We start from the raw sequence: 56,174 nt of genomic DNA on the forward strand, positions 1-56,174 counted from the left end.
GCAATGGCAAGCCCACCGAGTTGATGTAGCCCACGGTGCCCGCGAAGCCCATGAGCTTGCCGATGCCAGCGGGGATGAACAGGTATGCGATCAGGATGCGGCCGATCAGCGCCAGGGTGTCCTGGGCAGCGTTGGGGGTGGTGGTGGTTGCCATGATTGAAAAACTCCTCGGTTGTTGAAATAGAAACGGGACAGGGGAAAACAAAAAGCCGGGCGACAGGCGCCCGGCGGTGGATCAAGCGGTCAGGTCGAACACCAGCACTTCAGCGTCCTTGCCGGCGCCCAGCGTCAATTGCGATTCGCCTTCGAGCATCGCGGCGTCGCCGCCCACGAGCTTCTGGCCGTTCACTTCGAGTTCGCCGCGCACCAGGTGCACGTAGCTCTTGCGCGCCGGGTCGAGCGCCAGGCTGGCTTTTTCTTCACCGTCGAGCAGTCCGGCGAAGAGACGCGCATCGGCATTCACCTTCACCGAACCTTCGCTGCCATCGGGCGATGCGACCAGGCGCAGCTTGCCGCGCTTCTCGGCATCGCTGAACTGCTTCTGCTCGTAGCCCGGGGCAATCCCGCGCACGTTGGGCTCGATCCAGATCTGCAGGAAGTGCGTGGTCTCGTCCTTCTTGTGGTTGAACTCGCTGTGCATCACGCCGCGGCCGGCGCTCATGCGCTGGACGTCGCCCGGCGGAATGGATTCGATGTTCCCCATGCTGTCCTTGTGGGCCAGTTCGCCCGAGAGCACATAGCTGATGATTTCCATGTCCTTGTGGCCGTGGGTGCCGAAGCCGGCGCCCGCCGCCACGCGGTCTTCGTTGATCACCCGCAGGTTGCCGAAGCCCATGTGGGCCGGGTCGTAGTAGCCGGCGAAGGAAAAGCTGTGGAACGAGCGCAGCCAGCCATGGTCGGCATAACCGCGTTCCTGTGATTTACGGACTTGCAACATCGTCAGACTCCTTTTGGCCGTTCCCCGTGGGGATGTTCTGGCCTTCTTCGTATGCCGCGCCGGATGCGCAGCGGATGTGAAGAACTTTAGGCCCGCACCCCCGAGTGAAAAGCGCCGGGTTTTGATGGCATCATTCAAATTTTTTGATCAATCGATGGAGCCACCATGCCCAGCGCCAGAGACGTACTGACCCCCGACGCGCTTGCCATGCTGCAGACCGTGGCCAACACCGGCAGCTTTGCCGGCGCGGCGCGCGCGCTCAACCTCGTGCCGAGTGCGTTGAGCTACCGGGTTCGGCAGATCGAGGACGCGCTCGACGTGCTGCTGTTCGACCGCAGCGCGCGCCAGGCACGCATCACCGAGGCCGGCGCCGAGCTGCTGCGCGAATCGGCGCGCCTCTTGAACGAGATCGACGCGGTGGCCAATCGCGTGAAGCGCGTGGCCACGGGCTGGGAGCCGATGCTGACCATCGCGGTCGACAGCGTCATCGCGCGCGATCCGCTGCTCGACCTGGCCACCGCCTTCTTCGCGCTCGAGCCGCCCACGCGGCTCAAGCTGCGCGACGAGACGCTGCTGGGCACCATCGAGGCGCTGACCAGCGGCGAGGCCGACCTCGCCATCGGTGCCGTGCTCGATGCCGCGAGCCTCGCCTTCACGGCCACCGGCATCCGCAGCCGGCCCATCGGCGAACTGTGCTTCGTGTACGCGGTGGCACCGCACCACCCGCTCGCGCGCCTGCCCGAACCGCTGACCGATGAGGTGCTGCGCCAATATCGCGCGGTCGCGGCCGCCGACTCGGTGCGCAGCGGGCCGAGCATGACGGTGAATCTTGTCGGCGGGCAGGACGTGCTCACCGTGCCGAGCATGCAGTTCAAGCTGGCCGCACAACTACATGGGCTGGGCGGCGGCTTCCTGCCCGAGCCGATGGCGCGGCCGTACATCGAGGCGGGCCACCTCATCGAGCGCAAGACCGAACGCACGCCGCCGCTGGGCACCATGCATTGCGCATGGCGCGTGCGCAGCGCGGGCGGGCCGGGGCGTGCGCTCGAATGGTGGCTCGCGCAGTTCGAGCACGAGGCCACGCGGCGCGCGCTGCTCGAGCGGCATCGGGGACGCTGAGGAAACACCTAAGGGTCAGTCCTCCTGCCGCCCTCGCAGACCGAGGTAGAGTGCGGACACATTCATCGTCTCCCTGTCAAAAGAAAAGAGTCCGCCATGACCACTCGTGCAACTGCAAAGCAAGCCGACCGCCACCGAACACCTTCCACCCCCCGCCACTACGCCGTCGTCGGCGCGGGCATCGCCGGGGTAGCCGCTGCACGCACGCTGGTGCAGGCGGGCCACAAGGTCACGCTGTTCGAACGCGAAGCCGCACCCGGTGGCCGCATGGCAAGCATCGACACGACCTTCGGCCGCTTCGACAGCGGCGCGCAGTACTTCACCGTGCGCGATCCGCGCTTTGCGCTGGCGCTCGAAGCCACGCCCAGCCTCTGCCGCCCCTGGAGCGCCAACCTCGTGCGCGTGCTCGACGCCCACGGCCGCGTGGCCGAAGCGGCACTGCCGGGCCGCGAGTCGCACTGGGTCGCGCAGCCCGGCATGGACGCGCTGGTGGCCTACTGGGCTGCGCCGCTGGGCAGCAACCTCATCACGAACACGCAGGTCACGCAGATCGAGCCCGATGCGCTCGACCCCAAGCGCTGGCAACTGCGCACCGCGGGCGAAGACGATTCGCAGCATGTGTACTCGGGCTTCGACGCCGTGCTGCTCGCCGTGCCGCCCTCGCGCACCCGCGCGCTGCTGGGCGACGGCAAGCTCTCCGCGGCCATCAGCCAGAAGATCGAGCCGGTGCGCATCGCCCCCTGCTGGACGCTGATGATCGCGTTCCCCCAGGCCAACCAGGCCAACATGTCGCACCTCGGCCCGCAGTGGAATGCGGCGCGAAGCACCCACCACCGCGTGGCATGGCTCGCGCGCGAATCGTCCAAGCCCGGCCGCGAACGCATCGAACGCTGGACGCTGCAGGCCAGCGCCACCTGGTCGCAGGAACATCTGCGCGACGACGCGCCGCGCGTCGAAGCCAAGCTCTTGCGCGCCTTTGCCGAGATCACCGGCATCCACGCCGTGCCCTCGCATGCGCAGACGCGCTGCTGGACCGAAGCGCAGACGCAGGTGCCAGTTGGCAAGACCCACCTCTGGGACGCCAAGGCCCGCATCGGCGTGGCCGGTGACTGGTGCACGGGGCACCGGGTGGAAGACGCGTTCCTCTCGGGCCTTTCGCTGGCACTTGCGGTGATCTGATCGATTCGCGGGATGCGTGAGACCGGCCGTTTCGCGCCCTCGCCCACCGGGCCGCTGCACGCCGGCTCGCTGGTGGCCGCACTCGCAAGCTGGCTCGACGTGCGTGCGCGCGGCGCAGAGGCGCGCTGGCTGATCCGCATCGAAGACGCCGATACCGAGCGCTGCCTGCCCGGCATGGGCGAGCACATGCTGCGGCAGCTCGCCGATTGCCATCTGCTGCCCGACGAAACGCCCGTGTGGCAGACGCAGCGCACGGCGCTCTACGAGGCGGCGCTGCAGCGGTTGCAGGCCCTCGGCCTTGCCTACCCCTGCGGCTGTTCGCGCAAGGACATCGACACCGCGCTCGCCCGGCTCGGCCAGCGGCACGAACGGCATGGCGAGCGCGTGTACCCCGGCACCTGCCGCGACGGCCTGCACGGCAAGCCCGCGCGGGCCTGGCGCTTTGCCACTGAAAAGTTCGTATCGACACAGCCGGGCGAACTGCGCTGGAGCGACCGGCGCCTGGGCACGCAGCGCCAGGACGTCAGCCGCGAGGTCGGCGACTTCGTGCTGCGCCGCGCCGATGGCCCCTGGGCCTATCAACTCGCCGTGGTTGTCGACGACGCGGAGCAAGGCGTGACCGACGTGGTGCGCGGCGAGGACCTGGCCGACAACACCGCGCGCCAGATCCTGCTGCAGCGCGCGCTCGGCCTGCCGACCCCGAGCTATCTGCACACGCCGCTGGTGCGCGGCGCCGATGGCGACAAGCTGTCCAAGCAGAACGGCGCAACGCCCATCGACACCGCCACACCCGAAGCGGCATTGGCCGCGCTCGGCACGGCCGCGCGCGTGCTCGGCCTCGGTCCCGCGACAGCCACATCCTGTGCGGCTGCGTTGGCCGGCTGGGTGCCCGAATGGCGCGCTCTCTACAATTCGCGGCCGTAATGACCTTTCCCGACACCGTGCCCCACGACCTTCCGCCCAGCGACGACAGCACAGACGACAGTGCCGGCGACAACGACAACAGCAAGCCACACCCGCTGCACCGCCGCCTCAAGAGCTTCGTGAAGCGCGCCGGCCGCACGACCGACGGCCAGGCCCGGGCCTTCTCCGAGCTGGGCCCGCTGTTCCTCATTCCCTACACGCCCGAGCCGCTCGACCTGACGGCAGCCTTTGGCGGCCGCGCTGCGCCCACGGTGCTGGAGATCGGCTTCGGCATGGGCGAGGCCACCGCGCACATCGCCACGGTGCGGCCCGAGACCAATTTCTTCTGCTGCGAGGTGCACGAGCCCGGCGTCGGCGCCCTGCTCAAGCGCATCGGCGAGCAGTCGATCTCGAACATCCGCATCTGCGCGCACGACGCGGTCGACGTGCTCGACCACATGCTGCAGCCCGGCACGCTGGCCGGCGTGCATGTGTTCTTTCCCGACCCATGGCACAAGAAGCGCCACAACAAGCGCCGGCTGATCCAGCCCGAATTCGTGACCAAGCTCGCGCAGCACCTGCGCCCCGGCGGCTACATCCATTGCGCCACCGACTGGCAGCCCTACGCCGAGCAGATGCTCGAAGTGCTGTCGGCCGAGCCGCTCCTGCGCAACACGGCCGAAGCCTATGCGCCGAAGCCGGAATACCGGCCGCTCACCAAGTTCGAGAACCGCGGCATCAAGCTGGGCCACGGCGTGTGGGACCTGGTGTTCGAACGCGCTTGAAGCCCTCAGCTACTCGGCCTGGAAGCGGAACGGCAGCCGCATCCGGGTGCGCACCGGGCGGCCGTCCGCCGATCGTGCCGGATCGAAGCGCCATCCCTTGAGCGCATCGGTCACCGCCTTCGACAGCAGCGGATGCGGCGAGCGTTCGATGCGCACGTCTTCGGGCACGCCTGCTTCACCCACGTAGAAGACGGCGATCACCTGGCCCTCCACGCCCTCGTTCGCCAGCGCGGTCGGATAGTCGGGCAGGCGCCGCTGGCGGATCACCGGATCCTTCTCGATGGCGGGCGCCTGGGGCCGCGTGGCTGCGGTCGGCGGCGCACTGATGACCACGGGCGGCGGCTCCGGCGCGGCGTCCGGCGACGGTGCCGGAACGGGCTGCGCGATTTCGACCACGTCGCGCGGCGGCACGGTGCATCCCGCGAGTGCCATGCACAACCCCACACCACCCCAGAGAAAAGCAAGTTTCATAAGGGAATTCTGTAGCAGCCCCGCCTATCGCCTTGGCCTCGATATTGCTACACTTTTTTACTAACTGTAAGCAAAAGGGTGTCCAAATGAACACGTCACGCAGGGAATGGCTGGGCAAGGCGTATGGCGCGCTGCTGCTGGGAGGCGGTATCGGCATGACCCACGGGGTCTCGGCGCAGACGCGCACGGCCGGCGCAGCGCGCGTCGTGCTGCTCGGGCAATCGGTGCCATTGACGGGCGGCGCCTCCGAAATCGGCAGCGCCTTCGCGGCGGGCAGCCGGCTCGCGGTGAGCGACTTCAACACGCGCAACGCCACCACCGGGCTGCAGCTGAAGCTGGTGCAACTCGACGACGGCTACGACGCGGCGCGCGCCACCGCCAACGCACGCACCCTGCTCGGCGCCCAGAAGGCCGACCTGCTCTTCGGCTTCGTCGGCACCGCCAGCAGCGAGGCCGGCGCGAACGTCGCCACGCAACAGGGCAGCCTGCTCTTTGCGCCGTTCGCGGCCTCCGACAACCTGCGCAGCGCCGATCACCCCAATGTGTTCCACGTGCGGCCCGGCATGATCGACGAGGCTCTCAAGATCGTGCGCCAGTGCGCCACCGTGGGGCAGACGCGCGTGGCGCTCGTGGGCGACGACGACGCCATGGGCCGTGCCGGCCTGGCCGCCGTGCAACAGGCCATCGCCGAACTCAAGCTCACGCCGCTGGTCGCGAGTGCGCTGGTGCCTGCGGGCGGCGACAAGCTCGATGCCGCGCTGAAAGACGTGCAGAAGCAATCGCCCCAGGCGATCGTGCTGGTGTCGCTCTCGGGCACCACCGCCAGCGCCATCCGCAAGCTGCGCAAGAGCGGCTACACGGGCAACTTCATGGCCTTCTCGATCGTGGGCATCGACCCGCTCTACGCGGAGCTGGGCAAGGACATCGGCGGCATCGTGATCTCGCAGGTGGTTCCCTCGCCCCGGCCCTCGGCCATTCCGATCGTCAAGGAGTACCTCGCGGCGGTCGACAACTCCGACCAGACCGCGTCGTACGAAGGGCTCGAAGGCTTCATCGCCGCCAAGGCCGTGGGCGAGGCGGTGCGCCGCGCGGGCCGCGGCTTCAACACCGCGACCCTGCAGCGCACGATGACCGCGATGACCGACTACGACGTCGGCGGCTTTCGCATCAACCTGCGCCCGGGCCTGCGCGACAACGTGCGCAGCATCGACCTGATCAGCATCTCGGCCGACGGGCGCGTGCTGCGCTGAACGGCCTCAGCCCGTACTGACAAGCCGCTGCAGCGCATCGAGCGACAGCAGCTCGATGCGTCCGTAGCCCAGCGCAATCACGCCCTCGCCCGCCAGCGCATTGAGTTCCTTCGAGAGCGTCTGGCGCGTCACGCCGAGCATCATCGCGAGCGCCTCTTGCGGCAGTTGCAGGCTGTGCCGCAGGTGCACCGATTGCGTCGCATCGCCGCGCGCGAGCACCAGCAGCCGGTGCGCCACCCGCGCGCGCAGGCTGCGCAAGGTGGCGTCTTCCGCGAGGCCGTAGAGCATGCGCACCCGCGCCGCGAGCATCGCGCCGATGGCGTTGGAGAACACCACGTCGCGCATCTGCCGCGCGAAGGCCTCGGGCGGCACCACCAGGAGGTCGAGCGCTTCGAGCGCGGTGGCGTCGTGCGTGCGCGGCGAGCCGTCGATGAGCGTGATCTCGCCGAACCAGTTGCCCGGCTCCAGCACCGCGAGGATGGCCTCGCGCCCGTCCTGGCGCAGCGACGAGATCTTGATCGTGCCCGCCACGAGTCCGTAGAAGCCACCGCCCGCCGCATGGATCGGATCGCCCTGGCGGAACACCATGGTCCCGCGCCGCACATGGATGAGCTCGGCCGCGCCCACCAGCGCGTCGCGCTGCGCGCGCGGCATGCTGGTGAACCACGGGTTGGCCTCCAGCGCGGCACGGTGCGGGGCGGAGAGGCGCGGCTTGGAGGAAGGAGGCATCGGAAAGGCTTAGTTGGCTGTGAGCACAGGGGTTTACCAGCAGCTTGCATTGTCAAATTCTTGACAGTTGAGCGTCAAGTGCAGGTCTACAGTGGCCGCCACCCCACGGACGAACAACGGAGACGACACGATGAATGCAAGGGCACGTTTCACGAGCATGCAAGAGAGCACGCGCGAAGACTGGCAACTGATCGGCGGCGAGTTCATGCAGTTCTCTCGCGGATTGCCGGAGCGCGTGATCAAGCACCTGCAGATCCTCGAAGGCGACTACGGCGGTTTTCCCGTCGACCGCTACACCCACTCGCTGCAGACCGCCACCCGCGCGCTGCGCGACGGACGCGACGAGGAGTACGTGGTGTGCGCGCTGTTGCACGACGTCGGCGACACGCTCGGCAGCTTCAACCACCCCGACATCGCGGCCGCCGTCCTCAAGCCCTTCGTGAGCGAGGCCAACCACTGGATGGTGCAGCACCACGGGATCTTCCAGGGCCACTACTTCTTTCACCACATCGGCCTCGACCGCGACATGCGCGAGAACTTCAGGGACCACCCGCACTACGAGCGCACGGCCGAGTTCTGCGCGCTCTACGACAACCCCGCCTTCGATCCCAAGGCCGAGACCTTGCCGATCAGCGAATTCGAGCCCATGCTGCGCCGGTTGATGGCGCAGCCCAAGCAGAGCATCTACAAGACCGTGCTCAAAGAGCCGGCCACGGCTTGAACCGAACCCAAAGGACACATCCCCATGAACGCAAATTCCCAATCCGAAATCCAGAAGCTCGTCTCCGCCGAAGAGTGGCAACTGCGAGTCGACCTCGCCGCCTGCTACCGGCTCGTGGCGCTCTACGGCTGGAGCGACCTCGTGTTCACGCACATCAGCGCGCGCGTGCCCGGCCCGGAGCATCACTTCCTCATCAATCCCTACGGCCTGATGTTCGACGAGATCACCGCATCGAGCCTGGTGAAGGTCGACCAGCAATGCAACAAGATCATCGAGTCGCCCTACCCGGTGAACCCGGCCGGCTTCGTGATCCACAGCGCGGTGCATGCCGCGCGCGAAGACATCCAGTGCGTGCTGCACACCCACACGAAGGCCGGCATCGCGGTGAGCGCGCAGAAGAACGGCGTGCTGCCCATCAGCCAGCAATCGACCTTCGTGCTGGCCTCGCTCGCGTATCACGACTACGAAGGCGTGGCCTTCCGCGACGACGAGAAGCCGCGCCTGCAGGCCGACATGGGCCACGCCAACTTCCTCATGCTGCGCAACCATGGCCTCTTGACCTGCGACAAGACCATTGCCGATGCGTTTCTTTCGATGTACACCTTCGAGAACACCTGCCAGATCCAGATCGCCGCGCAATCGGGCGGCAGCGAACTCACGCACGTCGACCCGAGGATCATCGATGGCGTGGGCCAGGCGATGAAGGTGCAGAGCGGCGGTCTCGGCGGCATGTTCGTCTGGCCTTCGCTGATCCGCAAACTCGACCGCATCGACGACAGCTACAAACAATAAGACGCGTCGATCCCGGTTTCCACGGCTGCCAGCGCCCGCGCGACGGGTGCGGGCAGCCATTTTTTTAGACAGAAGAAAGACAGAGGAGACACAACCCATGGACGCCACGCTCATCGTGACCCGGTTCCTGTTCGGCGCGCTCGCGCTCGTGATGTTCGGGCTGGGGCTGTCGCTCTCGCTCGCCGACTTCAGGCGCCTGTTCAAGCACCCGAAGGCGGTGACCATCGCGCTGGTGCTGCAGGTCATCGGCCTGCCGCTCGCCTGCTACGCGATCATCGTGGGCTTCGGGCTCTCGCCGGTGTTCGCCATCGGGCTCATGCTGCTGGCGGCCTCGCCAGGCGGCATTTCGGCGAACCTGTTCTCGCACCTCTTCGGCGGCAACGTGGCGATGAACATCTCGCTCACTGCCGTGAACACGCTGCTGTCGATCGTCACGCTGCCGCTCATCGCCAACTGGGCCATCAACCACTTCGCGCAGAGCGGCCAGGTGGTGCCGCTGCAGACGCGCAAGCTGGTGGAGGTGATCGCGATCGTGATGGTGCCGGTGGCCATCGGCATGTTCGTGGCCTCGCGCAAGCCCGGCTTCGCCGCGCGCATGGAAAAGCCGACCAAGATTTTCAGCGCCGTGGTGCTCGCGGTGGTCACGGTGCTGGCCATCGCGAACGAGTGGAAGACCATCACCGCCACCTTCGCCGAGATCGGCCTTCCAGTGCTGCTGTTCAACCTCGTGAGCCTGCTCGCGGGCTACTACCTCAGCCGCGCCGCGGGCCTCGACAAACCGCTGGCCACGGCTATCAGCTACGAGATCGGCATCCACAACTCGACCCTCGCTATCTTCATCGCGGTGAGCGTGCTCGGGAGTTTTCCGCTCGCGCTGCCGGCCGCGATCTACTCGGTGGTGATGTACATCACGGCCCCTCTGTTCGGATGGCTGTTGCTGCGGCGCGGCCAACCGGCCGTCGCGCCTGCGCGATGAGGCGCGCGGGGCTGCGTCAGACATAGCCCTACGGCCTCGACGGAAACCCGCTTGCCGGGGGCCAAGGGCGTTGTCTGCAGAATAGGAGGCCATGCACGTTCGAAAAGCGGCGCTCGCCGCCCTCCTCCTCTCCCTCTCGTCCGGCTTCCTTTCCCCCGCTTCAGCCGCCTCGGTTCCCGATGACCCCGCAGCTTCCGCCGCGGCGGACGCGCGCATCGAATCGCTGATCGCGCGCATGACCGTCGAGGAAAAGGCCGGCCAGCTGAGCCTCTACGGTCCTGCGGACATCGACACCCCCAACAACCCGCAGGCGGGCTGGCGCAACGGCCAGCAGGAGACGGCCGATGTGCGCGCCGGCCGCCTCACCGGCCTCTTCAACAACGCGGGCCTCGAAGGCAAGCGGCGGCTGCAGCAGATCGCGGTGCGCGAATCGCGCCTCGGCATTCCACTGATCTTCGGTGCCGACGTGATCCACGGCTTTCGCACGATCTTTCCGATGCCGCTGGCCGAGGCCTCCAGCTGGGAGCCCGCGCTGGCCGAGCGCACCACGCGCGCGGCTGCGGTCGAGGCCACGGCCGACGGCTTTCGCTGGACCTTCGCGCCGATGGTCGACATCGCGCGCGACGCACGCTGGGGCCGCGGCCTCGAAGGCGTGGGCGAGGACCCGTACCTCGCGCGACAGTTCGCTGCCGCGCGCGTGCGAGGCTTCCAGGGCAGCAATCTCTCGAACGCCGATTCGATGCTCGCCACACCCAAGCACTTCGCGGCCTACGGCGCGGCCGAGGGCGGCCTGGACTACAGCGCGAGCGACATCTCCGAGCGCACGCTGCGCGAGGTCTACCTGCCGCCGTTCCGCGCAGCCATCGATGCGGGCGCGCTCTCGGTCATGAGCGGCTTCAACGAGATCGCAGGCATCCCCTCGACCGCGAACCCCGCGCTGCTCACCGGCGTGCTGCGCGACGAATGGAAGTTCAAGGGCTTCGTGGTGTCCGACTACACCGCCGACGAGGAGCTCATCGAGCACGGCTACGCCGCCAACGGCCGCGAGGCCGCCAAGATGGCCTTCATGGCCGGCACCGACGTGAGCATGCAGAGCGGGCTCTACATGCGCCACCTGCCCGACCTCGTGGCCTCCGGCGAAGTGCCGATGGCGCGGCTCGACGAGGCGGTGCGCCGCGTGCTGCACGTCAAGCAGAAGCTGGGCCTCTTCGACGACCCGTTCCGCAACCTCGACGGACCGCCAGCCGCCCAGCGCGCCGAGAACCCCGAGTTCATCGCGCTCGCCCGCGAGGACGCGCGCCGCTCCATCGTCATGCTGAAGAACGAAGCCAAGCTGCTGCCGCTGCCCAAGGCCGGCACGAAGATCGCGCTGATCGGTCCGTTCTCCGAGGGCACGAAGGACCTGATGGGCTCCTGGAGCCTGTTCCCGGGCCAGTCGGCGCCGGTGGGCATCGACGAAGGCCTGCGCGCCGCATTGGGTCCCGACTCCTACGTGACGATCGCGCGCGGCTCGAACGTTGAATCGCCGCTGCCCGGCGGCATCGAGGCCGCCGTGGCTGCCGCACGCGATGCCGACGTGGTGGTGCTGGCCATCGGCGAAAGCCAGAAGATGTCGGGCGAGTCGCGCTCGCGCAGCGACATCGGCCTGCCGCAGCCGCAGCAGGATCTGGCCGAAGCCGTGGCCGCCACCGGCAAGCCGGTGGTCGTGCTCCTGAGCAACGGGCGCGCGATGGCGCTCAAGGGCGCGGTGCGCAATGCGCGCGCCATCCTCGTGACCTGGTTCCTCGGCGTGCAGACGGGCCACGCCATCGCCGACGTGGTGTTCGGCGACTTCAATCCTTCGGGCCGCCTGCCGGTGAGCTTTCCGCAGACTGCCGGCCAGGTGCCCTACTACTACGCCCACAAGCGCACCGGCCGGCCCTCGCCCGAAGGCGCGCCGGGCACGTCGTTCAAGACGCGCTATGTCGACGCGACGAACGAGGCGCTCTACCCCTTCGGCTTCGGCATCGGCTATGCGCCCGTGCGCTACGACAGCGTGGAGCTGAGCGAGGACCGCATGGGGATGGGCGACACGTTGCACGTGCGCGCCACCGTCACCAACACCGGCATGCGCGAGGCCGAGGAAGTGGTGCAGCTCTACCTCTCGGAACGCGCCGCGAGCGTGACGCGGCCGGTGCGCGAGCTCAAGGGCTTCCAGAAGGTGCGCATCGAGCCGGGCGCATCGAAGGTGGTCGAGTTCACGCTCGCCGCGGCGGACATGGCCTTCATTGGCCGCGACATGAAGCCCGTGGTCGAACCGGGTGAGTTCGACCTGTGGGTCGCGCCTTCGGCTGCGAGCGGCATCCGAAAGCGCTTCGTGCTCACCCGCGAGTGAGGCGCGAGCGAGCCGGGCGGCTTACTACTCGCCGCTCGCCGTCGCGGAAGGCAGGTTCGCCGACGCCACCGGCGGCTGCACCTGCGATTCGAGGATCTCGGTCGGATGCATCGCGTTGTTGGCGCGCACCGCCTCGGCCTGGACCTGCGCGCGGTCGGCGCCCGCGACCGGTGCCTGCACCTGCGACTCGAGAACCTCGGTCGCATGAATGCCGGTGTTGGCCTGCATCGCGTCCGTGGCCACCGCATCGCGCGACAGGGTCGAATGGGACATCTGCGGATAGTCCGGATCGGCGAATCCGCTCGCATGCGCGAACGAGGCCAGCAGCATGGCCGGAGCGGCGGCGATGCAGAGGGTTGCGATACGCAATTTCATGGGTGTCTCCTGGAGTGATGGTCTTTTCACTCTAGGCCGGCCCACTTACGGGCCGGTGATGACTTGCTTAGACCTGTGTGAGAAGGCGCGCCGGGACGCACGCGCCTTCTCATCACGCGTTGCGTACTCAGCCGAACACGCCGGTGGCGGTGCGGCGGCCTTGGTGCCGGGGGATCGGGTCGTGCCGGGACTGCTGCTGTTGCGCTTCACTGGACGCGAGCCCAAATGCCCGTGGTGGCGGTCCGACGCACAGCGGCGCCGCACACACAAACGAAAAAACGGACCCGAGGGTCCGTTCTTCATGGTGCCGATCGGAGCGATCGGATCAGAGGCCGGCTTGGCGGGTGAACGACACGCTGGGCTTCTTGTAGGCCTGCGGCACTTCGTCGCGGTAGAAGGCGCGGCGGTCGAGGCTGGCGAGCGGGTCGTGGGCCTTGGCAACGGCTTCGGCCTGGATGGTCGCGCGGTTCGCGGTCGAGGTGAAGGGTTGCGCACCGGCTGTGGCACCTTCGCCGTATTCGTTGCCGGCGCGTGCGGCGGCAACGGCTTGCGGAGCGACTTCAGCACGCGACACCGACGAGTTCACGGTGTGCACGCCGTCATAGGTTTCTGCTTGCGCACCGGCGGCAGCCAGGAGCGAGAGGGCAGCAGCAGCGAGGATCTTCGAGGCATTCATTTCAATCTCCTTCAAACGGTTGGTTGGTGAGGAGAAGTTTGATCCTGAAGGCCTTCAAAAAACCGCCGCAAAATGAATCGCGGCGTTCACGAGATTGAAACAATCGGGGTTTGCACCGAACCGCAATGCACCCCGATTTGCTACCGCGGCACTAGTGCGAAATCATCCACGGCCGCTTCGACGGTGCGGCCTTGGCGCCATTCGGCGCGGTCACCGTCGCGCTGCGGCGGGACGATCCCGAGCAACAGCCGCAGCCCGCCGGGTGCTTGAAGCGCGCGTAGTCGCGGGAGCTTCCGGGCTCGTGCCGCGCGCGCTCGTTGGTCTCCATCGCACTGCGTGTGCCCGAGGCCATCAACGCGAGCCGCGGTGCGGCCGAAAGTACACGCGGCGAAGCGCATCCGCAGTCGGGGCACGCGGCCGGCTCGTCGCGCTGGCCCGAAGGCCGCAGCGCATCGAAGCCGCCGCACTGCCCGCAGGCGTAGTCGTAGGTCGGCATGTTTTTTTCTTCAGCGCAGGTCGTGCGACAGCGGCATGTCGATGCTGCCGTCGATGAACTTCACCGGACCCGAGGCGTTCGGGTTGATATCGAAGTCGAAGATGCCCGTGGGCAGCCACAGCGTGGCGCACGAGTTCGGCACATCGACCACACCGCTGATGTGGCCTTGCACCGGCGCCGTGCCGAGGATCGAATAGGCCTGTGCGCCCGAGTAGCCGAACTTCTTCAGGTACTCGATGGCGTTCAGGCACGCCTGGCGATAGGCCACGTTCACGTCGAGGTAATGCTGCTTGCCGCTCTCGTCGACCGAGATGCCTTCGAAGATCAGGTAGTCGTTGTATTGCGGCGTGATCGGGCTGGGCTTGAAGATCGGGTTCTTGATGCCGTACTTGGCCATGCCGCCCTTGATGAGCGTCACCTTCATGTGCACCCAGCCCGCCATCTCGATGGCACCGCAGAAGGTGATTTCGCCGTCGCCCTGGCTGAAGTGCAGGTCGCCCACGCTCAGGCCCGCGCCATCGACATACACGGGGAAGAACACCTTGGAGCCGCGCGAGAGGTCCTTGATGTCGCAGTTGCCGCCGTGCTCGCGCGGCGGCACCGTGCGGGCGCCTTCCGCTGCGGCCTTCGCGCGTGCTTCACCGGTCATCTTGCCCATGTGGGCGGTGCCGGCGAACGGCGGATTGGCGAGGCCCGGCACACGGTCCGGATCGGTGGCGATGAGCTTGCCTTCGCGCTCGTTCCACATGTCGAGCATCGGCTTGTCGGGCAGGCAGCCGATGAGGCCGGGGTGGATCAGCCCCGCGAAATTCACGCCCGGGATGTGGCGCGAACTCGTGAACATGCCCTTGAAGTCCCAGATCGATTTCTGCGCTTCAGGGAAGTGATCGGTCAAGAACCCGCCGCCGTTCTTCTTCGAGAAGAAACCGTTGAAGCCCCAGAGGCTGTCCTGCTTGGCGCCGATGTCCAGCAGGTCGACCACCAGCAGGTCGCCGGGCTCGGCGCCCTTCACGCCCACCGGGCCCGAGAGGTAGTGCACCGTGCTCAGGTCGATGTCGCGCACGTCGTCGGCACTGTCGTTGTTCTTGATGAAGCCGCCGGTCCAGTCGAAGGTCTCCAGGATGAAGTCATCGCCCGGATTGACCCAGCAGGCCATCGGAATGTCCGGGTGCCAGCGGTTGTGGATGTTCTCGTTCTCCGTGGGCGATTGGGTCAGGTCGACCTTGATCAGCGTGTCCGTCATTTGCAGTGGCTCCTGGGGTTGTGGTTAGACAGAGAGATAGGCTTTGATGTGATCGACATCGGTCTTGTCGCGCGCGGTCTCGTGCACAAGGCGGCCGCCTTCGATGACGAAGAGCCGGTCGGCCACGTCCATCGCGAAACTCAGCACCTGCTCGGACACGACGATGGTGATGCCGCGCAGCTTGCGGATCTCGTTCAGCGCCTTCGCGATGTCCTTGATGATCGAAGGCTGAATGCCTTCGGTGGGCTCGTCGAGCAGCAGCACCTTGGGGTCGGTGACGAGAGCGCGTGCAATCGCAAGCTGCTGTTGCTGGCCGCCCGAGAGGTTGCCGCCCTTGCGGCTCTTCATGTCCCACAGCACGGGGAACAGCGCGTAGATTTCTTCGGGGATGCGCCGGGTCTTCGAGTTCTCCAGACCGGTCTGGATGTTCTCTTCCACGGTCAGCGTCGGAAAGATCATCCGGCCCTGCGGCACATAGGCGATGCCCTTGGCCACGCGCTTGAAGCTCTCGTCGCGCGACACGTCCTGCCCCGCCACTTCGATGCGCCCGCTCTTGATCGGCAGCACGCCCATCAGGCTCTTGAAGAGCGTGGTCTTGCCCATGCCGTTGCGGCCCATGATGGCGACGGTTTCGTTGGCATGGCCTTCGAACGAGAGGCCGTGCAAGGCCTCGCTCTGGCCGTAGGCGACGTGCAGGTCTTCGACCTTCAGCATGATGGTGCTCATGGTTCAGTGCCCCAGATAAACGTCGATGACCTTCGGGTCCGCCTGCACCTTCTCCATCGGCCCTTCGGCGAGGATCTTTCCCTGGTGCATCACGGTGACCTTGTGCGCGATCTGCTTGACGAAGGCCATGTCGTGCTCGATGACGATCACCGCGCGGTTCTGGCAAATGCGCTTGAGCAGGTCGGCGGTGAGTTCGCGTTCGCGCGCACTCATGCCGGCGATGGGTTCGTCGAGCATCAGCAGCTCAGGCTCTTGCATCAGCAGCATGCCGATCTCCAGCCACTGCTTCTGGCCGTGGCTCAGCAGGCCCGCTTCGGTGCGAAGCTTGTCCGCCAGGCCGATGTCTTCGGCCACCGCCTGCACCTTGGCCTTGACCTCGTCGTCGCACTTGAACGCCAGCGCGCCGAACACCGAGCGGCCTTTCGGAAAGGACACCTCCAGGTTCTGGAACACGCTGAGGTTCTCGTAGATCGACGGCGTCTGGAACTTGCGGCCGATGCCCAGCCGCACGCGCTTGTGCTCGGCCATCTTCGTGAGTTCGGTGTTCTTGAACTTGATGCTGCCGCCGCTCGCGCGCGTCTTGCCGCAGATCAGGTCGAGCAGCGTGGTCTTGCCGGCACCGTTGGGGCCGATGATCACGCGCAGCTCGTTCTTGTCGATGTAGAGCGTCAGGTCGTCGATGGCCTTGAAGCCGTCGAAGGAGACGGTGAGGTCTTCCACGGCGAGCGCGAAGTCGGTGTTGCTCATGAGGGTGTTCCGGGTTCAGGCGCGTTGGCTGCCGACACCTTCGGGCAGGTGGGGTTCGGGCGATACGACGGGTGCCGCGGGCGTCATCGGCATGGCGGGCGGCGGCTGCACCGCGGCCTCGCGCAGCGCCTGGCGGCGGCCCTTCCACCAGGGCTTGATCTTTTCGTCCCACAGGCCCGCCAGGCCCATCGGGAACGCCATCGTCACGCCGATGAAGAGCCCGGCCATCAGGAAGAGCCACAGGTCCGGAAAGCTCTCCGAGAACAGCGTCTTGCCCGCATTCACCAGCAGCGCGCCGTACACCGCGCCCACCAGGCTCATGCGGCCCCCGACCGCGCAGAAGATCACCATCTCGATGGACGGCACGATGCCCACGAAGCTCGGCGACATGAAGCCCACCTGCAGCGCGAACATCGCGCCGCCGATGCCCGAGAGCCCGGCCGCGAGGCAGAAGATGAAGACCTTGAAGTTCGACACGTCGTAGCCCGAGAAGCGCACGCGGTCTTCCTTGTCGCGCATCGCGAGCAGCAGCGTGCCGAGCTTGCTGGTCTGAATGAAGCGGCACAGGAGGATGCTCGCGACCAGCAGGCCGACGCACACGTAGTAGAGGATGTACTTGGCGCCGTCGGTGCGCGTGTCCCAGCCCAGCATCGTCTTCAGGTCGGTCATGCCGTTGACGCCGCCCGTGTAGCCCTGCTGGCCGATGATGAGCACGGTGCAGATCAGCGCCACCGCCTGCGTGATGATCGCGAAGTACACGCCGCCGACGCGACGCTTGAACATCGCGAAGCTCACGAGCCACGCCAGCGCCATCGGCGCGAGCACCACGAGTGCAAGGCTCAGTGGCAGGCTCTTGAACGGCAGCCACAACGCGGGCAGCTCGGTGATCTGGTTCCAGTCCATGAAGTCCGGAATGCCGGGGGTCGACTGGATCTTGGTGGTGATCGGGTCGGAGGCTTCGAGCTTCAAGAACATCGCCATCGCATAGCCGCCGATGCCGAAGAACACGCCCTGCCCCAGGCTCAGCACGCCGCCGTATCCCCACACCATGACGAGCCCCACGGCGACGAAGGCGTAGGTGAGGTACTTGCCCACGAGGTTCAAGCGAAAGATGTCGAGCGAGAGCGGCAGCACGACCGCCAGCAGCAGCACCAGCAGCAGGAGGCTGCCCAACTGGTAGCGCAGGATCGAGGCCTTGATGAAATTCATCGGAACGTTCTCCAGGAAGAAATCGGGTTCATCAACGGCGGACCTTGACGGCGAAGAGCCCTTGCGGCCGCATCATCAGGATCAGCACGATCAGCGAAAGCGTCAGCACCTTGGCCATCGAGCCGGTCATGAAGAACTCCGAGATCGACTGCGTCTGCGCAATGCCGAAGGCCGAGACCACGGTGCCCAGCAGGCTCGCGGCGCCGCCGAAGGTCACGACCAGGAACGCATCGACGATGTAGAGCGAGCCCGAGGTCGGCCCGGTCGAGCCGATGGTGGTAAAGGCCGCTCCCGCCATGCCGGCAATGCCGCATCCGATGGCGAAGGTCAGGCGGTCGGTCTTCTTCGTGTCGATGCCGGTGGCATTGGCCATCGTGCGGTTGGCCACGGTGGCACGCACGCGCAGGCCCCAGCGGCTCTTGTGCAGCGCGATGAGCACGCCGCAGGTGACCAGCCCGGTGAGCGCGAGCACGAAGAGGCCGTTGATCGGAATATCGAGGCCCTCATGGGGCGTCCACGAGCCCATGATCCATTCGGGCAGCGTGGGGCTCACTTCCTTCGGGCCGATGAAGGTGCGGAAAATCTGCTGCAGCCCCAGGCTCACGCCCCAGGTGGCGAGCAGCGTGTCGAGCGGGCGCTTGTAGAGGTGGCGAATCAACACCCACTCCACGATCCAGCCGACGATGAAGGCGAAGACGAAGGCCAGGCCGATGGCGATCGGAAAGTAATACGGCATGAACGCGGGCGCCATCCGCTCCGTGACCTGTGCGGCCAGGTAGATCGAGTAGGCGCCGATGGTCATGAACTCGCCATGCGCCATGTTGATGACGCCCATCTGGCCGAAGATGATCGCCAGGCCCAGGCCCATGAGCAGCAGCACCGCGAAGAGGCTCAGCCCCGCGAAGCCCTGCATGAGGCCGATGTTCATCATGTCCGACAGAGTCATGGCGGAAGTTCCGGAGAGTTGGATTTGCTCCCTCTCCCGCACGCGGGAGAGGGTTGGGGTGAGGGCCGACGGCCTTCTTGCGCTGTTTACTGGTAGCCCTTGGGGAACGGATCGGGCTTGATCAGTTCAGCCGATTCGGCAACCACCTTGAACGTCCCGTCGAGCTGCCCCTGACCGATGCGCGCCTTGCTCCACAAATGGTGGTTCGCATCCAGCTTCACGTAGCCCTCGGGTGCCGTCTTCAGCTCGATGCCCGGCGAACCCGCCACGACCTTGTCGACATCGAAGCTGCCGGCCTTCTCCACAGCCGCCTTCCACAGCCACGGGCCGAGGTAGCCCGCCTGCGTCACGTCGCCGATCACCGCGTCCTTGCCGTACTTGGCCTTGAAGGCGGCCACGAACTTCTTGTTGTTCTCGTTGTCGAGCGACTGGAAGTACTTCATCGACGAATAGAAGCCCGCGAAGTTCTCGCCGCCCACGCCGGTCATCTCGTCCTCGGTCACGGCCAGCGTCAGGAGGAACTGCTTGTCGCCGGTGATGCCCGCGGCCTTCAGCTGCTTGTAGAAGGCCACGTTCGAGCCGCCCACCACGGCAGCGAAGATGCAGTCGGGCTTGGCGACCTTGATCTTGTTGATGAGCGAGTTGAAGTTGGTGTGGCCCAGCGGGTAGTACTCCTCGCCCTTGACCGAACCCTTCTGGAAGTTCTCGATGTGCTTGCGCGCGATCTTCATCGAGGTGCGCGGCCAGATGTAGTCGGAGCCGACGAGGAAGAAGGTCTTGGCCTTCTTCTCCTTCGCGCCCCAGTCCAGGCCCCAGATGATCTGCTGCGTGGCCTCTTGCCCCGTGTAGATCACGTTCTTGCTCTGCTCCAGGCCTTCGTAGAAGGTCGGGTAGTACAGGAGGCCGTTCTCCTTCTCGAACACCGGCAGCACGGCCTTGCGCGAGGCGCTGGTCCAGCAGCCGAAGACGGCCGCGCAGTGGTCGTTGACCAGAAGCTTCTTCGACTTCTCGGCGAAGGTGGGCCAGTCGGAGGCGCCGTCTTCCTTGATGACCTTGATCTTGCGGCCCAGGATGCCGCCCATGGCGTTGATCTGGTCGATGGCCAGTTGCTCGGCCTGGATCGAGCCGGTCTCCGAAATGGCCATGGTGCCGGTGGACGAATGCAGTTGGCCCACCGTGACTTCGGTGTCGGTCACCGCGAGCTTGGTGGTGTTGACCTTGGCGGTGGGGAACTGCGACTGGCCGAAGCTCAGGCCGCTCAGGCCCATCACGGGCAGCGCGGCGGCGCCCTGCAGCAGGCGTCGGCGGCGCAGGGCCATGGCGTCGAGGGCATCGAAGGAGGGATCGGAATCACGCGGCATCAGGAACTCCAGGCAGGTTGAGAAGCAGGTTGGGAAGGGTGAGCCGCGCACCATCGCAGTGCATCGGACGGTGCCCCGAGCACCATGGCTGGTACTTTAGAAATCAGTTCCTCTCCGGCGAATACGTCATTCAACGTAGCGGCGGGAACCCGCCCTGCCCGCAGACTCGCAAGCCGGCCACGGGGGAAGAAGGCACAGGGAGCGCTTCTTGCTGTACCTGCCCATGCCACCGCCGCCGCGAGAACCCGCCATGACATCCGTCTCCGGACAGAAGATCTTTCGCATCCGCCGCGACTACAACGCCTGGGTCGCGAACGAGACGCTGGAGGACTACGCGCTGCGCTACACGCCGCGCAGCTTTCGCAAGTGGTCCGAATTCCGGGTGGCCAACGCGGCGTTCGGCGCCACGTCGTTCCTCGCACTGGAGGCCATCGGGGGCGCCATCGCGCTGAGCTACGGCTTCTCGAACGCGCTGTGGGCGATCCTGGTGGTGGGGCTCATCACCTTTCTCACGGGCCTGCCGATCTCGTACTACGCGGCCCGGCACGGCGTGGACATGGATCTGCTCACCCGCGGCGCGGGCTTCGGCTACCTGGGCTCCACGCTCACCTCGCTGATCTACGCGAGCTTCACCTTCATCTTCTTCGCGCTGGAGGCGGCCATCCTCGCGCTGGCGCTGCAGATGTACCTCGACTGGCCGCTGTGGCTGCTGTACCTCGTGTCGTCGATCGTGATCATTCCGCTGGTGGCGCGCGGCATCACGCTCATCTCGGGGCTGCAGCTTTGGACGCAGCCGATCTGGATCGTTCTCTTCGTCTGCCCCTTCATCGCGGTGATGGTGAAGAAGCCCGAGCTGTATGCCGACTTCACCGGCCTCGTGGGCCGCACCTCCGACAGCAGCGGCTTCGATCCGCTGATGTTCGGCGCGGCCGCCACCGTGGCCTTCTCGCTCGTGGTGCAGATCGGCGAGCAGGTCGACTACCTGCGCTTCCTGCCCGAGAAGACCGCCGCCAACCGCGGCCGCTGGTGGACCGCGGTGCTGGTCGCCGGGCCGGGCTGGATCGTGCCGGGCATGCTGAAGATGATGGGCGGCGCCTTTCTCGCGTTCCTCGCGCTGCAGCACGAGATACCGGCCGCGCATGCAATCGAGCCGACGCAGATGTACCTCACGGGGTTCTCGTACGTGCTGCGCGATCCGGCGTGGATCCTCGGCGTGACGGTGCTCTTCGTTGTCGTCTCGCAGATGAAGATCAACCTCACCAACGCCTATGCGGGGTCGCTTGCGTGGTCGAACTTCTTCGCGCGGCTCACGCACAGCCACCCGGGTCGCGTGGTGTGGCTGGTGTTCAACGTGGCCATCGCGATCCTGTTGATGGCGCTCGGCGTGTTCGCCGCGCTGGAACATGTGCTGGGCTTCTACAGCAACATCGCCATCGCCTGGGTCGGCGCGCTGGTGGCCGACCTCGTCATCAACAAGCCGCTGGGCTGGAGCCCGAAGACCATCGAGTTCAAGCGGGCGCACCTGTACGACATCAACCCCGTGGGCCTCGTCGCGATGCTGGTGGCAGCGGCGCTCGCGATGCTCGCGTACTCGGGCGCGCTCGGCCAATGGGCCAAGGCTTTTTCGCCCTTCATCGCGCTGGCCACGGCCATGGCGGTGTCGCCGCTGCTCGCGTGGAAGACGCGCGGCCGCTACTACCTCGCACGCACCGACATCGACCGCTGGGCGCCCGGCCAGAGCGTGAAGTGTTCGGTGTGCGACAACAGCTTCGAGTCGGAAGACATGGCGCACTGCCCGGCCTACAGCGCGCCGATCTGCTCGCTGTGCTGCACGCTCGAATCGCGCTGCCACGACCGCTGCAAGACCGACTCGCGCGCCGCCGAGCAGATGAGCGGCTGGCTGCAGGCGCTGCTGCCGCCTGCGCTCTCCGCGCGGCTCAACTTCCGCGTCGCGCACTACCTGCTGGTCGCCACCTCGCTGATCGCGCTGCTGGCCACCGTGGTGGGCGTGGTTTATGCGCAGGAGGCCATCGCAGGCACCAGCGATCCGACCTTGTCCACGGCTTTCCTCAAGGTATTCGCGTTGCTCTCGGTCGTGGCAGCGGTGGCCGCATGGTGGGTGGTGCTGGGCAGCGAGAGCCGGCAGATGGCGCAGGAGGAATCGAACCGCCACAACAACCTGCTCGCGCTGGAAATCGAAGCTCACCGCCGCACCGACGCCGCATTGCAGACCGCCAAGGAAGCGGCCGAGGCGGCCAACCAGGCCAAGACGCGCTACGTTGCCGGCATGACGCACGAGCTGCGCACGCCGCTCAACAGCATCCTGGGCTACTCGCAGATCCTGCTCAAGGGCGATGCGGCCGCACCGCCGCGCGAGGCGGTGCAGACCATCCACCGCAGCGGCGAACACATGCTCGGCCTCATCGACGGCCTGCTCGACCTCGCGCGCATCGAGGCCGGCCGTCTTCAACTGGAGCCGGCGCCGCTCGCGCTGCCGGCCTTTCTCGACCAGTTGGTGCACATGGTGCGGCCGCAGGCGGAGAACAAGGGCCTGGCCTTCGTCTTCACGCACGCGGGTCAGTTGCCGGCCTGGGTGCATGCCGATGCCAAGTGGCTGCGGCAGATCCTCATCAACCTGCTGACGAACGCGGTGCGCTTCACCGACAGCGGCACCGTCACGCTGCATGTGGACGCGCGGCGCGAGGTGCTGCGCTTCGATGTGGTCGACACCGGCATCGGCGTCGCACCGCAGGACCACCTGCGCATCTTCGAGCCCTTCGAGCGCGGCGCCGCCGGGCGCCGGCGCGGCGAGCCGGGCACGGGGCTGGGCCTCACGATCACCGCGCTGCTGACCTCGCTGATGGGCGGCGAGCTGGTGCTGGCGCAGACCTCGCCCGCGGGCAGCACCTTCAGCGTGCGCGTGTACCTGCGCGAGGTCGCCGACCCCGGCCCGCAAGCCAGGGGCGGTGCCTTGCGGCAGCCGGTGTCGGGCTACATCGGCGCGCGCCGCACGCTGCTCGTGGTGGACGACCAGCCCGTGCAGCGCCAGATGCTCGCCGGCATGCTGATGCCGCTGGGCTTCGAGGTGCGCGAGGCCGCGAGCGGCACCGAGTGCCTGGACAGCCTGCGCGAAGAGCTGCCTTCGGCGATCCTGCTCGACCTCACGATGGACGACATGGACGGCTGGCAGACCGCCACCTCGGTACGCGCCTCGGGCTTCAAGGACATCCCGATCATCATCGTCTCGGCCAACATGTTCGAGAACCAGACCGAGCGCCTGAACGCCGCGGGCTGCCAGGCCTTCGTCGGCAAGCCGGTGATCGAGTCGGAACTCATCGCCACGCTGGAGCGGCACCTGGGCCTCGAATGGCTGACGGCCAGCGACGCGATACCCCCCGCAAGCGAAGAAGAAAGCGCGTTGCGTCCGCCGCAGCTCGTGCTTTCGGAAGACGACCGCGCCGAGCTGATGCGCCTCGTGCAGATGGGCCACGTCCGCGGCCTGCAGACGGCCCTCGACCGGCTGGCCGCCGCATCGCCCGCCGCGGCCGCCACCTGCACCTGGCTGCGCGGCATGGTCACCCGCTTCGACCTGGACAACCTCCGCAACGCACTGGCAGAAGATGCAGACACTCCCCTTGCCCAGCCATGAATCCGAGCGCCCCGTGGTGCTGGTGGTGGACGACGCCCCCAGCAGCCTGGGCATGCTGTGCGACACGCTGGAGGCCAGCGGCTACACCGTGCTGGTCGCCGCCGACGGCGAGGCCGCGCTGCAGCGGCTCGAGCTGGTGGTGCCCGATGCGATATTGCTAGATGGCCTGATGCCCGGCCTCTCGGGCTTCGAGACCTGCCGGCGCATCAAGGCCAACCCGGCGTGGGCGCACATCCCCGTGCTGTTCATGACGGGCCTTTCGGAAACCTCGCACGTGGTCGAAGGCTTCGAATGCGGCGGCGTCGACTACGTGGTGAAGCCGATCCGCGCGCAGGAGGTTCTGGCGCGGCTGCACACGCACGCGCGCAATGCCCGCATCACCCGCATGGCGCGCGATGCGGTCGATGTGGCCGGCATGGGCGTGGTGTTCGTCGACACGCGCGGGCGCATCGCGTGGCGCTCGCCGCAAGCGGCGCTGTGGCTGCACGCGCTCGAAGATCCGGTGTCGCCGGGGCTGCTGCCGCAGTCGCTCGAAGCGGCGCTCATGGCGGGCGCGGCGATCGTCATCGGCACGGCGACGGGCATGCGCCTGTCGGTGCGCAACCTGGGCGCGGCGGCGCTCGGCGAAACGATGCTGCTGTTCGCGATGCAGCGCGACGGCACCGCTGGCGCTTCGTCGGCGCGGCTGGCCGAAGCGGCGCTCACACCGCGCGAGACCGAGGTGCTGTCGTGGCTCGCCAAGGGCAAGACCAACCGCGATATCGGCGAGATCCTGGGCACCAGTCCGCGCACGGTGAACAAGCACCTGGAGCACATCTTCGAGAAGCTCGGCGTGGAGACGCGCGCGGCGGCCGCGGCGCTCGCGAGCGGGCAGCTCGCCTAGGAGGGGGTGGGTACCTACCCCCGGGTTTTCCGGTCATTGAATGCACCCGTTTTGCTCTGCAGAATGAATGCATCACCGGAGAAAAAAATGCTCTCGAAACTGCGGCCGTTTTCCTCCCCTTCCCTCTCCCCCGAAGATGCCTATCGGCAGAAGTTTCTCGACAACACCGACGAGAACCTCTTCATGGGTTCGTTCGAGAGCTTCGCGGATGCCGAAGCCAATGCGCCGGCTTCCAAGGCCGTGGGCTATGACCACGCCGAGGCGGCCGGCCTCTACAGCCCGCAGATCTATTTCTACGACTACCCGGGCCTGTTCTGGCTGGGACGCTCGATCGATGCGGGCCTCACGCGCGTGTTCGATCTCGGCGGCCACATCGGCATCAAGTACTACGCGTTCCGCCGCGTGCTGAGCTACCCCGACAGCCTGCGCTGGACCGTGTGCGACGTGCCCAGCGTCATCGAGCAAGGCCGCGCCACCGCCGCGCAGCGCGAGGTGAGCGGCCAGCTCGCCTTCACCACCGACTACCGCGACGCCAGCGGCTGCGACGTGCTGTATGCCTCGGGCAGCCTGCAGTACCTACCGGTGCGCATCGACGGCATCCTCTCGTCGCTGGCCGTGAAGCCGCGACGCATCGTGCTGAACACGACGGCCGTGCACCCCGAACGCACGCTCTACACGCTCAACAGCATCGGCGTGGCCGTATGCCCCTACCGCATCGAGCACCACGAGGGGCTGCTCGCGACCCTGACGCAAGCGGGCTACAAGCGGCGCGACGTGTGGCGCAACGAAGGCAAGCCGATCGAGGTGCCCTTTGTGAGCGGCGGCGATCTTCCCTATTACGCGGGGTGCTGTTTCGACCTGGCCTGAGGGGCATCCGGCAAGCGAGGAAGGCAATGCACCTCAGACCGCGAACAGCGAATCCAGGTTCGCGAACGACTTCATCTCGATCGCATTGCCCGAGGGGTCGAGAAAGAACATCGTCGCCTGCTCGCCCGGCTCGCCCTTGAAGCGGATGTAAGGCTCGATCACGAACTTCGTGCTGCGCGCGACGAGCTTGTCGGCCATGGCCTGCCATTTGTCCATCGGCAGGATCGCGCCGAAGTGGCGCACGGGCACATCGTGGCCGTCCACCGCGCTCAGGGCCTTGTGGCCGCACTCGTCGGGCGCGAGGTGCGCCACGATCTGGTGCCCGTAGAAATCGAAATCCACCCACTGCGACGCACTGCGCCCTTCAGGACATCCGAGCAGCTCGCCGTAGAACGCGCGGGCTTCGGCGATGTCGCGAACGGGGAAAGCCAGGTGAAAAGGAATGCGTGTGTCGTGGGTGCTCATGGGATTCGCCGGATTGGTGCTCAGTGGAGGAGGTCGAAATACCCGGACTTTAGGCAACGACCCTCATAGGCGAAAGCGATATATTTCTTCGCTGAGTCCCGATAATTTTGATGAGTCAGACATGATCAACGAACTCCAGACCTTCATCACCGTCTGCCGCCACGGCACCTTTGCGGCAGCGGGCGAACGCATCGGCCTCACGCAATCGGCGGTCAGCAGCCAGATCAAGCGGCTCGAAGAGAGCCTGGGCTTCGCGCTCTTCGACAGGACGGGACGCTCCGCCACCCTGAATGCCGCAGGGGAGACGACGCTGGCGCGCGCCGAGGAAATCTGCGCCCTCTACGCAAAGCTCGGCGACCTGCCCGACGACGCCGCGAACCGCGGGCTGCTGCGCATCGGCGCCATCGCCTCGGCGCAGCCGACGCTGGTGGCGCGTGCGCTCGCCCGGCTGCGGCAAAGCCTGCCGCTGCTGCGGGTGCATGTCTCGCCCGGCGTGTCGATGCGGCTCATGGACGACCTGGATGCCGGCAGCATCGATGCGGCCGTGATCATCCGGCCGCCCTTCGGCCTTCTTCCCGAACTGGCGTGGCAGCCGCTGGTGCAGGAGCCCTACGTGCTGATCGTGCCGGCGGGCATGCCCGCAAGGAAGGATTGGCGCACCCTGCTGCAGGAGCAACCGTTCCTGCGCTACGACCGCGCCTCGTTCGGCGGGCGGATGGTCGAGCGCTTCCTTCGGCGCGAAGGGCTGCAGGTCAGCGACTCCGTCGAGGTGGACGAGATTCCTGCCCTCATCCATCTCGCGGCGAAGGGGCTGGGCGTCGGCCTCGTTCCCTTGGTCGAGGCGCACCTGCCGCTGCCGCCCGGCGTTCGCGCGCTGCCGCTCGGCGAGCACACATTCCATCGCGAAGTCGGCCTGCTCCAGCGCAAGCCGCGAGGCGGGTCGCCGGTGGTCGCGCAGCTGGCGCAGTGCCTGGAGGAAGCAGCGAAAGTGCCCCGGGCGAGAGGGTCTGGAAGGCCCGCCACTCGGTATTAACCATTAATGCGATGAAGGCTGACTGACAGCCCCGGCTTCTACGATGGCAACTGCGGGCAGCACGGCACCGGGCTGCCGCCCTCTTTTTCCAGGAGACATCGTGAAGCCCCTTTCCCCCCTCTTCTCTCTCACCCGCCGCGCCGCGCTTCCACTCGTCGCGGCCCTCGTTCTCGCCGGCTGCGGCACTGTCGGCAACAACAAGCCGGCCACCGACGACATCCACGTCATGACCTCCGGCGGCTTCACCGCGGCCTACAACGACCTGCGTCCCGAGTTCGAGCGCAGCAGCGGACGCTCGGTGAAGACGGCGTACGGCGCCTCGATGGGCAACGCGCAGGACTCGATCCCGAGCCGCCTCGCGCGCAACGAGCCGGCCGACGTGGTGATCCTCGCGCGCCCCGCCCTCGACGACCTCGTCGCCAAGGGCAAGGTGGTGCCGGGCAGCCAGGTCGACCTCGTGCGCTCGGCCATCGGCTTCGCGGTGCGCAAGGGCGCGCCCAAGCCGGACATCAGCACCGTCGATGCGCTCAAGCGCACGCTGATCGCGGCGCCGTCGATCGCCTATTCGGCAAGCGCGAGCGGCACCTACTACGAGACCGAGCTGCTCAAGAAGCTCGGCATCGAAGACCAGGTCAAGCCCAAGAGCAAGCGCATCCTGAGCGAGCGCGTCGGCACCATCGTCGCGCGCGGCGATGCGGCGCTCGGCCTGCAGCAGGTGAGCGAGCTGCTGCCGATCGCCGGCATCGACTACATCGGCCCGCTGCCCGCCGAGGTGCAGCAGAACACCGTGTTCTCGGCCGGCATCGCCACCGCATCGAAGCAGCCCGAGGCGGCGCGGCAGTTGATCCGCTACCTGAACTCGCCGGCCGCCGCGCCCACCATCGCCAAGACCGGCCTGGAGCCGCTTACGGCACGCTGAGCCTGCCGCCCCGGCGGCGCTCGCTCGCTAGCTAGCGCGACTCGATCAGCGCCTTCACCCGCCGCGCGAGCACATCCATCTCGAACGGCTTGGTCATCACATGCATGCCGCGGTCGAGATGGCCGTGGCTCAGCACCGCGTTCTCCGCGTAGCCGGTGATGAACAGCACCTTGAGCCCCGGGCGCGCGGTGCGCGCCGCATCGGCGACCTGCCGGCCGTTCATGCCGCCGGGCAGGCCCACGTCGCTCACCAGCAGGTCGATGCGCTGGCGCGGCGACTGCAGGATGCGCAGCGCGCCCGCGCCGTCGGCGGCCTCCAGCGTGGCGTAGCCGAGGCCCCGCATCACCTCCACGATGATCATGCGCAGCGCGGGCTCGTCGTCCACCACCAGCACCGTGTCACCCTGGTCGGCGCGCGGGGCCAGCGTGGCTTCCACCGGTTCGCTCGCGGCCTCTTCCTGCTCGTCGTGGCGCGGCAGGTAGAGGCTGACCGACGTGCCCTTGCCCAGTTCCGAATAGATGCGCACCTGCCCGCCCGACTGTTTGGCGAAGCCGTAGATCATCGACAGGCCCAGGCCCGTGCCCATGCCGATCGGCTTGGTCGTGAAGAAGGGATCGAAGGCCCGCGCCACCACTTCGGGCGTCATGCCCACGCCGTTGTCGCTGACGGTGAGCGACACGTACTGGCCGGTGGGCATGTCGCGCTCCTGCGCGGTGCGCACATCGACCCAGCGGTTGGCGGTCTCGATCACCAGCTTGCCGCCCTCGGGCATGGCGTCGCGCGCGTTGATGCACAGGTTGAGCAGCGCGTTCTCGAGTTGGCTCGGATCGGCATGCACGTTCCACAGGCCCACCGCCGCGACCACCTCCAGCGAAATCTGCGGGCCGAGCGTGCGGCGCAGCAGCTCTTCCATGTCCGAGACCAGCCGGTTGGCATTCAGCGGCTTGGGCTCCAGCGTCTGCCGCCGCGAGAACGCCAGCAGTCGGTGCGTGAGCGCCGCCGCGCGCTTGACCGCGCCCTGCGCCACGCCGATGTAGCGCTCCATCTCGGCCGGCTTGCCATCGAGCCCGCGCCGGCGCATGAGCTCCAGGCTGCCGCTGATGGCGGCCAACAGGTTGTTGAAGTCGTGCGCGAGCCCGCCGGTGAGCTGGCCCACGGCTTCGAGCTTCTGGCTCTGGCGCAGTTGCTCGCGCGCAGCCTCCAGCTCGGCGGCGCGCTCCTCGACCTGCCGCTCCAGCGACTCGGCAAAGGCCTGCAGTTCGATCTGCGCCTCGCGCCGCGCGATGGCCGAGCGCACCCGGTCGCCGGTCTCGCGCACGAAGTCGAGTTCGTCGCGCGTCCACTCGCGCGCCTGCCCATGGTTGAGGTACAGCAGCCCCACCAGCCCGCCGCGCTCGGTGAGCGGCATATTGACCACCGCGCGCGCGGTGATGGCGTCCAGCGCATCGGCGTTGTCGCGGGTGCGCGGGTCGAGCCGCGCATCGGCGAAGGCCACCGTCACGCCGCGCAGCAGGTCCTCGATGTAGGAGCCGTAGTCGCGAAAGTGCAGCAGCCCCGCGAGACTGGCGACACCGGGCGCGGTCCAGTCGCGGTCGATCGAGATCGTCTCGGCCGCCTTGTCCACCAGGCCGTAGCCCGAGCGGTCCACGCCCAATCGCTGGCCCAGCATGGCCGAGGCCACGTAGGCGATCTCGGCGGGGTCGTCGATGTCGCGGATGCGGTCGCCCAGTTCCATGAGCGCAAGGCGCCGCGACTCCGCCTCGCGGAAAGTCTCGTTGGCCACCTGCAGCTGGAACTCGGCCACGCGCTTGGCGCGCCGGTCGGCCGCCTCCTTCAAGGCGCGTTCCAGCACCACCGGCAGCCGCGCGAGGCGCCCCTTGCTCACATAGTCGGTCGCGCCGCGCTTGAGCAACTCGACCGCGTTGTCCTCGCCGATCACGCCCGACACGAAAACGAAGGGCGTCTCGGGCGCCACCCGCTGCGCGATCGCCAGCGCCTCCGCACCGGAGAAGCCGGGCAGTTCGTAGTCCGACAGGATCAGCGCATGGCTGCGCTCGCCCAGCGCCGCGACGAAGCCGCTCTCGTCGCGCACCACATGCGTCCGCGCCTGCGGCAGCGCGGCGGAAAGGGCCTCGCCCAGGAGTTCGACGTCGAAGCGCGAGTCCTCCAGGATCAGGACGTCGATCGGTACGGGCGCCGCGGCGCCGGCTGCATCCGGGGCGTTCACCGCGTCCGCCATGTTCGCCATGTCCATATCGTCCAGCACGCTCGCGACGCCCGGCCTATTCATGTCGGCGCGTCGCCTTCAAGGAACCGGGCGGCGGCTCGTTGAGCACCGCCCAGAAGACACCCAGCTCGGCGATGGCCGAGACGAACTGGTCGAACGCCACCGGCTTCACCACGTAGGCGTTCACGCCCAGCTCGTAGCTGCGCAGCACGTCCGACTCTTCCTGCGAGGAGGTGAGCATGACCACCGGAATGCTGCGTAGCGCCGCGTCGGCACGCACTGCCTGCAGCACCTCCAGGCCGGTCACCTTGGGCAGCTTCAGGTCCAGCAGGATCACGGCCGGGTTGCCCTCGGAGCGCGCGGCGTGCTCGCCCTCGCGCCGCAGGTAGTCGAGCGCTTGCGCGCCGTCGCGCAGCACGATGACATCGTTCGCGAGCTGGCTGCGCTCCAGCGCGATGAGGGTGAGTTCCAGGTCTCGCTTGTCGTCCTCGACGAGCAGGATCGGCTTAAGCATGTTTTCCTCCGTTGTCTGGCGGCGTGCCCACCGCGTGTTCATTGCCCGGTTCCCGGTTCGGCAGGATGAAGCCGAAGGTCGCGCCCTCGCCCATCGCGCCCTTTGCCCAGACCGTCCCGCCGTGGCGCTCGACGATCCGCTTCACGTTGGCCAGGCCGATGCCCGTGCCTTCGAATTCCTCGGCCTGGTGCAGCCGCTGGAACACGCCGAACAGCTTGTCGACGTACTTCATCTGGAAGCCCACGCCGTTGTCCTCGACCTCCAGCCCGCTGCCCAGGTCGCTGCGGATCGCGCGCACCGCAATGCGCTGCGGATCGCGGGTGCGCGAGTACTTCACCGCATTGGCCAGCAGGTTGCGAACGGCCACCTGCAGCAGCAGCGGATCGGCGTAGAGCGTCGGCAGTCCGGGGTCGATTTGCCACTCGATGCGGCGCGCCGGCTCCAGCCGGGCCAGTTCGCGCACCAGGCCTTCGACCAGCGATTCGGTGTCGACCATGCGCTGCTTCAGCGCGGCGCGGCCCATGCGCGAAAAATCGAGCAGCGCATCGACCATCTGCCCCGCGAAAGCGGCCGCATCCTTGACGTGGCCCAGGTACCGGTGCGCGCGTTCGCTGAGCTGCTTGCCTTCGGTCTGCGCGACGAGGTCGACGTAGCCGGCGATGTGCCGCATCGGCGCGCGCAGGTCGTGCGAGACGGTGTACGAAAAGGCTTCGAGCTCCTTGTTGACACGGCCGAGCTCGGTGGCCACGGCCGCCAGCTCTTCCGCGCGCCGCAGCACCACGCCGATGAGCGCCTGGCGCAGTTCCACCGCAGCGCCCACTTCGGCCGGCGTCCAGGCCGCCGAGCGGCCGCGCACCTCCTCGACCCAGCTGGAGAAGCTGATGCGCGGGTGGATGCGCCCGCTGGCCGCGGCCTTCGGCTTCTTCGGATCGCCGGCCCACTGGATCGTCTGCACGATCTCGGGCCGGAACCACAGGATGAGGTGCCGGTGCACCTGCGAGATCGAGATCGCGAGCACGCCGGCCGCCACCTCGCGGAACTCGTTCGCCGCCGCGAAGTGCGCGGGCAGCTCGCTGCTCTCGTAGACCTCGGTGCCGAGCCCGGCGATCCAGCTCGCCAGCTCCTGCACCTGCGCGCGCGCGGGCACGTCGCCCACGCTCCAGACTTCGTCGTCCAGCACCACGGCCGCGCCGGTGGCGCGTGCCAGCCGCAGCATGAGCGACGACTCCGCCACCAGCCGCTGCAGCGTGGCGTCGCTGTCCGCGAGGTGCGAGACGATCTGCAAAGTGAGTTGGCGCAGCTCCAGCCGCTCGGCCACCGCGACGTTGCTCTCCTTCGACTGGATCTGCAGCGACAGCAGTTGCCCCAGGTGCTCGCACGCCAGGCGGGTGCCGGGGTCCAGAAAGCGCGGCTGGTGGTCGTGGCACGAGATCAGTCCCCACAGCCGCCCGTCGATCACGATCGACACCGACATCGACGCGAGCGTGCCCATGTTGCGCATGTACTCGAGGTGGATGGGCGACACGCTGCGCAACTGGGCCTGCGAGAGGTCGAGGTCGGCCGCGGTGAGCGCCGGATCGGCGGCACGCAGCGGCACCGGCGTGTAGGTGGCGTCGGCGATCAGCCGGAAGTGGTTGACCAGGTACAGCGCACGCGCCTGCTGCGGAATGTCGGAGGCCGGAAAGCGGTGGCCGGTGTAGCTGTCGTAGCCGGGGTCGGCCTCCTCGGCCAGCACCTCGCCATGGCCGGCCGCATCGAAGCGGTAGATCAGGCAGCGGCCGAAGCCGGTCAGGCGCTTCATCTCGGCCGCGGTCAATTGCGTGAGCTGCTCCAGCGTTCCCGCTTCCTGCAGCTTCGGCAGGAAGACGCGCCCGAGCGAGTAGATCGGCGCCTCGTTGCCGGCGGCGGGCAACGCGGCCTCGAACTCGGCGAAGAGATGGCGGTCGCTGCGGTGCGCGGCCACGTCGAGGGTCTCTCCCGCCACGCGCAGCGCGCCGAGCGACACGGGCGTCGCGCCCGGCTCGAGCGCGGGCAGCACCAGTCCGCGAAGGACCTGCTGCGCGGCATCGAGCTGGCCGTCGGGCCAGTTGTCGCTCCAGGCGACGAGGTCGAGGGAATCGGGTTCCAGCACCAGCATCCGGCCGTGCGGCTGGATCGATCCGGGAACGCGGATGGGCTCGAGGTCGCAGGACGACAGGTCGACCTCGGGCGGCCGCAAGGCGTGGGGGGTGGGGGTGGTCGCGTGAGGCTGGGGCACGTTCAATCGGCGCGTGCGGCGGCGCGCTGGGTCCGGGAAAAGAATCTGAAGAAACGGGTGGCGGGGATCATGCCTCGGCGTCCTCTGGGATCTCGTCGGCCGTTTCCTACAAGCCCTGCAATCCGAAGCGGGGCATGAGGCTGCGAAAACCCGCGACCGCGCCGCGCCGGGCCGCGTCGATGGCCGACGGGTCCGCCAGCGCGGCACCGAGCTGGGCGACGAATTCCTTCCATTGCGCCGCGAGCCCGCCGGGCGCATCCACTGGCTGAAAGTACCGCAGCGGATGCGGCGCAAGGCGCGCACCGAGCCGCTTGTGCATCGCCATGCCGCCGAGCTGGGAGCCTTCGAGCACATAGGCCAGGCCCCAGGCGAAGGCAGGATCGCGTACGGATTCCTCGGCCAGCCGGGGGGTCGTGTCCAAACCGTCTCCTTGCTCGCTGGTGTTCGATGCCCCGAGATCGTCGAGATCGAGCGCCAACGCAGCAAGCCGCCGGTCGGTTCGCCGGGCGATGCGTTCGAGGCCCGGCACGCCGGAAGCTGCGAGCGCGTCGCGCACCGCCTGCAACCAGGGCCGAAGGGCGCGCAGGTGCCCTGCATAGTCGGCCAGCGATGCATCGTCCCGCGCGATCGGCAGGCGGCTGTCCAGCGCCTCGTGCAGCGCGTGGGTGGCGGTGCGCAGCGGGCGAAGGACGTCGGCGATATCGGGCGGGTTGGTCGTCATGAAGCAGGCGAAACGGCAAGTCGGAGGGACCGAGGCGGGTGCTCGATCCGGGGTAGACCGAGCCTACGCAAATGCCGCGCGGCGCCGGTGGGCGCGCTTCCCTTTCTCCAGTAGGAAATCCGGCCGGCCCCCACGTAAACTGGCCGCCGCCTCTGCCTCGCCCTCCTCTTTTTTCATCCGACTTTTCCTGGAAGAACGCACGCCATGACCCAGCCCCAGCCTTCCCCCGCCCTCGTCTCCGCCTTCGCGCCCAGCGGCACGCTGCGCGCGTCCATCAACCTCGGCAATCCGATCCTTGCCAACAAGGACGCCGCGAGCGGCGAGCCGGTGGGCGTATCGATCGATCTCGCACGCGAGTTCGCACGGCGGCTCGGCGTGAGTGTCGAACTCGTGGTGTTCGAGAAGGCCGCGGCCTCGGTCGATGCGGTGAAGAACGAGAAGGCCGACATCGGCTTCTTCGCCGTCGATCCGGCGCGCAGCGAAGGCCTGCGCTTCACCGCGCCCTATGTGCTGATCGAGGGCAGCTACCTCGTGCCCGAATTTTCCGCGCTGACCGACAACGCCCAGGTCGATGCGCCGGGCCACCGCATCTCGGTCGGCTCGGGCAGCGCCTACGACCTGTTCCTCACGCGCGAAATCAAGCAGGCCGAGATCGTGCGGCTGCAAGGCGCCGGGCCCGCACTGGCGGCGCTGCGCGCGGGCGAAGTCGAAGTGGCGGCCGGCATTCGCCAACTGCTCGAAGGTGAAGCGGCGCGCGCGCCTGGCGTGCGTGTGCTGCCGGGGCGCTTCATGGTGATCCAGCAAGCCATGGGCACGCCGGCGAGCCGCGGCGCCGAGGCGCAGGCGCTGCTTGCGGCGTTTGTCGAAGAAATGAAGGCGAGCGGGTTTGTGGCCGATGCGCTCAAGCGCCACCGGATCGAAGGGGCGATCGTCGCGCCTTGATTTGCGGGCGACTGTCTGTGTTCAGCGGTCGCCTTCAGGCGGGTGCACAGGCCACCGGGTACTCCCCTCCGCGAATGTCCCCCGGCTTCGCCTCCTCCTTGATTTCGCTGCGGGGAGCACCCGATGCCCTGCGCACTTGGACGCGCTGCTGGTGTATCGATGATCAACGACTGCACTGAAAAACGAGCGCGCCGATGGGGTGCCTTGCGCAGCGAAATAAAGGAGGAGCGAAGCGGGGGACATTCGCGGAGCAAGGTACCCCGTCGGCGTGATCGCCGCCCTGAACTGAACCGACCCAAACGAACGACCCGCAAGCCGTCAGAGCTTGTACGCTTCCACCGGCCCCTGCGAATAGAACAGGAAGTACCCGGTCTCCGTCTTGAAGCTGTTCTTCTGCCACCCCGGCGGCACCTTGAAGATCGCGAGCTGGTCGCTCGACACGCCCACGAACTTCGTGTTCTCGCTGTCGGTGGTGATCCTGGTCCAGCGCTCGCGCGTCACAGGCTGCATCTGCATCTTGGGTTCGCTCCACTCGGGCGTGCGCACCTTGTCGCGCATGATGTAGCGGTCGCCCTGGCGCTCGATCTTCACGACTTCCTTGAGCGCGCCGTTCTTCTTGATGGCGTAGACGCCGACCAGTTCGGCTTCGGGTCCGCCGCCCGCGCCGCAGCCGGCCAGCAGCGAGACGCAGGCGCCCGCCACGATGTACTTGAACAGGTTTTTCATGATGGTCATGGTGTGAGGCATGAGCCGCCGGACGCACCCGAAAAGGTGCGCCCGGCGGACTTCACGCGTGGGTCAGATGTGAATCACGAGGCTCGGTCAGCGCTTGTCGTTCTCGCGCAGCTTCAGGCTGCCCTGGAAGCGCAGTGCGTGCGGGTACTCTTCCTTCTCGCCCGCATCCACCGCCGCCATCTTCTGCTGGCTCAGGTCCGTCTTGGCGAGCAGCGGCGCCGGCAGGTTCAGCACGCCCTTGATCTGGTCGTACTGCGTCTGCGTGATGCGGCCCACTTCCTTCAGGCGGAACGCGTCGCGCTCGATGTTCAGCAAGAGCGGCTTGTTGGCCGCGAAGTTCTGCACCTTGGCCAAGAGGTCGCTCCACGACTGCGCGCTGTAGTTGCTCACGTAGTAGTCCTGTCCGGTCGGCCCGGCCAGCACCGCCGTGCAACCCTGCAGCTCCAGCTGCACCGCGTTGTTGGACATCACGAAGGTCTTGCGCTGCTCCATCGAATTGCCATACGCCAGCGTGACGGGAATGGTCCACGTCGAGGCCGGGAACTGGTTCTGGTTGGGGAACGACTCCTGGCTGATGTTCACGTAGGTGCGGTCGCCGGCACATTGCGCGTCCACGGTCAGGAGCGGAATCCCCGTCTGGCGGATGAGGCTGTCGCCGATGTCGCTCACCTTCTTGTCGGTGACCTTCTCCAGCGAACTCCAGAGGCGCGACGGCGTGACGTTGCCGTACGCGTAGTCCTTCAGGTAGATCTGCAGGCCCTTCTGCATCGCCTCTTCGCCGATGTAGTTCTGGATCGTCTCCAGCACATGGCTGCCCTTGTTGTAGACGAAGATCGACGGGCTGATGAAGCCGAACGAACCCGCGTCGTTCAGGTTGCGCTGCACCGGCACGGCCGTGTTCTTCAGGTCGGCCACGATCACGTTGTGCTTGTCCAGCACGTAGTCCGAGAAGCTGTAGTACTCGGGGTGGAACTTGATGGTGGTGCGCCTTTCGAACCAGCGCGCGAACGATTCGTTGAGCCACACGTTGTCCCACCAGTCGAGCGTGACCAGGTCACCGAACCACTGGTGCGCGATCTCGTGCGTCACCACCGTCACCGAGTACAGCGTGGGCTTGTCGCCCGGCTTGGTCAGCACCGAATCGGCGAACTCGAAGATCGAGCCCCAGTTCTCCATGCCGCCGAAGCCGGTGTTGGGTTTGTTGTCGTAGCTGTCGTTGGCAGCGACGGTGTCGAACTTCTTGAAGGGCAGCGGGATGCCGGTGTACTTGTAGTAGTAGTCCATCGACACCTTCGTCCACTCCATCGCGAACTTGGCCCAGTCCGAGCGGCCCGGCGGCGTGAACCAGCGCAGCGGCATGTCGCTGCCATCGAGCGGGTTCTTGAAGGTGTCGGCCAGGATGTCGAACTTGCCGCCGCCGAAGAAGGTGAGATACATCGGCATCGACGGCGTCTTCTCGAACGACACCTGCTGGTAGCCGTCGGGCAGCTTCACCGCCGACTTCTGCGCACCGTTCGAGACCGTCTTCCAGTCGCCCGGCACTTCGGCCGAAATCTCGAAGGTGTGGCGGAAGGCCGGCTCGTCCCAGCCCGGGAACCACTGCCGCGCGTAGTTGGTTTCGCCCTGCGTCACGATGGCATCGCTGCTCACGCCTTCGGGTGTCGAGAGGCCCACCTTGAAGATGCCGGTGGCGGCCGAGCAGAACGGGTTGCGCGCCATCTCCGCGGGCGGGCAGTACTCCGCATCGGAGAACTGGATCTTGCCGTCCCACTCCATGTGCAGCAGGTACTTGCCCTTGGCGATCTGGCCGTCGTTCAAACGCAGCTGCACGAAGTCTCCGAGCGTCTGCGGCGTCGGGATCAGCGGGATCGCCTCACCCGGGTTCGACACCTTGCGCAGCGTGGTGCGGCCCTTGGCGAAGTTGAGGTTGTGTGCAGCGACCACGATCGCATCGACGGGCTTGAGCACTTCGATCTCCACGTCGCCGCGGCCCACGAAAGTCTTGAGCGCCGCATCGGGCCGGAACCACAGCTTGTAGTTGCTCGGCCAGACGGTGTCGGGCAATTCCATCGGCTTGGCGGACTTGTCGACCGCGGACACGGCAGCCGGTGCCGGCACGCCGTCGTCCGGTGTCTTGCCTGTGCTGTCGGATGCCGGGCCGGAGGTGATCGGGCCCGACAGGCCGACACCCGAACCGCCACCGAACGAAGGGCTACTGTCTCCGCCGCCGCCGCAAGCCGTGAGAACGGCAAGGGTCACTGCGGTGATGGCAAGATGATTCACGAGGGAGTAGTTGAGTTTTTTCATGATCGCCTTTTGGTAAGGACATTTGCGCTGTCCTTGCATGCATCGGCGGGTAGCCGGTGATGCGCGGAGACGCGCGGTGATGGAAGAACGACTGACGCTGCGAACAGGCAGCACCGCACCCTCCCGGCGAACGAGACGTTCGTCAGGACAAGACGGAACCACCGGAATTTCTTAAGTCGATGTGCTGCGTAAAAACGAATGCACGTGCGACACCAAGCCACGCTGCAAGCTATGCAGGCGGCCCGAGGATGCGGGGGGTGATGGCTTCCATTCCCGTCGGATCGCGGGTGGATGGGATGCGGGGGGAGCGGGCCTCGAGGCGGCTGTGTGCCTTAGCGCCCGCGCCTCGGCGCGGCTCGTTCATGCGCAGCAGGAACGACACGCGTTGTGGTGCTCGTCAGGATCAGAATTCTTGCGGCTCTTGTCGTTGATATCACGCGCATTCCCTCGTCCATTGAATGCGCTCAGTTGTAGCTGATCGAATGCGACAGCTCAACGACTCGCGGAACTTTTCGCTCTCAAAATGTTCGCGCGCGCTAGGACGAATGGAGTCACCGCATTCAATGCGTGTCGTGCAATACGAAGTTGGTTTCGCAGATTCGGCACATGCGCGGCGCGCGTACGAAAACTCGTAGCCATCGAGTGTGACGATGCAGCCACACTCCCTGCCTCAAGGCGATACAGGCGCTACAAAACCTGTGAATGCGCAGCGCTCGAAGCCACGCGCGTGCGTTCGCGCAACCACAGCACGAAGCCGCAGCCGAACACGATGACCTGCGTACCTATCAGCAGCGCGAAACCTGCGAAGAAGCCCGATGCGGATGCGGCCGACGCAGTGGCTGCGCCCGATGCCGACGAGCCGTGCGACACCGCGCTGATCACGCCGCCCATCAACGCCGGCATGAAGCCCGCCACGAGGCTCCCTGCCCCGTTGGTCACGCCGAAGGCGCTCGCGGTGTGCTCGGGGCGCGAGCAATATTGAATGGTGCTCGGGATCGCCGGGCTCTGCAGTCCCCAGAAGAAGTTAGCCGCAATGAGGCAGCACGCCGCAGCGTACGGATCGTGCGCGTTGATGGCCATCAGCACCGACAGCGCCACGCCCACGCTCGCACCCATGAAGATGAAGGGTACGTGCTCGCGTTCGATCTTGTCGATGACGACACCGCTCACCAGCACGGCGAGCACCGTCGCGTACTGCGGCAACGAAGCGAGCCAGCCCATCTCGCGCAGCGAGAAGCCGCGCGCTTCGTGCAGGTAGGTCGGCAACCAGTTGCTGCTGCCCCAGAGATAAGCCAGCGCTGCCGATGTGAGCAAGGTGATGAGGAACAGGTGCCGCGTGTGCAGCGCGCCCTTCACGATCGCACCCACGCGCGCCATCGCCTCGCGGAGCGACGAAGGCCGCGCAGCGTCTTCCTTGCCGGGCGGCATGCGCACGAAGGCCAGTACCAGCGGAATGCCGAGCGCGATGTTCATGATGCCCAGCACATGGAACGAGGTGTCCCACTGGAACTGCGCGAGCAGGTAGCCCACCAGCGGATAGCCGACAGCCAGCCCGATGCCCGTGCCCATGTTCACCAACGCGTTGGGCTTGCCGTTCTCGTGGCTCTGGAAGTGCGCCTTGATGTACGACGAAGCAAGCGAGAACAGCGGCCCCTCCGACACGCCCAGCAGCACGCGCGAAGCCAGCAGCAGGCCGTAGCTGTTGAACATCGGCGAGGCCCATGTCACCACGCCCCACAGGATCAATCCGTAGATCAGGCTGCGCCGCACCCCGAACAGCGCCGAGCAGAACGGCGTGAGCACGAAGGCCGAGACGCCATAGCCGAGCATGAACGCCGTCGCCAGCAGGCCCTGGCTCACGCGGTCGTTAGCCGCGAGGCCCACGTGGTCGAGGAACGCGGCGTCGGTGATCAGCACCGCGATGTTGATGCGGTCCACGTACGAGATCGCGACGATGGCGAACAGGGTGGCGACGCCGTACCAACGAAGGTGTTTGCTCTGCATGGGTGTGTGTTCGTGTTTGCTGCGACGGTGCGTGCGCCTAGAACATGTGGCGCATGCCGAACTCGGTGCCGCTGGACGCTCGGTTCGGCGCGGTGATCGCGCCCGAGAGCGCCTGCGTGGCGCCGTTTCTGTTGCTGATGCGCGCGATGGTCGCGTAAAGCGCGGTGCGCTTGGAGAGGTTGTGCACGTAGCCGATGGCCAGCTTCGACGAGGTCGGCTTCAGTGCGGCGCCCGCTGGCTCCAGTCGGTAGCGCGCGTACGAGGCCTTGATCTCGCCGACGCCGATGGGCAGCTGGAAGCCGATGAGCGCGCCCTTCGCGTCGGTCGTGCCCTTCGACTCGGTGTACAGCTCGCTCGTGAGCTTCAGGTTCATGAGCGACTGACCGAAGGTGTAGGCCGCGCCGAGATTGGTCACGCGCAGGTCGCCGCTGGCATAGCGCGTCTTGCCGGTGGCCAGCGCGATGTTGAGGCCGCCGTTCTGGTAGCCGAAGCGCAGGCCCGTGTGATTGCCATCGCGCTTGTTCGGCACCCGCGTGCCCGGCAGCACCGAGTTCGAATCGTTCTCGCCCATCGCGTACATCACCTGCCCGTAGAAGCCGCCGAGCGAGGCCGGCAGCAGGTAGCCGATGCTGTTCGATGCGCGCGTGCCCGTCGGCGCGACGAGGCCGCCGAGACCCGAGAAATAGATCTGGTTGGCACCGATGCCGCCGCCCGTGCCGAAGGGATCGAAGATGGCGGTGTTCCAGAACGCGGGCACGTAGTCGCGGCCCAGGCGCACTTCGCCGAACGAGCCGGCAAGGCTCACGGTCGAGCGGCGGTTGAAGCTCAGCACGCCCGCGGTGCCGTTGCCGCTGGCCTGGTTGTTCGAGTTCGAGGGAAAGCCCAGCGCGCTGTCGTTCTGCAGGCCCATCTCGAGCCAGAAGTTGGCCGAGTAGCCGCCGCCCAGGTCTTCGGTGCCGCGAAAGCCGAGGCGGCTGAACATGTTGCCGCTGTTGGAAAGCTGCGTCTTGTGGGCCGATCCGTTGCCGCTGCCGCGCGTGTAGGTGACGGCCGCGTCGACCACGCCGAAGAGCGTGAGGGAAGATTGGGCCAGCGCTCCGCCAGCCGTGCTGGCCGCAGCCAGCGCGATCAAGTAGTTTTTCAATGGATGTCTCGGTTGGTTTTTCTCAGATGTCCAGCACCAGCCGCTCGCCCTTGCAGCGAGAGACGCAGATCATCATGGTCTTGTTGGACGCACGTTCGATCTTGGTGAGGATGCCGTCGTGGTGCTCGACTTCGCCTTCGAGCACCGCTGTTTCGCAGGCGCCGCACACGCCTTCCTTGCAACTGTGGTCGGGGTTGAGCCCGGCATCGATGAGACTGTCGAGGATCGACTTGCCCGCCGGCACTTCCACGCTCTTGCCGCTCTTCGCGCACTGCACCACGCAGCCTTGCGTGGCGCTCGGCGCTTCCACATGCACCGCTGCGAAACGCTCGATGTGCGCGTTGGCATAGCCCAGTTGTTCGCAGCTCTTCTCGAACGCATCGAGCATCGGCGTCGGGCCGCAGCAGTAGTAGTGGCTGGTGCCGCCCTTGCCCGCCAGCAGCTTCGCGAGGTCGGGCGGTGCGCCCTTCTCGTCGTCGAAGTGCCAGGTGAGCGGGATCGCCTTCTCTGTCGCGAGCGCCTCGATGGACTCGCAGAACGCGGACTCCTTGCGGGTGCGTGCGCAGTACAGCAGTTCCACCGGCTGGCCGATGGCCGCGAGCCGCTGCAGCATGCACCAGATGGGCGTCACGCCGATGCCGCCGGCCACGAGCACCGAGCGCTCGGCGTCCTCTTGCAGCTTGAAGTTGTTGCGCGGCGCCGAGATCGGCAGCGTCATGCCCACGCGCAGCTGCTGGTGCACATAGCGCGAGCCGCCGCGGCTCTTGCGGTCGTTGAGCACGCCGACCACGTAGCGCTGACGGTCGCTGGCCGGATTGCACAGCGAGTAGCTGCGCACCAGCCCGTTGGGCAGATGCAGGTCGATGTGGGAGCCGGCTTCGAAGGCCGGGAAGTCCACGGCGGGCGTGGCAGGCCGGAACTCGACACTGACGATGCCGTCAGCCTCGTAGCGCATCGTGTGCACGAGGGCGTTCAGCGTAGGAGAAGACATGGGCGTGCTCGCTTCCCGGTCAGGCCGTCGCGGCTTCGGTGGCTTCGGCCAACTGCGCTACCGCGAGGTTGCGCATGTGGCGGCGGAGGCGAACGATGCCCAGGTCGTGCTGGTACAGGTTCTCGTGCTGGTTGGCGTCGGGCTCCATCTCCTCCAGCATCACGCGGTCCTGCTCCAGCACATGCCAGTGGCGCGCCTCCAGGCGGTTCTTGTAAAGGAAGCGCCAGGTGTCGCGCTCCCAGCCCTTCGCGAGCTTGCGCACGCGCCAGAAGAAGGTGGCCGTCATGCCATCGGCCATCGGCGAGAACGCGCCGATGATGATGAAGTTGCCGCCGGGGCCGCCGGTCTTCGGGTACGGAATTTCCAGCCGCATCCAGTGGATGCCGGTGTCGGCCCATTCGGTCCAGTCGAAGTTGACGTTGCGCTGGCCTTCCTTCTCGAACACGAAGCCGATGTCGGTCTGGCGGATGCCGAACTTGGCCGACGAATCGCCCTCGGCCATCGAATGCGACTGCTTGTGCAGGTAGGTGCCGTGCATCGGGTCCATCACGTTGTCGAGCACGTAGCGGTAGTCGCCCTTCCATTCGGTGTAGCAGAGGAAGCTGCTGTACTCGGCCTCGTCGGTGAGCTGCTCCGGCAGCACCAGTGACGGCGGAATATCGACCGGCTCCTTCGAGTTGTAGAGAAACACGGCACCGGCACGCTCCTGCACATGGAAGTGGCGCGTGGCCTGCGAGCCCTCGAGCTTGCAACCCGGGCTGCCGGGCACGCGCGTGACGACGCCGTCATGGCGCACCTCGACGCCGTGGTACGGGCACGAAAGGCGGTCGCCCAGGATCACGCCCTGCGACAGCGGCGCGCCGCGGTGCGGGCAGCGGTCTTCCAGCGCATGCAGCACGCCTTCGCCGTCGCGCCACAGGGCAATCTTGCGGCCGAGGCGGCGCAGGGAGATGGGGTTCTCCTTGATGAAGTGCGAGGGGCAGATCGGGTACCAGAGATCTTTCAGGCCGATCTCGAGCAGATCGCCGACCGGGTCGGCGGAAACGGGAGTGATGGCGATGGTCATGGGGGTTCCTCTCAGGCGGCCAAGGCGGCCATTTCCTTGCGGTACAGCGCTTCGGTCCAGGGCTGGCCGCCGGGTGTGGCGAGGCCGCTGTCGTTCAGGCGCTGCACGAGGCCGCCGAGGTCGTGGATGCCATCGGCAAAGGCGCGTTCGATCACGTCGCCCAGCAGGTCTTCGTAAGTGGTCGCGGGGCGCTGGCGCGCCTGGTGCGGTTGGAGATAGCGGTCTTGTTGCATCGTGGGCCTCCGGGGGTGAGGTGAAATGAAATCAGGCGGTGGCTGCGGTGGGCTCGCCCAGCGGCACGGCCCAGGCGTCGTAGCCGTAGACCCAGTCCGCATTGCCGCCTTCGCGCAGCCAGTTGTTGCCGCGCGAGCCGAGTTGCACCTGGCTGGCGCGCGCTATGCGGGCTTTCTCGTAGCTCTTCAGCGCCTCGGCCGCATCGGACATCGACACGCCTTCGAGGTGGCGCGACAGCACCACGGCGTCTTCGATCGCCATGCCCGCGCCCTGCGCCATGAACGGCAGCATCGGGTGCGCCGCGTCGCCCAGCAGCGCCATGCGGCCCTCGGCCCATGCGGGCATCGGGTCGCGCTCGTACAGCGCGGTCTTGAGCACCGTGTCGCAGGCATCGAGCAAGGCGCGCGCTTCAGGGTGGTAGGCCACGTACTGTTCGCGCAGCTCGTCGACGCTGCCGGGCGCGGTCCACGATTCGAGATGCCAGGTGTCCTGCGGTGTGGTCGCGAAGATGAAGATGTCCTTGCCGCGGTTCAGCGGGAAGGTGACGATCTGGCTCTGCGGATTCGGGCCCCACCACTTGGTGAACGCGCCGAGGTTCGGCACGCCGGCCACGCGCTCGGCGGGCACGACGGCGCGGTAGGCGACGATGCCGGTGAAGCGCGGGCTCTCGGCACCGAACATCGCGGTGCGCACGCACGAGTGGATGCCGTCTGCGCCGAGCAGCACCCCGACGCGGGCGCTGGTGCCGTCGGTGAACGAGAGGGTCACGCCCGCTTCGTCCGCGGCGATCTTCTCGGCGCGCTTGCCGAGGGCGACGCGCTCGGCCGGGAACATGTCGGCCAGTGCGGCCAGCAGGTCGGCGCGGTGGATGGTGAGCTGCGGTGCGCCATAACGTTCTTCCGCCGAGTCGGCCATCTCCAGCCGCGAGGTTTCTTCGCCGGTGTCGTAGGTTCGGCTGATGCGGTGCGACGGGCGCGCCGCCGTCACGCGGGCTGCTTCACCAACGCCCAGCCCGTCGAGCGCGCGCACCGCGTTGGGCGTGAGGTTGATGTCCGCACCTACGCGGGCGAATTGCTTCGCCTGCTCGAACACGACCACGTCGTGCCCCGCGCGCCGCAGCGCGATGGCAGCCACCAGGCCGCCGATGCCGGCACCGACGATGCCGATGGTGGATTCGCTTGTCTTCATGATGTCTCTGCCTGGTTCTTGCTTGCGGCTCACTCGGCCACGATGTTGCGGGCCTTGATGATTCGGGCCCACACGGCTGTTTCTTCGCGGATGTGCGCAGCGAATTCGGAGGGCTTCATCGCCGCATCCGTCATGCCCTGCACCTTCAGGCGCTCGCGCACATCGGGTTGGGCGAGCATCTCAGCGGCATCTTTCGCGAGCTGCTCGACCACGGCGGGCGGCGTGCCCTTGGGTGCCAGCAATCCGTACCACGAAGTCACGGTCACGCCCTGGATGCCCTGCTCCGCCAGCGTCGGAATGTCAGGCGCCGCCGCGCTGCGCTTGGCCTCGGTCACGCCCAGCGCGATGAGCTTGCCGTTCTTGATGAAGGGCATGGTCGCGGGCAGGTTGCTGAACATCAGCGGCACCGAGCCGCCGAGCACGTCGTTGAGCGCAGGCGCCGTGCCCTTGTAGGGCACGTGCAGCAGGTCGATGCCGGCCTGCTGCTTGAAGAGTTCGCCCGCCAGGTGCAGGCCGCTGCCCACGCCGGGCGACGCATACGACAGCGTGTTGGGCTTGGCCTTGGCCATCGCGACCAGTTCCTTCGCGCTCTTGATGCCCGACGACGGCGCGGCCACCAGCACGTTGGGTGCCTTCGCGAGCATGGTGACGGACACGAAGTCTTTCTCGATATCGAACGGGAAGTTCGGCATCAGCGTCGGGTTGATCGTGAGGTTGCCGGCCGGCACCACGAGCAGCGTGTGGCCGTCGCCCTTCGCACGCTTGACCTTGTCGATGCCGATGTTGCCGGCCGCGCCCACGAGGTTCTCGACCACGGCCGCCTGGCCGTAGCGCTTGGCAAGGCCGTCGGAGAGCACGCGCGCCAACGTATCGACCGGCCCGCCGGGCGGGAACGGCGAGACGATGGTGAAGCGCTCGCTGGAGAGCTGCTTCTGTGCATCGCCCTGCGCATGCACCGGCATGACGACAGCGGCCAATGCGGCGAACAGAAGGGAGATGGAAAAACGTCGTGGCATGGTGATGATCGAGTCAGTCATTTCTTCTCGGTGAGAAAGGCGCCCTTCGGGCCTTCCGCGTTCTTCTGGCGGCGCGTGTGGCCATCGAGGCCGCCATCGACCGCCCACTCGGCGAACACTGTCGGGCCGGGCTCGAACTCGCGCGGCTGCCAATCGGCGGTGAGCTGGTCTTCATCGGCGTAGTACTCGATGAGTCCGCCGGCCGGGTTCTTGAAGTACCAGAAGTAGGCCGACGACACCGGATGCCGCCCCGGGCCGAGCTGCGTTTCCCAGCCGCGGCGCGAGAAATGCAGGCCACCGCCGAACACTTCGTGGATGTCGCGCACGGTGAAGGCCACGTGGTTCAGGCCGCGCTTGCCCGAGGGAATCTGCAGCAGGAACAGGTCGTGGTGGCCGCCCTCGGCCGCGCAGCGCATGAAGGCGCCGCGGTTCGGGTAGCTGTCGGACGAGACGAAGCCGAAGCGGTCTGCATAGAACGCGCTGGTGCTCACCACATCGCTCACGAAGAACACGACATGGCCGACTTCGATGGGCGTCGCGCGCTCGTAGATCGGCGCGGGCTGGTTCACGCGCAGCTTGGCGTTCCAGGTGTTCATCGCGCCGCAGTCGACTTCGACCGCGCGCTTGCGGCTGACCTGCAGGCGCACGGCGAGGCCGTTGGGGTCGATGCAGCCGATGCGGCGTGCGCCATCGACGGTGGCGTCGAAGAACGCCGGGTCTTTCGAGATGGCGGCGGCGTAGCGGTCGAGGTCCGCGTCGCTTTCGACGCCCCACACCACTTCGCGCAGCGTCGGCCCCTCTTCCATCGCGGGCGGCAAGCTCGCCTTGTCCAACGCCGCAACGACAACCTTGCAACCGTTGAGGCACTCGAAGACGAGTTCGTCGGCCGCTTCCGACTTCAGTGCGAGGCCCCAGTCCTCGAAGAACTGGCGGCAGGTGGGCAGGTCGTCCGCCCCGTAGGTGATCTGGTCGATGCCTAGAACGCTCATGGCCGTGTCCTCTTCAGTTCGCCCATGGGAGCGGTTGGTCGTTGGTGCCCCAGTACATGCTTTTTTGCTCCATGTACTGGAAGATGCCCTCGCGGCCCTTCTCGCGGCCGAGGCCGCTGTCGCGCCAGCCGCCGAACGGCGTCGAGACCGAGAACTGCTTGTAGGTGTTGACCCAGACCGTGCCGGCCTGCACCGCGCGGCCGAGCTTCCAGGCGCGCTTGAAGTCGCGGCTCCACACGCCCGCGGCCAGTGCGTAGACGCTGTCGTTGGCCTGTTCGATCAGTGATTCCTCGTCGTCGAAGGGCATCGCGACCAGCACCGGGCCGAAGATCTCTTCCTGGCTGATGCGGGCGCTGTTGTCCAGGCCTTCGATGATGGTCGGCTTGTAGAAGTAGCCGTTGTCGTAGCCGGCGCCATGCGGGCGCACGCCGCCCGTGCGGATGCGGCCGCCTTCGGACACGCCGAGATCCACATAGCGCTCGATGCCCTCGCGGTGCTTGGCTGTGATGAGCGGGCCCATCTGCGTCTGCTCCGAGGCCGGATCGCCCACGCGCAGCGCGTTGGCGCCTTCGGCCAGCCGCGTCAGGAACTCGTCGTAGATGCTGCGCGCGACAAAAAGGCGCGAGCCCGCGATGCACGACTCGCCCGACGAACTGAAGATGCCGTAGAGCACGCCGTTCACCGCGTGGTCGAGGTCCGCATCGTCGAGCACCATGGTGGGCGACTTGCCGCCCAGCTCCAGCGACACCGGCATCATCTTGTCGGCCGCGATGTGGGCGATGTGCTTGCCGGTCGTGGTGCCGCCGGTGAACGACACACGCTTGACCAGCGGATGCTTGGTGATCGCGTCGCCGATGACCGAGCCCCTTCCCGGCAGCACGCTCACGATGCCCTTCGGCACGCCGGCCGCTTCGCAGATGCGCGCCAATTCCAGCGCCATCAGCGGCGTGACTTCGGCGGGCTTCACGACCACCGCGTTGCCGGCGGCGAGCGCCGGCGCGAGCTTCTGCGCTTCGCTCGCGATGGGCGAGTTCCACGGCGTGATGGCGGCGACCACGCCCATGGGCTCGTGCACGCTCATCGTGACGAAGGCACCGCGCGACGGGGTGATGGTCTCTTCGAGCGTCTCCAATGCGGCCGCGAAGAACTGGAAGGTGCCCGCGGCACTCGCCACGAGGTTGCGGGTTTCATTGATCGGCTTGCCGTTGTCCAGGCGCTGCTTCTGCGCCAGCGATTCGCTCTCTTCGCGGATCAATTGCGCCACGCGGTGCAGCACCGCGGCGCGCTCGTGCGGCAGGCGCTGCGCCCAGCCGCTGGTGCGGAAGGCATGGTCGGCGCGGACGATGGCCTCCTCCACGTCGGCGAGGCTCGCGGCCTTCAGGCGCGCGATCGGCTCGCCGGTGGCGGGGTACAGGCTTTCGTACACGTCGCCGCCGCCCAGGCGCCATTCGCCGGCAATGCAGATCGGAAGAAGTTCGGAAGAAATCATGTGGGCGAATCGAAAGGTCAGATGGCGAGAGGCGCGACGCGGTTGCGCAGCGCGCGCACCGCGCTGTACACGGTCAGCGCCGAGGTCTTGGGGTTGGCCGCGAGCGGCTTGTTGCGCATGGTCAGCTCGAAGCTGCCGAAGGCGCCCTCGGCTTCGACGGTGTGCACGTTCTCGGCGGTGGCGGGGTCGGCGATGAGGCGCACCAAGGTCTTGTCGAGGCCTAGGCCCGCGAGCGAGACCGTGGCCGCGACGTTGGCGTTCTTCGGGTAGAGCAAGGCGGCTTCGCGCGCGCTGCCTTCGAAGATCACCGTAGCTTCTGTCAGCGCATCGAGGTCGCGGCCCTGCTCGGCCGGCGTGCCCTTCCAGGCCTTCGGGGGCTTCCGGCCGGTGTAGCGCACGCTGTCGAGGCCGCCGATGCGGGCCGCGGCGAGCGCGTCGATCGCGCCGATGGCGCCGGGGATCAGCTGCACCTGCGTGTGGCCGGCGATGGCAGCGGCTTCGAGCTTTTCAGAAAGGCCCGCGGCCGACAGCGCACCGACCGAAGCGACCACGCACGGCGTGCCGCGCGCGAGCGCCGGCAGCACGTGCTCTTCGATGGCTGCGTGCCCGGCCGTCTCGACCACGAGGTCGATGTCTGCGACCGGCACCATGCTCGCCACCCGTACGTCCGGCACCGCCTTCTGAGCGGCGGCCATGCCTTCGGCGGGCACAACGACGACCGTAACCCGCAGGGCCGGATCGTCCCGCAAGAGGTCGAGCACCGCGGTGCCGATGGCGCCGCAGCCGACGAGTGCGATGCGTGTGATGGCGGTCATGGGCGTGGCTCCGTCCGCTCTCACTGCGCCGTGCCGAGTGCGGGAATCTGCGTGACCGTGTTGGTCGGCGGGCCGGCGAAGCTGGTCTTGAAGCCGCCGATCGACAGCATGTCGATCTCCAGCAGGAAGGGTCCGTCGGTCGAGAGCGCTTCGTCGAAGCGCGCCGGCAGATCGGCCAGGTCGCGGACACAAGCGTGCGGCAGCGCGATCGACTTGCACAGCAGGTCATAGTCGGGCGTGTGCAGCTCGGCGTAGCACTGGCGGCCGCCGTACTGCGCGTCCTGGATGTTCTTGATCACGCCGTAGCTCTTGTCGTTCATGAGCACGATCACCATCGGTGCCTTCTCCTGCACCATGCAGGCGAGCTCGCCCAGGTTCAGGATGAAGCCGCCGTCGCCGGCCAGGCAGAAGGTCTTGCGACCCGAGCCGGTCACCGCCGCGCCGATGGCCGCGCCGATCGCCATGGGCATGCCCTGCCCGATGCCGCCGCCCGTGGCGTGCACGCCGGCGCTGGGTTCGAAGATGCGCAGCTCGCGGTTGCCCCAGGTGCTGTTGGAGACGGTCACGTCGCGCACCCAGTTGAACTGGCGGCCCGCCACCGACTGGAGCCGGCGCACGAGTTCGGCGTACGGGCCGAGGCCATCGCGCAGCGTTGCAACCGCCTGGTCGTGGGCGGTACGCAAGTCGACCAGCAGTTGCGCATCGGCCTTGTAGCCGATGGCTTCGAGACGGTCGGCCAAGCCTTCGAGGGCCAGTGCCGAGTCGCCGCAAACGAAAGCTTCGGAGGCGTAGCAGCGGCCTTCGGCGGCGGCATCGGCGTCGATGCGATACAGCGGGCGCGGCAGCTTCAGTTCGTACTTGAGCGTCTCGTTGCCGCGCAGGCGCGAGCCGACCACGAGCATCGCGTCGCAGGTTTGATAGAAGGCCTCGACCGGCTTCTGGATGTTGTAGGCGCCGAGCGAGCCGGCGTCGTCCTCGGGCACGGTACCACGGCCCTGCGTGGTGGTGACCACGCCGAAGCCGAGCTTCTGCAGGCGCTGGATTGCCGAACGGGCGTGGCGCGCACCGCCGCCGACCCACAACAGCGGGCGCTTGGCGGTTGCGAGGCACGCGGCCAGCGCATCGAGGCCGGCGGCGGAGGGCACGGGGCGCTCGACGGGCAGCGGCGAGAGGTCGGCCGGCATCGTGGTGAGGGCCGACTGGATGTCGATCGGGATCTCCACGCTCACCGGGCCGGTCGGCGCCGTCAGCGCAAGCTGCACCGCGCGCTTGAGCGTGCCGAGCACCGTCTCGACGCTGCGCACCCGCAGCGCGGCCTTCGACACCGCCTTGAGCATCGTGAGCTGGTCGGGCGCCTCGTGGATGTACGACATGCCCTTGTCCAGGTAGGGCGTCTCGATCTGCCCGGTGATGTGCAGGAGCGGCGCACCCGCGGTCAGCGCCTCGACCAGGCTGCCCGCGATGTTGCCCGCGGCCGGGCCGGTGCTGGTGATGCACACGCCCAGGCTCGCGGTGGAGCGTGCATAGGCGTCGGCCATGTTGCCCGCGCCCGCCTCGCCGCGCGAGGAGACGAAGCGGATGGTGCCGCGCTGCGCGAACGCATCGAGGATCGGCATGTTGTGGATCGAGATCACGCCGAAGGCCGCCTTGACGCCGCACTGTTCGAGAAAGGCCGCGACGACTGCGCCGACCGTGACCATGTTGTTGTTGGGTTTATGCATGGCGCGAATGGCCTCCGGAGATATCGATGTGGCTGCCCGTCGTGTACGACGCGAGGGGCGAAGCGAGGAAAAGGATCGCGCGTGCGGCTTCGGTCGGAAGCCCCAGGCGACCCAGCGGGATGTGTTTGGTCTTCGCGAGCTGGGTGCTCCAGGCGGCCCAGTCCTCGGACTTGTCTTCGCGCGCCTCGAAGCGGCGGCGCCACTGGCCGGACTCGACGAGACCGATCAGGATGCCGTTGACGCGCACGCCCTGCGGCGCGAACTCGGTGGCCATCGAACGCACGAGGTTCAGAAGGCCGGCGCGTGCGGCCGAGGTGGCGACCATGTGCGGCTCGGGCTGGCGTGCCAGCAGCGAGTTGGCGCAGACGATGGCGGCATCGCCCAGCACGGCGCGCTGTGCGGCGAGCTGCGGAAGGAAGGCGCGCGTCGGATGGATGACGGAGAAGAACTTCAGGTGGAGCTCTTCCATCCACGCCGCGTCGTCGGTGTCGGCGAACGTGGAGACCCGCCCCTGCCCCGCGTTGTTGACGAGCATCGAGGCCGGGCCGAGCGCGGCCTCGCTCGCTGCGGCGAAGGCTTTGACAGCGGCGGCGTCGAGCACATCGCACGGTTGCGCGAAAAGCTTCGCGTTGGGGAACTGTTCGCGCAGGCCGGCGACCGCACGGTCCAGCCGCTCGGCGTTGCGGCCGCACAGCGCAACGGCGGCGCCGCTCGCGAGCAGCAGCTCGACGGTCGCGAGGCCGATGCCCGAGGAGCCGCCCGTGACCACGGCCACGCGGCCGGCCAGCGCATCGGCGGCAAAGAAATGAGAAGAAGCCTGCATCGTCATGTCCGTCACGTCCGTCATGTCGTCATGCGCTGCGAAGCGGCACCACCTTGTTGCTGCGCGCAGGCGAGTAGTTCAAGAGGCCCGAGATCTCCTCCGCGGTACTGCGCACCCGCAGCACCATTTCGTCCATGCGGTTCTCTTCGATGTGGCCCGAGGTGATGGTCGCGCCCAGGGCAGCAACGATGTGGCCACTGTGGTCGCGCACCGGCGCGGCGATGCTGGAGATGTTCGACTCGAAGAAACCTTCGCCCAGCACATAGCCGCGCGTGCGGTCGGCCTGCACCATGTCGAAGAGTTCGTTCACCGTCTTGGGCGTGCTCGGCGAGAAGGTCTCCAGCTTGTCTTCGGGGTAGAGCGCGCGAAGCTGCGGCAGCGTGAGGTCTTCCAGCAGCACGCGGCCGAGGACCGTGGCGTGGGCCGGCAGGCGCGTGCCGACGGTGACCGAACTGGCGAAGGGCGTCGGCGGTGCGACCTTGGCGACGTAGACGATCGAGCGGCCGTCGCGCACCACCAGGTTGCAAGGCGTGCGCAGTTCATCGCACAGGCGGTTGAGCAGCGGCGTGCCCAGTTGCGTGAGTTCGAGCGAGGCCAGGTATTCGAAGCCCAGGCGCAGCACCGCGAGGCCTAGGCGGTAGTCGCGGCCGCCCTCGGCGCGCTCCAGGAAGCCCATGTTCTCCAGCGTGGTGAGCAGGCGGAACACGGTCGAACGCGGCAGGTCGAAGCGGCGCGCCAGCTCGGGCGCGGAGAGCGTGCGGTTCTCGCGGCTGAACTCGCACAGCACGCGCAGGCCGCGCTCCAGCGCAGGCACGTTGTAGCGGTCGGCGCCCTCTTCCATCGCTTCGCTGTTGTCGTTGGTGGTCATGTGTTCGTTGGTCCCTTGGGTTGTTCTGCAGTGGTCCGCATCAGGCGGCGAGTGCCTCGCGCAGCAGCGCGGCGACGGCCTCGGGCCGCTCCACGTAGCTGGCGTGCCCGGCACCGTCGATGGCTTCGAGCGTCACCCCGCAGCCGCGCGCGACTTCGGCGCAGGCTTGGGGCGTGGTGACGACATCGAGCGTGCCACAGGCCACGCGCACCGGCATGGCGGGCGGCAGGTCGGCCAGCAGGTCGCCGTGGCACAGCAGCTCAACGGCCTGGCGGTAGCCGCCGTCGTTCAGGCGGGCCATATTCCAGCGCACCCACTGGCGAGCGAGTTCGCTCGCGCCGTCGGAAACGAGGCGGCCCGCGCGTTTCGACGCCATGCCGGCGATGCCGAGTTCGTCGAGCGTGGCGAGGCGTTCGGCGCGCACCCTGGCGCGGGCTTCGGCGCGCGACGGTGCGCCGTAGCCGGCGGCCGGGCTGATGAGCACGAGGCGGCGGATGCGCGAGGCAATTGCTGAATCTTTCCGCGCGGCCGATGCCGCGGTGAGTGCGCCGAGCGAGTGGCCGACGAGCACGCAAGACTGGACATCGAGCGCATCGAGCAAGGCATGCAGGCGTTCCGCGTAGTCCGCTGCAGATGGTGCGGCAGGCGCGAGCGGCGTGGATTGGCCGTAGCCCGGCGCATCCCATGCGATCACGCGGGCCTGCGGAGCCAGCAGCAAGGCGACGTTGAGCCACGAGGCCGCGCCCGAGCCGATGCCGTGCAGGCACACGAGGGCCGGACCCGCGCCGTGCTCGCGCACCGACACCACCGCGCCACCGCCGACCGGCACGTCGCGTGCGGGAAAGCGGGCGTCGAGCAGCGCCAGCTCGGAAGCGGGCAGCGTCAATGCATCGATGACCATCGCGTCGCTCATCCGGTCCTCAGCGCTTGATCTTCGCCAGCGGGTGATCGGCCGGGTACGTCGGCGTGATCGGCTTCTTCGCGCCGAGCATCACGCACATCAGCGCGTCTTCGTCGCCGATGTTGATCTCCTCGCGGTACACGCCGGGCGGCACCGAGATCAGGTCGCGGTCGGTCATGATGGTTTCGAAGCGCTCGCCGTCCTTCTCGATCACGACCTTGAGCTTGCCGCGGATGAGGAAGAACACTTCCTCCACGTCGGTGTGCAGGTGCGGCGGGCCTTCGTGGCCGGCCGGGATCACCATGGTCGAGAAGGTGAAGTGCTCCGAAGGCACGGTGTTCACGTCCTTGGCGACGCCGGTGCCGCCGGTGCCCACGTAGCGCATCTGCGCGCGGCGGTACTTGGGGTCGAAATCGGCCTGGAACTTCAGCGCGTCCCAGTCGTACTTGCGGGTTTCGTAGCGCGCGATGCGGGTGTTCATCCACTCGGCGAGGCTCGTGCCTTCGGGCTGCGCCAGCGTGCTGGCGGCGGCGTCGGTGATCTTCTGTTGTTCGGACAAATCGCTCATGGGTTTACTCCTTCGTCGGAAAAATTCGTTCAGTCAGTGCATCGCAAAGCCGCCGTTGACGGCCAGCAGCTGGCCCGTCACGAAGCGCGAGAGGCCGGACAACAGGTACAGCGTGGCGCCGCACACATCGGCGGCCTGTTGCTCCCGCGGAATGGCGCGGCCTTCGAGGTATTTCTGGTGGCGCGCCATCGGCACGTACTCGGTCGCCTCGACCAGCGTGAGGCCCGGCGCCACCGCGTTGACGGTGATGTTGTCGCCGCCCCATTCGCGCGCCAGCGAGCGCGTCATCGAGATGACGGCGCCCTTGCTCGATGCGTAGGCCAGCAGGTTGGGCGCGCCCCAGAGGGCGGTGTCGGAGGCGAGATTGACGACCGCGCCACGGCCGCTTGCAGCGAGCGCACTACGGCAGGCGCGGCCCATGAGCCAGGTGCCGCGCACGTTGACGCTCATCACGCGGTCCCACATATCGATCTCGAGCTGATGCGCATCGCGGCCGCCCGAGTTGGTGATGGCGGCGTTGTTGACCAGGCCGTCGAGCCCGCCGAGCAGGCGGATCGCTTCGGCGGCGCAGGCGTCGATGGAGGCTGGTTCCGACAGGTCGACGGTGAGCGCATGCGCCTTGTGGCCTGAGCTCCGCAGCGCCTTCGCTTCGGTTTCGGCGAGTTCGCCGAGGATGTCGGCCAGCACCACGCTCGCGCCCGCCGCGGCGATGCATTGTGCGAACGCGAGGCCCAAGCCGCGCGCGCCGCCAGTCACCAGCACGCGGCGTCCCGCCAGCAAGTTCGCGGGCAGTTCGGCCAGCAGCGACTGCAGGCTCGACGGATCGGGAATGGCTTTGAGTTCGGACATGGCGTGTTCAGTCGGCCTGGATGCCGAGTTCCTTGATGACCTTGCCGAAGCGCGCGTAGTCGCCCGCATTCGTCTTGCCGAGCACGTCGGCTTCGCCGCCCACCGGCGTGGTGCCGAGCACGGCCATGCGCGCGACGATGTCGGGCATCTTGAGGATGTCGTTGAAGTGGCCGTTGAGCGTCTTCACGATCTCGGGCGGCAGGTTGCGCGGGCCCCAGAGGCCGTTCCAGGCGACCACCTCGACGTCCTTGTAGCCCAGCTCGGCGAGCGTCGGCACAGTGGGCGCGAGCGGCGAGCGCTGGCTCGAGGCCACGGCCAGCGGCTTCAACTTGCCGTTGGCGAAATACGGCGCCACGGGGCCGAGCGTGATGAACGTGACGGGCACATGGCCGCCCAGCACATCGTTGACCGCGGGCGCCACGCCCTTGTAGGGCACGTGCGCGAGGTTCGCGCCCGAGGCGCGGGCGAACATCTCGCCCAAGATGTGCATCGGCGAGCCGCTGCCCGGGCTCGCATACGAGAGCGATTTGCCGGTGCCCTTGGCGGCGGCGACCGCGTCTTTCGCCGTGGCGAACCCGCTGCCGGCGCTCGCCACGAGGAACAGCGGCAGGCTGCCGGTCTGCACGATTGGCGTGAAGCCGTTGAGCACGTCGTAGCCCGCGGCGCCGTTGGTCTTGAGCACCAACTGCGCGATCGAGAAGGTGCTGGGCGCGAGCAGCAGCGTGTAGCCATCGGCCGGCGCCTTCGACACGTAGCTGCTGCCGATGATGCCGCTGGCGCCCGGGCGGTTGTCGACCACCACCGGCTGCCCCACCCGCGCCGAGAGCTTCTCGGCGTAGAGCCGCGCCAGCGCGTCGGTGTCGCCGCCGGCCGGATAGGCGACCACCAGCGTGATCGGCTTTGCCGGGTAGTTCTGTGCCCAGGAAAGACCGGTGGCGCAAACACCGGCCATGGAAATGGCGGCTGCGATGGCAAGGCGGCGTGTGTGTTTCATGGGTCCGTCGTGGTTCGCGTTTGTTTCATTAGAGAAACAGCGATTTATTAATGGAACGCACGAAGGATAAACACGAAGACAACTTCGTGACTAAGTAGAAACCCTAGATGTCGCAACCCAACGTAAACAGGGCGGGCCTTTCGGACCGCCCTGCTCGGGGATGGGTGGCGGCCTGCTAGCCGCCGTAGCGCGCCACGGTCAGGCCTTCCATGTCGATCTCGGGCGCCTTGCCTGCGACCAGATCAGCCATCACGCGGCCGGTGCCGGCCGCCATGGTCCAGCCGAGCGTGCCGTGGCCGGTGCTCAGCATCAGGTTGGGAATGCGCGTGGCGCCGATGACCGGCGTGCCGTCGGGCGTCATCGGGCGCAGGCCCGTCCAGAAGGAGGCATCGCGCACGTTGCCGCCCTTGGGAAAGAGATCGGTCACGACGTGTTCGAGCGTGTCGCGCCGCCGCGGATTCAGCGCGAGGTCGAAGCCCGAGAGCTGCGCCGTGCCGCCCACGCGGATGCGGTCGCCCAGGCGGGTGACGGCCACCTTGAAGGTCTCGTCCATCACGGTGGATTCGGGTGCGCCGCCCGCATCGGTGATCGGCACGGTGATCGAGAAGCCCTTGACCGGGTACACCGGCAGGTCGATGCCCAGCGGCTTGACCAGCGCGGGCGAGTAGCTGCCGAGCGCGACCACGTAGCGGTCGGCGGTGAAGCTGCCCTGGTCGGTGCGCACCGCGGTCACGCCCTTGGCACGGTCGTGTTCGATCGCTTGGATGTTCACGCCGAAGCGAAAGGTCACGCCTTCAGCTTCCGCCAGCTTCGCGAGCGCCTGCGTGAACTTGAAGCAGTCGCCGGTCTCGTCACCCGGCAGGCGCAGGCCGCCGACGAACTTCTCCTTCACCGCCGCGAGCGCGGGCTCGTAGGGCAGGCAGCCGTCGCGGTCGAGCACCTGGTAGGGGACGCCGGAGGCCTTGAGCACTTCGACATCT

General features: G+C 67.3%; 53 protein-coding genes (2 of these 53 only partly in view). 15 read left to right on the top strand and 38 right to left on the bottom strand.

Features of this window, described 5'->3' with window-relative positions; all coding sequences use genetic code 11:
• On the bottom strand, positions 1-205 hold the start of the coding sequence (locus tag VARPA_RS17710) for a DoxX family protein (protein WP_268741612.1). Its footprint begins 263 nt before the window's first position; the window shows 205 of its 468 coding nt (coding positions 1-205); the start codon lies at positions 203-205; its stop codon lies beyond the left edge, outside the window.
• Between the two features lie 30 nt (positions 206-235).
• A complete protein-coding gene (locus VARPA_RS17715; protein WP_013541957.1) occupies positions 236-937 on the bottom strand; it encodes a pirin family protein in 702 nt (233 codons plus the stop codon).
• Between the two features lie 165 nt (positions 938-1,102).
• On the opposite strand from VARPA_RS17715, the gene VARPA_RS17720 reads away from it, so the two are divergent.
• The 4 genes from VARPA_RS17720 (at position 1,103) to trmB (ending at position 4,923) form a co-directional block, all read left to right on the top strand.
• The gene (locus VARPA_RS17720) at positions 1,103-2,056 is read left to right on the top strand and encodes a LysR family transcriptional regulator (protein ID WP_013541958.1); all 954 of its coding nucleotides are present in this window, start codon (positions 1,103-1,105) and stop codon (positions 2,054-2,056) included.
• Positions 2,057-2,152: 96 nt separating this feature from the next.
• Positions 2,153-3,235, top strand: coding sequence for an NAD(P)/FAD-dependent oxidoreductase (locus VARPA_RS17725; RefSeq protein WP_013541959.1), 1,083 nt, complete (start codon positions 2,153-2,155; stop codon positions 3,233-3,235).
• A gap of 12 nt (positions 3,236-3,247) precedes the next feature.
• A complete protein-coding gene (gene gluQRS / locus VARPA_RS17730; protein ID WP_013541960.1) occupies positions 3,248-4,159 on the top strand; it encodes a tRNA glutamyl-Q(34) synthetase GluQRS in 912 nt (303 codons plus the stop codon).
• Positions 4,159-4,923: a tRNA (guanosine(46)-N7)-methyltransferase TrmB gene (trmB, locus tag VARPA_RS17735; RefSeq protein WP_013541961.1), complete on the top strand. Its 765-nt coding sequence runs from the start codon at positions 4,159-4,161 to the stop codon at positions 4,921-4,923. The genes gluQRS and trmB overlap by 1 nt, the downstream gene beginning before the upstream one ends.
• Positions 4,924-4,932: 9 nt before the next feature.
• Here the strand turns inward: trmB and VARPA_RS17740 are convergent, their stop codons facing one another.
• Positions 4,933-5,394: an energy transducer TonB gene (locus VARPA_RS17740; protein ID WP_080559394.1), complete on the bottom strand. Its 462-nt coding sequence runs from the start codon at positions 5,392-5,394 to the stop codon at positions 4,933-4,935.
• An 86-nt stretch (positions 5,395-5,480) separates the two neighbouring features.
• On the opposite strand from VARPA_RS17740, the gene VARPA_RS17745 reads away from it, so the two are divergent.
• On the top strand, positions 5,481-6,644 hold the full coding sequence (locus VARPA_RS17745) for an ABC transporter substrate-binding protein (RefSeq protein WP_013541963.1): 1,164 nt from the start codon (positions 5,481-5,483) through the stop codon (positions 6,642-6,644).
• Between the two features lie 6 nt (positions 6,645-6,650).
• Here the strand turns inward: VARPA_RS17745 and VARPA_RS17750 are convergent, their stop codons facing one another.
• On the bottom strand, positions 6,651-7,373 hold the full coding sequence (locus VARPA_RS17750) for a Crp/Fnr family transcriptional regulator (protein WP_013541964.1): 723 nt from the start codon (positions 7,371-7,373) through the stop codon (positions 6,651-6,653).
• Positions 7,374-7,503: 130 nt separating this feature from the next.
• Here VARPA_RS17750 and VARPA_RS17755 point away from each other — a divergent pair, with 130 nt between their 5' ends.
• The 4 genes from VARPA_RS17755 (at position 7,504) to VARPA_RS17770 (ending at position 12,236) form a co-directional block, all read left to right on the top strand.
• Entirely contained in the window at positions 7,504-8,094 is a 591-nt protein-coding gene (locus VARPA_RS17755) for an HD domain-containing protein (protein ID WP_013541965.1), read from the top strand.
• A gap of 24 nt (positions 8,095-8,118) precedes the next feature.
• Positions 8,119-8,886, top strand: coding sequence for a class II aldolase/adducin family protein (locus VARPA_RS17760; RefSeq protein WP_013541966.1), 768 nt, complete (start codon positions 8,119-8,121; stop codon positions 8,884-8,886).
• 97 nt (positions 8,887-8,983) lie between these two features.
• Positions 8,984-9,862 (top strand): bile acid:sodium symporter family protein, encoded by an 879-nt coding sequence (locus tag VARPA_RS17765; protein ID WP_013541967.1) that lies wholly within the window; start codon positions 8,984-8,986, stop codon positions 9,860-9,862.
• A 91-nt stretch (positions 9,863-9,953) separates the two neighbouring features.
• Entirely contained in the window at positions 9,954-12,236 is a 2,283-nt protein-coding gene (locus VARPA_RS17770; protein ID WP_013541968.1) for a glycoside hydrolase family 3 N-terminal domain-containing protein, read from the top strand.
• A 24-nt stretch (positions 12,237-12,260) separates the two neighbouring features.
• Here VARPA_RS17770 and VARPA_RS17775 read toward each other — a convergent pair whose 3' ends face one another.
• From VARPA_RS17775 to urtA, 9 genes are all read right to left on the bottom strand, one after another.
• On the bottom strand, positions 12,261-12,611 hold the full coding sequence (locus VARPA_RS17775; RefSeq protein ID WP_013541969.1) for a hypothetical protein: 351 nt from the start codon (positions 12,609-12,611) through the stop codon (positions 12,261-12,263).
• A 325-nt stretch (positions 12,612-12,936) separates the two neighbouring features.
• Entirely contained in the window at positions 12,937-13,287 is a 351-nt protein-coding gene (locus VARPA_RS17780) for a hypothetical protein (RefSeq protein ID WP_013541970.1), read from the bottom strand.
• A 151-nt stretch (positions 13,288-13,438) separates the two neighbouring features.
• Entirely contained in the window at positions 13,439-13,783 is a 345-nt protein-coding gene (locus VARPA_RS17785; RefSeq protein WP_013541971.1) for an FmdB family zinc ribbon protein, read from the bottom strand.
• Positions 13,784-13,793: 10 nt separating this feature from the next.
• A complete protein-coding gene (gene fmdA / locus VARPA_RS17790) occupies positions 13,794-15,026 on the bottom strand; it encodes a formamidase (protein ID WP_013541972.1) in 1,233 nt (410 codons plus the stop codon).
• 24 nt (positions 15,027-15,050) lie between these two features.
• Positions 15,051-15,740 (bottom strand): urea ABC transporter ATP-binding subunit UrtE, encoded by a 690-nt coding sequence (urtE, locus tag VARPA_RS17795; RefSeq protein WP_013541973.1) that lies wholly within the window; start codon positions 15,738-15,740, stop codon positions 15,051-15,053.
• A gap of 15 nt (positions 15,741-15,755) precedes the next feature.
• Complete coding sequence (gene urtD, locus VARPA_RS17800) at positions 15,756-16,499, bottom strand: urea ABC transporter ATP-binding protein UrtD (protein WP_013541974.1); 744 nt, start codon at positions 16,497-16,499, stop codon at positions 15,756-15,758.
• Between the two features lie 15 nt (positions 16,500-16,514).
• Entirely contained in the window at positions 16,515-17,708 is a 1,194-nt protein-coding gene (gene urtC, locus VARPA_RS17805) for an urea ABC transporter permease subunit UrtC (protein ID WP_013541975.1), read from the bottom strand.
• Between the two features lie 31 nt (positions 17,709-17,739).
• Positions 17,740-18,654 carry an urea ABC transporter permease subunit UrtB gene (gene urtB / locus VARPA_RS17810; protein WP_013541976.1) on the bottom strand — a complete coding sequence of 305 codons (915 nt, stop codon included), beginning with the start codon at positions 18,652-18,654 and terminating at the stop codon, positions 17,740-17,742.
• Between the two features lie 86 nt (positions 18,655-18,740).
• Positions 18,741-20,015 carry an urea ABC transporter substrate-binding protein gene (gene urtA, locus VARPA_RS17815; RefSeq protein WP_013541977.1) on the bottom strand — a complete coding sequence of 425 codons (1,275 nt, stop codon included), beginning with the start codon at positions 20,013-20,015 and terminating at the stop codon, positions 18,741-18,743.
• Between the two features lie 250 nt (positions 20,016-20,265).
• Here urtA and VARPA_RS17820 point away from each other — a divergent pair, with 250 nt between their 5' ends.
• From VARPA_RS17820 to VARPA_RS17830, 3 genes are all read left to right on the top strand, one after another.
• The gene (locus VARPA_RS17820) at positions 20,266-23,664 is read left to right on the top strand and encodes an ATP-binding protein (protein WP_013541978.1); all 3,399 of its coding nucleotides are present in this window, start codon (positions 20,266-20,268) and stop codon (positions 23,662-23,664) included.
• Complete coding sequence (locus tag VARPA_RS17825; protein WP_013541979.1) at positions 23,636-24,547, top strand: response regulator transcription factor; 912 nt, start codon at positions 23,636-23,638, stop codon at positions 24,545-24,547. The genes VARPA_RS17820 and VARPA_RS17825 overlap by 29 nt, the downstream gene beginning before the upstream one ends.
• Positions 24,548-24,634: 87 nt before the next feature.
• Positions 24,635-25,414, top strand: a complete 780-nt coding sequence (locus VARPA_RS17830; RefSeq protein ID WP_013541980.1) for a TIGR04325 family methyltransferase — start codon at positions 24,635-24,637, stop codon at positions 25,412-25,414.
• A gap of 33 nt (positions 25,415-25,447) precedes the next feature.
• Here the strand turns inward: VARPA_RS17830 and VARPA_RS17835 are convergent, their stop codons facing one another.
• A complete protein-coding gene (locus VARPA_RS17835) occupies positions 25,448-25,879 on the bottom strand; it encodes a VOC family protein (RefSeq protein WP_013541981.1) in 432 nt (143 codons plus the stop codon).
• Positions 25,880-26,000: 121 nt separating this feature from the next.
• Between VARPA_RS17835 and VARPA_RS17840 the strand changes: the two genes are divergently transcribed.
• Both VARPA_RS17840 and VARPA_RS17845 read left to right on the top strand, forming a co-directional pair.
• Positions 26,001-26,912: a LysR family transcriptional regulator gene (locus VARPA_RS17840; protein WP_013541982.1), complete on the top strand. Its 912-nt coding sequence runs from the start codon at positions 26,001-26,003 to the stop codon at positions 26,910-26,912.
• A 100-nt stretch (positions 26,913-27,012) separates the two neighbouring features.
• A complete protein-coding gene (locus tag VARPA_RS17845; RefSeq protein WP_013541983.1) occupies positions 27,013-27,831 on the top strand; it encodes a substrate-binding domain-containing protein in 819 nt (272 codons plus the stop codon).
• Positions 27,832-27,862: 31 nt separating this feature from the next.
• Here VARPA_RS17845 and VARPA_RS17850 read toward each other — a convergent pair whose 3' ends face one another.
• From VARPA_RS17850 to VARPA_RS17865, 4 genes are all read right to left on the bottom strand, one after another.
• Entirely contained in the window at positions 27,863-30,121 is a 2,259-nt protein-coding gene (locus tag VARPA_RS17850) for a response regulator (RefSeq protein WP_013541984.1), read from the bottom strand.
• Entirely contained in the window at positions 30,114-30,572 is a 459-nt protein-coding gene (locus VARPA_RS17855; protein ID WP_013541985.1) for a response regulator, read from the bottom strand. Before VARPA_RS17855 ends, VARPA_RS17850 begins: the two co-directional genes overlap by 8 nt.
• The gene (locus VARPA_RS17860; protein ID WP_013541986.1) at positions 30,565-32,829 is read right to left on the bottom strand and encodes an ATP-binding protein; all 2,265 of its coding nucleotides are present in this window, start codon (positions 32,827-32,829) and stop codon (positions 30,565-30,567) included. Before VARPA_RS17860 ends, VARPA_RS17855 begins: the two co-directional genes overlap by 8 nt.
• A gap of 106 nt (positions 32,830-32,935) precedes the next feature.
• A complete protein-coding gene (locus VARPA_RS17865; protein WP_013541987.1) occupies positions 32,936-33,550 on the bottom strand; it encodes a biliverdin-producing heme oxygenase in 615 nt (204 codons plus the stop codon).
• Between the two features lie 204 nt (positions 33,551-33,754).
• Here VARPA_RS17865 and VARPA_RS17870 point away from each other — a divergent pair, with 204 nt between their 5' ends.
• Positions 33,755-34,492 (top strand): ABC transporter substrate-binding protein, encoded by a 738-nt coding sequence (locus VARPA_RS17870; RefSeq protein WP_013541988.1) that lies wholly within the window; start codon positions 33,755-33,757, stop codon positions 34,490-34,492.
• A 318-nt stretch (positions 34,493-34,810) separates the two neighbouring features.
• Here the strand turns inward: VARPA_RS17870 and VARPA_RS17875 are convergent, their stop codons facing one another.
• The 20 genes from VARPA_RS17875 to VARPA_RS17970 form a co-directional block, all read right to left on the bottom strand.
• On the bottom strand, positions 34,811-35,227 hold the full coding sequence (locus VARPA_RS17875) for a hypothetical protein (RefSeq protein WP_234974769.1): 417 nt from the start codon (positions 35,225-35,227) through the stop codon (positions 34,811-34,813).
• Between the two features lie 87 nt (positions 35,228-35,314).
• Positions 35,315-37,534 carry a M1 family metallopeptidase gene (locus tag VARPA_RS17880; protein WP_013541990.1) on the bottom strand — a complete coding sequence of 740 codons (2,220 nt, stop codon included), beginning with the start codon at positions 37,532-37,534 and terminating at the stop codon, positions 35,315-35,317.
• A 687-nt stretch (positions 37,535-38,221) separates the two neighbouring features.
• A complete protein-coding gene (locus VARPA_RS17885; protein WP_013541991.1) occupies positions 38,222-39,538 on the bottom strand; it encodes an MFS transporter in 1,317 nt (438 codons plus the stop codon).
• Positions 39,539-39,575: 37 nt separating this feature from the next.
• Positions 39,576-40,682 carry a porin gene (locus VARPA_RS17890; protein WP_013541992.1) on the bottom strand — a complete coding sequence of 369 codons (1,107 nt, stop codon included), beginning with the start codon at positions 40,680-40,682 and terminating at the stop codon, positions 39,576-39,578.
• A 22-nt stretch (positions 40,683-40,704) separates the two neighbouring features.
• Positions 40,705-41,673 carry a PDR/VanB family oxidoreductase gene (locus VARPA_RS17895; protein WP_013541993.1) on the bottom strand — a complete coding sequence of 323 codons (969 nt, stop codon included), beginning with the start codon at positions 41,671-41,673 and terminating at the stop codon, positions 40,705-40,707.
• A 19-nt stretch (positions 41,674-41,692) separates the two neighbouring features.
• Entirely contained in the window at positions 41,693-42,739 is a 1,047-nt protein-coding gene (locus VARPA_RS17900; protein WP_013541994.1) for an aromatic ring-hydroxylating oxygenase subunit alpha, read from the bottom strand.
• Between the two features lie 11 nt (positions 42,740-42,750).
• Positions 42,751-42,972, bottom strand: coding sequence for a recombinase-like helix-turn-helix domain-containing protein (locus VARPA_RS17905; RefSeq protein ID WP_013541995.1), 222 nt, complete (start codon positions 42,970-42,972; stop codon positions 42,751-42,753).
• A gap of 31 nt (positions 42,973-43,003) precedes the next feature.
• A complete protein-coding gene (locus tag VARPA_RS17910; RefSeq protein WP_013541996.1) occupies positions 43,004-44,161 on the bottom strand; it encodes an FAD-dependent monooxygenase in 1,158 nt (385 codons plus the stop codon).
• A 29-nt stretch (positions 44,162-44,190) separates the two neighbouring features.
• Positions 44,191-45,198 (bottom strand): Bug family tripartite tricarboxylate transporter substrate binding protein, encoded by a 1,008-nt coding sequence (locus tag VARPA_RS17915; protein WP_013541997.1) that lies wholly within the window; start codon positions 45,196-45,198, stop codon positions 44,191-44,193.
• Entirely contained in the window at positions 45,195-46,166 is a 972-nt protein-coding gene (locus tag VARPA_RS17920) for a VOC family protein (protein WP_013541998.1), read from the bottom strand. Before VARPA_RS17920 ends, VARPA_RS17915 begins: the two co-directional genes overlap by 4 nt.
• A gap of 13 nt (positions 46,167-46,179) precedes the next feature.
• Positions 46,180-47,655 (bottom strand): aldehyde dehydrogenase, encoded by a 1,476-nt coding sequence (locus VARPA_RS17925; protein WP_013541999.1) that lies wholly within the window; start codon positions 47,653-47,655, stop codon positions 46,180-46,182.
• 17 nt (positions 47,656-47,672) lie between these two features.
• Entirely contained in the window at positions 47,673-48,461 is a 789-nt protein-coding gene (locus VARPA_RS17930; RefSeq protein WP_200861488.1) for an aspartate dehydrogenase, read from the bottom strand.
• 29 nt (positions 48,462-48,490) lie between these two features.
• The gene (locus VARPA_RS17935; protein WP_013542001.1) at positions 48,491-50,191 is read right to left on the bottom strand and encodes a thiamine pyrophosphate-binding protein; all 1,701 of its coding nucleotides are present in this window, start codon (positions 50,189-50,191) and stop codon (positions 48,491-48,493) included.
• Positions 50,184-51,020 carry an SDR family oxidoreductase gene (locus tag VARPA_RS17940; protein WP_080559449.1) on the bottom strand — a complete coding sequence of 279 codons (837 nt, stop codon included), beginning with the start codon at positions 51,018-51,020 and terminating at the stop codon, positions 50,184-50,186. Before VARPA_RS17940 ends, VARPA_RS17935 begins: the two co-directional genes overlap by 8 nt.
• Before the next feature lie 22 nt (positions 51,021-51,042).
• Entirely contained in the window at positions 51,043-51,882 is an 840-nt protein-coding gene (locus VARPA_RS17945) for an IclR family transcriptional regulator (RefSeq protein WP_013542003.1), read from the bottom strand.
• 40 nt (positions 51,883-51,922) lie between these two features.
• Positions 51,923-52,795, bottom strand: coding sequence for an alpha/beta fold hydrolase (locus VARPA_RS17950; RefSeq protein ID WP_013542004.1), 873 nt, complete (start codon positions 52,793-52,795; stop codon positions 51,923-51,925).
• 7 nt (positions 52,796-52,802) lie between these two features.
• Entirely contained in the window at positions 52,803-53,351 is a 549-nt protein-coding gene (locus VARPA_RS17955; protein ID WP_013542005.1) for a cupin domain-containing protein, read from the bottom strand.
• A gap of 33 nt (positions 53,352-53,384) precedes the next feature.
• Complete coding sequence (locus tag VARPA_RS17960) at positions 53,385-54,200, bottom strand: SDR family oxidoreductase (RefSeq protein ID WP_013542006.1); 816 nt, start codon at positions 54,198-54,200, stop codon at positions 53,385-53,387.
• A 7-nt stretch (positions 54,201-54,207) separates the two neighbouring features.
• A complete protein-coding gene (locus tag VARPA_RS17965) occupies positions 54,208-55,194 on the bottom strand; it encodes a Bug family tripartite tricarboxylate transporter substrate binding protein (RefSeq protein WP_013542007.1) in 987 nt (328 codons plus the stop codon).
• A gap of 175 nt (positions 55,195-55,369) precedes the next feature.
• Positions 55,370-56,174, bottom strand: the 3' portion of a protein-coding gene (locus VARPA_RS17970; RefSeq protein ID WP_013542008.1) for a D-amino acid dehydrogenase. 455 nt of this gene lie beyond the right edge of the window; the window shows 805 of its 1,260 coding nt (coding positions 456-1,260); the start codon falls outside the window, past its right edge; its stop codon occupies positions 55,370-55,372.

It is taken from the genome of Variovorax paradoxus EPS, assembly GCF_000184745.1.
Lineage (GTDB): Bacteria > Pseudomonadota > Gammaproteobacteria > Burkholderiales > Burkholderiaceae_C > Variovorax > Variovorax paradoxus_C.

Coding starts and splice junctions, on each gene's coding strand:
- VARPA_RS17915 (WP_013541997.1), bottom strand. CDS start 45,198: ATGACTGACTCGATCATCACCATGCCACGACGTTTTTCCATCTCCCTT.
- VARPA_RS17920 (WP_013541998.1), bottom strand. CDS start 46,166: ATGAGCGTTCTAGGCATCGACCAGATCACCTACGGGGCGGACGACCTG.
- VARPA_RS17955 (WP_013542005.1), bottom strand. CDS start 53,351: ATGAGCGATTTGTCCGAACAACAGAAGATCACCGACGCCGCCGCCAGC.
- VARPA_RS17940 (WP_080559449.1), bottom strand. CDS start 51,020: ATGACGATGCAGGCTTCTTCTCATTTCTTTGCCGCCGATGCGCTGGCC.
- VARPA_RS17895 (WP_013541993.1), bottom strand. CDS start 41,673: ATGTCTTCTCCTACGCTGAACGCCCTCGTGCACACGATGCGCTACGAG.
- VARPA_RS17885 (WP_013541991.1), bottom strand. CDS start 39,538: ATGCAGAGCAAACACCTTCGTTGGTACGGCGTCGCCACCCTGTTCGCC.
- fmdA (WP_013541972.1), bottom strand. CDS start 15,026: ATGACGGACACGCTGATCAAGGTCGACCTGACCCAATCGCCCACGGAG.
- VARPA_RS17785 (WP_013541971.1), bottom strand. CDS start 13,783: ATGCCGACCTACGACTACGCCTGCGGGCAGTGCGGCGGCTTCGATGCG.
- urtC (WP_013541975.1), bottom strand. CDS start 17,708: ATGAATTTCATCAAGGCCTCGATCCTGCGCTACCAGTTGGGCAGCCTC.
- urtD (WP_013541974.1), bottom strand. CDS start 16,499: ATGAGCAACACCGACTTCGCGCTCGCCGTGGAAGACCTCACCGTCTCC.
- VARPA_RS17870 (WP_013541988.1), top strand. CDS start 33,755: ATGACCCAGCCCCAGCCTTCCCCCGCCCTCGTCTCCGCCTTCGCGCCC.
- urtB (WP_013541976.1), bottom strand. CDS start 18,654: ATGACTCTGTCGGACATGATGAACATCGGCCTCATGCAGGGCTTCGCG.
- VARPA_RS17835 (WP_013541981.1), bottom strand. CDS start 25,879: ATGAGCACCCACGACACACGCATTCCTTTTCACCTGGCTTTCCCCGTT.
- VARPA_RS17720 (WP_013541958.1), top strand. CDS start 1,103: ATGCCCAGCGCCAGAGACGTACTGACCCCCGACGCGCTTGCCATGCTG.
- urtE (WP_013541973.1), bottom strand. CDS start 15,740: ATGCTGAAGGTCGAAGACCTGCACGTCGCCTACGGCCAGAGCGAGGCC.
- VARPA_RS17910 (WP_013541996.1), bottom strand. CDS start 44,161: ATGAAGACAAGCGAATCCACCATCGGCATCGTCGGTGCCGGCATCGGC.
- VARPA_RS17780 (WP_013541970.1), bottom strand. CDS start 13,287: ATGAATGCCTCGAAGATCCTCGCTGCTGCTGCCCTCTCGCTCCTGGCT.
- VARPA_RS17865 (WP_013541987.1), bottom strand. CDS start 33,550: ATGACGACCAACCCGCCCGATATCGCCGACGTCCTTCGCCCGCTGCGC.
- VARPA_RS17850 (WP_013541984.1), bottom strand. CDS start 30,121: ATGAATAGGCCGGGCGTCGCGAGCGTGCTGGACGATATGGACATGGCG.
- VARPA_RS17775 (WP_013541969.1), bottom strand. CDS start 12,611: ATGAAATTGCGTATCGCAACCCTCTGCATCGCCGCCGCTCCGGCCATG.
- VARPA_RS17880 (WP_013541990.1), bottom strand. CDS start 37,534: ATGAAAAAACTCAACTACTCCCTCGTGAATCATCTTGCCATCACCGCA.
- VARPA_RS17945 (WP_013542003.1), bottom strand. CDS start 51,882: ATGACCACCAACGACAACAGCGAAGCGATGGAAGAGGGCGCCGACCGC.
- VARPA_RS17905 (WP_013541995.1), bottom strand. CDS start 42,972: ATGCAACAAGACCGCTATCTCCAACCGCACCAGGCGCGCCAGCGCCCC.
- VARPA_RS17825 (WP_013541979.1), top strand. CDS start 23,636: ATGCAGACACTCCCCTTGCCCAGCCATGAATCCGAGCGCCCCGTGGTG.
- urtA (WP_013541977.1), bottom strand. CDS start 20,015: ATGCCGCGTGATTCCGATCCCTCCTTCGATGCCCTCGACGCCATGGCC.
- VARPA_RS17840 (WP_013541982.1), top strand. CDS start 26,001: ATGATCAACGAACTCCAGACCTTCATCACCGTCTGCCGCCACGGCACC.
- VARPA_RS17925 (WP_013541999.1), bottom strand. CDS start 47,655: ATGATTTCTTCCGAACTTCTTCCGATCTGCATTGCCGGCGAATGGCGC.
- VARPA_RS17820 (WP_013541978.1), top strand. CDS start 20,266: ATGACATCCGTCTCCGGACAGAAGATCTTTCGCATCCGCCGCGACTAC.
- VARPA_RS17760 (WP_013541966.1), top strand. CDS start 8,119: ATGAACGCAAATTCCCAATCCGAAATCCAGAAGCTCGTCTCCGCCGAA.
- VARPA_RS17830 (WP_013541980.1), top strand. CDS start 24,635: ATGCTCTCGAAACTGCGGCCGTTTTCCTCCCCTTCCCTCTCCCCCGAA.
- VARPA_RS17715 (WP_013541957.1), bottom strand. CDS start 937: ATGTTGCAAGTCCGTAAATCACAGGAACGCGGTTATGCCGACCATGGC.
- VARPA_RS17965 (WP_013542007.1), bottom strand. CDS start 55,194: ATGAAACACACACGCCGCCTTGCCATCGCAGCCGCCATTTCCATGGCC.
- VARPA_RS17755 (WP_013541965.1), top strand. CDS start 7,504: ATGAATGCAAGGGCACGTTTCACGAGCATGCAAGAGAGCACGCGCGAA.
- VARPA_RS17770 (WP_013541968.1), top strand. CDS start 9,954: ATGCACGTTCGAAAAGCGGCGCTCGCCGCCCTCCTCCTCTCCCTCTCG.
- VARPA_RS17950 (WP_013542004.1), bottom strand. CDS start 52,795: ATGAGCGACGCGATGGTCATCGATGCATTGACGCTGCCCGCTTCCGAG.
- VARPA_RS17935 (WP_013542001.1), bottom strand. CDS start 50,191: ATGCATAAACCCAACAACAACATGGTCACGGTCGGCGCAGTCGTCGCG.
- VARPA_RS17960 (WP_013542006.1), bottom strand. CDS start 54,200: ATGTCCGAACTCAAAGCCATTCCCGATCCGTCGAGCCTGCAGTCGCTG.
- VARPA_RS17750 (WP_013541964.1), bottom strand. CDS start 7,373: ATGCCTCCTTCCTCCAAGCCGCGCCTCTCCGCCCCGCACCGTGCCGCG.
- VARPA_RS17745 (WP_013541963.1), top strand. CDS start 5,481: ATGAACACGTCACGCAGGGAATGGCTGGGCAAGGCGTATGGCGCGCTG.
- gluQRS (WP_013541960.1), top strand. CDS start 3,248: ATGCGTGAGACCGGCCGTTTCGCGCCCTCGCCCACCGGGCCGCTGCAC.
- trmB (WP_013541961.1), top strand. CDS start 4,159: ATGACCTTTCCCGACACCGTGCCCCACGACCTTCCGCCCAGCGACGAC.
- VARPA_RS17765 (WP_013541967.1), top strand. CDS start 8,984: ATGGACGCCACGCTCATCGTGACCCGGTTCCTGTTCGGCGCGCTCGCG.
- VARPA_RS17725 (WP_013541959.1), top strand. CDS start 2,153: ATGACCACTCGTGCAACTGCAAAGCAAGCCGACCGCCACCGAACACCT.
- VARPA_RS17855 (WP_013541985.1), bottom strand. CDS start 30,572: ATGCTTAAGCCGATCCTGCTCGTCGAGGACGACAAGCGAGACCTGGAA.
- VARPA_RS17740 (WP_080559394.1), bottom strand. CDS start 5,394: ATGAAACTTGCTTTTCTCTGGGGTGGTGTGGGGTTGTGCATGGCACTC.
- VARPA_RS17900 (WP_013541994.1), bottom strand. CDS start 42,739: ATGACCATCGCCATCACTCCCGTTTCCGCCGACCCGGTCGGCGATCTG.
- VARPA_RS17875 (WP_234974769.1), bottom strand. CDS start 35,227: ATGACCATCATGAAAAACCTGTTCAAGTACATCGTGGCGGGCGCCTGC.